The sequence below is a fragment of the Sulfuricurvum sp. genome (assembly GCF_031427015.1).
Taxonomy (GTDB): Bacteria; Campylobacterota; Campylobacteria; order Campylobacterales; family Sulfurimonadaceae; genus Sulfuricurvum.
Genome location: NZ_JASJOW010000001.1, coordinates 57035 through 114705 on the forward strand (window position 1 = coordinate 57035; position 57671 = coordinate 114705).

A 57671-nucleotide genomic window follows, 5' to 3' on the forward strand; every position below is an offset into this window, starting at 1 on the left:
TGGTAAAAAAACGATTGATTTGACATGATTAATTTTGCAAATTCATTCCCAAATGGGGATGATAGTGCCGTTATCCCAGGTGAAACTGCTGTTATTGTAGGTTCTATGGATGGTGAATGGCAGAGTAATTACACTAAGAATGAGAATTTGATTTTGAGTTATCAATTTAGCGCTATTGACCTAAAAACAGGCCTGAGGGGTGATGATATCTATTACACCAATTGGGTAGAGAAAGAGCGACTGACAATTACTCAGATTCTTGAGCAGATTGGGAATATTGTTGGTTTGTCATTAGGTGACCTTAATGGCTACACCATTGTACTTGTGGCACATAACGCTATCGCGGAGTGGAGCACGATTAAAAATCGAAGTAAGCTAAATAAATATTTACAGATGATTAGAAAAACGGTGATTACTCCAGGGGTTTCACCGATAGAATTGAAAATTTATGATGGAAATCGAAATAAAAAGATTGTGAAGTTTATGCTCAAGGACACCATGCTTTTGGTGCCTGAAGCGTACAGATCATTAAAAAAAGCCTCCGTATTGGTTGATCCTGATTTTGCTAAATTGGATTTGACCAAGGAAGAATTATCAAATATGCTCAAGCTTTTGCAGAAAGATCCTGCAAAGTTTGAAGCATACGCAATTAGAGACACGCAAGTGACTCTAAAACTTTGGATAACGCTACAGTGTATGCTAAATAAGATAAATGGTACTCAAGATAAGATATTTTCAACTCTCAGCAGTGCAGCGTTATCACGACTCAAATCGATGTATGTAGAAGAATTTGGAGGGGAAGCTTTTGAGTTCTTATTTCGACGAAAAAAGTGATGCTTGGGTGGGTGGTAAAAAACCTCGTGAATCGGATGAAAAATCCTTGGAACAGCTTGAATTTGAGCGGCATTATGATCTTGGTGCTCGAAGTTATATGGGAGGACTGAACTCCTCGTATGTCATTGGGGAAGTTAGAGGTGATATTATCGATATCGACTTCTCTAGCTGTTATCCCAGTGCCTTAAACATGATACAAAACATGACGTATGAAGTAAGTGGTGGTATCGAAGAATTCAAGATTGAGCTTGAAAAGTATGATGGGACATATTTGCCTATTGCTATGGCTGATATAGAGTTTGAATTTCCTTTTGATTGCTTGCATCCATCATTGCCTATTAAAAATGGAGATGCTGGATTATTTTATGTCTTGAAAGGTCGAACCACATGCACTTTACCAGAGATACATTTTGCATTAAAGCAAGGGTGCGTGATTGCCAAGTGGCATGATGCTGTTGTAATGAAATGTGATGAAGGATTTACCTTTAGGGAGTTTCTATCTGAACTAATTAAAGCTCGTGATGACGCGAAAAAAGAGGGCAACAATATGTTGCAGCTTATTTTGAAAGACTTTGTAAACGGTATGTATGGGAAGGTGGCGCAGGGAATTAATCGCCGATCAACTTATGTTGTTGGGAAGGGCATATCACGTCCTTTGCCTCCATCTGCTGTCACCAATCCTTATATTGCAAGTGCGGTCACGGGTGTAGTAAGAGCGGCTCTGAGTTCAATTGTACATGCTCTATCTAGGCTTGAGGGGTATATGGTTATTAGTGCCACTACAGATGGTGTGCTATACAAAGCTCCTTTGTCAGGAGGGTGTACATCTGTAATCGATTTATTATTCGATGCAGATGTGCTTGAGAAAAAATATACCGGCTCCGTGGTTCAGGCATTGGAAGGGGGCTCAAATGATTATATCAAGTCATTTGAATTTGTGGATAGTGTACTGTATCAAGAGTTGCTGAAGTATCCATCTGTACGATTGCTACAAGCCTCACGTGCGGTATTGGGATTTGATGAGTTTATTGAAATTAAACATATTGCGACCGAAGTTACGAATCTAAAAACCCGTGGACAGGTCGGATTTTATGAATATGAAGGGGTGCAATATCCCACTGTACTAGCCAAAGCTGGAAATAAAATAGATGGTTCTAAACTAGAGCAATCTACGGAACTATTGAAGATGTTTTATGACGATGAAATAGCGTATAACGAAGTAACCACTTTAGCCTCTATGCGGGACATACTTGACCCAAAGAAGGCAGTAAATGACCTTGTATCTGTGACAACACGTGTGAAAGTGAATACAGATTATGACTTTAAAAGGAGACCTGCTAATGTTAATTCAGACAGTACCATTTAGCAATATTGAAGAAGCAAACCTCTATCGAGGTTGCTCAAAAAATCTCAGAGCTAATGGGTTTAAAGCTCATTGTTTTCGAGTTGAGTATGCCGTTTATTTGGCAAAAAGTAGAGTTAAAAAACGTGGGAGCAGTACGGAGTTTACTACTCGACATTTTCTAAGAGGATTAATCCAAGGGATAAAGCCTTTTCCGGATACGATTGGCTTGAGCTACAGAGATGTGGCAAATTCGCTAGAGCACTGCGGCGTGACGGTAAGCAAGGTCAAGGAGGCTAATCGATCTCCTTTTGTTTTTAATGTGATTGATAATACGAGTGCCAATAGAAAATTGATCAAATTTTTGCTGGAAGCCTTTGGCTTAGGCGTTCTTTACGGTGAAGTAGTACAAATATTAGTATTTAAGGGGTTAAGTAATGGTCATGAAATCATTCAAGCCCCTTGATGAGGTTTACATATACATACATGCAAGAGTACTTGTGATAGGAGAAAAATTGTGGAGTTCAACGATCCCATAAAAATAGTACGTGTTGTCAGAGGGAATGGCACTCTTTCATTAGATTATCGCACCCATTCCAGTGCAAAGCTCCCTAAGGGCAGAACGAGCAATCGGATTCGATTTTCTACGAACAAAGAAGATAGTAAGGCCGCTCTCAAGTACGTTGAGAAGCATAAATTCGAACTTGCTAAACAGCATTACGAGTCGCTATTTGATAATTTGGAAAACAAAGAGGAGGTTTTATTTGAAGATATTGCATATGCGGCGCATGAATTAGCAGCCAAGAAAAAAAATAGAAAAAAGGATGCGACTGTTGATTATCTGAGTATTCTAGAAAAGTTTGTCTTTCCATACTTTGGTAGAATGAATTTGAACAGTATTAAGCCGAAAGATATCGAACTATGGATGATTGAAATGGCCGATCTAGGGATCTCACAGAGTCGGTTTTACAAGTACTTTTTTGTAGTAAAGTGTGTTTTGGATTATGCATACAAAAATGAGTATACCGTTTCAAATGTTATGGACAAAGTAAAAAGAACTGAAGTGGATTTACCTAAGAGTAAATCGAATAATCATGAATATTTTAGTGAAGTGGATAGAGATAAGATTTTGAATGATACGTGCGTAGGATGTAGTGATGCGGAACTAATAAAGCATTGTTTTATTAATACCTTTATGCATCTTGCTTTATTTACTGGAGCTAGGACTGGTGAGATGTTAGCATTAAAATGGGCGGATGTTGATTTTGATAATAACGCGATAACTTACCGAAGTTCCATGCGAAAGGGTATTGAAGGTACCACTAAAACGAAAGAGCCTCGAACTGTCGTGATGATACAACGGTTATCGGACGTGTTATTAAAGTGGAAAGATACAAAAGCGGGTGAGTATGTCTTTCCTCAGCCGGGTTTACGGATTCCTTACAAAAACTCAAGATCAATTGCTGATACCTATTATAAACCTATGTTGGAGCGCCTTGGCATTCGATTTCGTAGGTTATATTCTAGCCGACATACTTTTGCGAGTATTTCTCATGATAAAGGCATACCTGTGGCTACGATATCTCAATGTTTAGGACACAGGGATACTGAGGTTACAAGTAAATATTATTTGTTATCTGGTAATAGAAATCAAGATGAAGTACGACGTCAAATGGAAAAACTAAATTCTTAATAGTCATCGGTGTTGTGCCGATGACCCTAGCAGAATCTATCAACTTTTTTTTTCAAAATCGATGCAAAATTACAAAAAAGTCATTAAAAAAGGCTCGAATCAGACAGAGTACTTTTATATATTCCCCTGCATATCCCTTGTTTTAGGCATTTTCTACAATATCCTCGCCGGTTTAGAGAACCGGGGGAGAGTTTTATTGATTGCAGAATGCAGTCTTAGTAGTCATGCATTTGTTTTGTCAGACATCCAAGCAATACAGCCATTCTCTTTAATTTCGATATGTTCGCTTCTTTTATAAACATCGACAATATTTTCAATGTTTTTCTTAATCCTTTTAATAATCTCATCACCTCTTCTGTAATTTGATAAGCTTAATATTCTTTCATCGGCTAAGGAAATTTTGACAATATCTTTTATTTTTGGGGTACTAGAGGTCACGATCGCTTCTTTAACTACCGTCCTTAGTATCCTATGAATATTTAATCTATCAACACTATCTTCAAAGTACCCATGATCTTTGTCCATCTCCATACAAATGAAATTTCTATCACCGACATTCTCACACGCTACCGCTAATGTTCCCGAACCTGAACAATGATCAAGAACTATTGAATGCTTATTTGAGTATGTTCTGATTAAATATTCATAAAGTTCTACTGGTTTTTGAGTTGGTACTAATTGTAAAAACTGTTTATCGTGAGCAATTTTGATGACACTTCTTGGATATCTTTCTGTGGAGTCATAAGAAGTTACAGAAAACTGTTTTCCATAATTAGTACTTGGTAGTTTGGCTCTATCGGCAGTTGATGTTTTCCTTTCATGCCCAGACGTTTTCTGTGGATTATAAGTTGGTAATGATTTGTAAAAAACTAGAATATTTTCATGAGCTTTCATCGGCATTTTTTTTGCATTCATGTGTCCGCTTGGATGAGTTTTTTCCCAAATCCATTCATATCTAAAATCTTGTTTGTTTGAATTTTGCAACATAGCGTCGAATGGTTTTTGGGCAAATAATAAGATTACACCATCATCTTTTAAGATTCTATTATAAGAATGCCATAGTCCTTTTTTGTGTAATTTCTTCCAATCATTTTCAGCAATATTAAGCTTGATATGGTTTTTATAACAATGTAGAAGGTATTCATCATACTGCATCTGTATAAGCTTATTATTTATTTCTATTTCTATATAGTCGTTAAGTGGAATAATAATATCCCATTTGTTTTTCGTTGTTCCAAACGGTAAATCGGTTAATATTAGATCTATTGACTTAGTTTTAATTTTTTCCATACCATCGTGTGACATACTGTCAACGTTGTAGAAAGTATTCATTTTTAGCCCAATATCATCTTGTGCACATATTGAGGTATTATTAGTTGCTTTAGTCATAGTCATTCCCCTACTTTCAGATCTTTAACTTCTAAAGCTTGCATACATTTTAGAAAAAACACGGCGCTAAAGCCCCCTCTGCTCATTTTGTTATTGAAGGATAATTCAGTTAAGTCCTCCCCAAAAGGTTTTAATAAATCTACCAAATTTTTAACCTTAAGTCCTCTTCTTTTTAATTCAGATTTAATTAGATTTTTTGGTAATTCATCGAAGTTAACTTGCATCTTTTCCTCTTCGAAATTAATATCGTAATTATATCACATAATACATATATATAATCACAATAGGCGATATATATATTCAATAGTGATTATAAAAATATTATGTGTCTTAAGGGTTTAATTTCATTATCGTCTGGGATGAAGATGTTGTTAAATATATGTACTATATTAAAGAATCGACGACAATTATGCTAATCAAATTGCATTAGGTATTCAACAGTAGTGCCAATAGTTCGCTTATAGAGTCTGATTTTTGAACCTAACAAATCTCTTTGTGCAATTAGAGGTTTTGCACTCCCCCATTGAAGTCCTGTAACAAAATTATTTTGTTGGTATGTACGGGTATTTGTTCTTGGATCATGTGTGAGATTAAAACTTTGTTGAGGATAGTCAATACCTTTAATCGTTAGGTACATATTTGCAACAGCTACTTCCTTATCAGGATTTGTGGGGCTAGGGTTTACTATCCAATTAAGTTCATGAAATACAACATCACGGAAATAGTGGCGCTGATCGATACCCACGGTTTCCCCTTTTGTCATACCCATTGAGCCTGTTGCGTGGGTATTTGTTCCTGTTGGTATACTGAGATATCTTTCGGTTAAAGGTGAGCTAGTCCAAACCAATACCCATTCAGCGGGCATTATAGATGTAGTGGTAATTATAGGTGTAGTTGTGATTGCAGGTCTTCTTCTATTTCTTGTATGTAATCTTGTACGTGGAAGATTTTCCATATTTGTATCCATCCGAGGAGTCCTTTCTCTCTCTCCTGTGGTCCTAGTATTAACCCCAAGGGATGGTTTTCTCAGAGATATCCTTTCATCGATCAGTATGCCATTATTTTTTAGGGCAATTATCTGTCGAACGCCGGTAATTTGAGTCACATTATCAGGAAACATGGAAGGAAGGTTATGCAGTATGGATGTGATTTTATTTAAAAACTCTACATCACCTATATGCGTTTTATTTAGCTCAACGAGGACACTGGCTTCAATATTCCTTACTAGTCCATTCTGCGTTAAATTAGAGCTTCCTATTATTACTTTAGCACTCCCATCATTTTGTGATAAATAAACTTTTGGATGATATATAAAATCGGAAGCTCCAGTATCGACGACGTAAATTGAATAGCCCGCTTGTAAAATACTAAGCACACCTTGCATAGATGTAATGTCATTTCTAACACCCACATAAAATTTAACTTTTTCTGGAGAAATAAGAGATAATTTGTCTTTAATAAGTTGAAAGCCGTTATCCCGAAGGAAGGCTACACTAATTAACACTTCGTTTGGAGAACTCAGTTCTAGTAGTTCGTGTATTACTTGTCTATGATTCCGAGGCTGCATACCTTGTAGTAAAAAGTCTAATGTTGGCATCTTGCTATATCCTATAGTTAAATCTAAATCATTCTATAGGTTTTGGGATATAAAGTAACTGAATTAGGCATTGAAAGAGGATATGGAGCAGAGGTAGAAGAGGGTTTTTTAATGATTTATAGAAACAAAAAAATCTGCGTCAAATTCGTGTCTTTTTTCTCAAAAATATCCACCAAAAGTGTACATTGTTCAAAAAAGCGACCGGAGAGTAATCTTGTCAATGGGATAAGTTTTATTGATTTGTAAATCTCTGAAAGTATCGTAAATAAGGGAGTTGTGAAGTAATGATGGCGGGCCACCAAGGATTTGAACCTTGGGAGGTTTAACCCTCGCCGGTTTTCAAGACCGGTGCAATCGACCACTCTGCCAGTGACCCGTAGTAAAATTGAAACTATTTTTTTCTATGCTGGAGGCGGCACCCGGATTCGAACCGGGGATCAGAGCTTTGCAGGCTCATGCCTTACCGCTTGGCTATGCCGCCACCATGATGGTGCCCGGAGCCGGACTTGAACCGGCACAGTGTTACCACCGAGGGATTTTAAGTCCCTTGCGTCTACCGATTTCGCCATCCGGGCTTCACGTAGAAAAAAATATCTCAGTTCAAACATCAAAAAGCAATGTTTCAACTGAGATTCTGGAGCGGGAAACGAGGTTCGAACTCGCGACCCCAACCTTGGCAAGGTTGTGCTCTACCACTGAGCTATTCCCGCATTGTTTTTGTGGACTGGAAGTATAGCAAAAAAATAATAGTGTGTAAAGAGGTCTGCGGGATTTTTTGCCGTTTTTAGGGCGCCATACGTTTTTTAGAGTTCGTCTTAGGTATAATCGCGCTACTTAAAATAATTACTATAAAAAGGAATCCTATGCGTAGTGATACCATTAAACGGGGATTTGACAAAACCCCTCATCGCAGTTTACTCCGTGCAACCGGACTTAAAGACGAAGATTTTAACAAACCTTTTATCGGGGTAGCCAACTCCCATATCGATATTATTCCGGGCCATTTTTTCCTTCAAGAATACGGTCGCATCGTCAAGGAAGCGATTCGTGAAGCGGGTGGGGTTCCGTTTGAATTTAATACCATCGGTGTCGATGACGGTATTGCGATGGGACACGACGGAATGCTTTATTCTCTTCCGAGTCGTGAGTTGATCGCCGATTGCATAGAGACGGTTATGAACGCGCACAAGCTCGATGGACTAATCTGTATCCCTAACTGTGACAAGATTGTTCCGGGAATGTTGATGGGGGCATTACGTGTGAATGTTCCGACGATTTTCGTCTCAGGCGGTCCGATGAAGGCAGGGCATAAAAAAGACGGTACGCCGATCGATTTGGCGACCGCGTTTGAAGCGGTAGGAAAACATGCCGACGGTAAAATGAGCGATGAAGAATTGTATGAGATTGAGTGCGAAGCCTGTCCGTCAGGGGGAAGTTGTTCGGGAATGTTTACCGCTAACTCGATGAATACTCTTTGTGAAGCGATGGGGGTTGCCCTCCCTGGCAACGGTACGGTTTTGGCAATGACCCCTGAGCGTATTGAGATGGTTAAGGCGGCAGCACGCCGTATCGTTGAGATGGTCAAAGACGAAAATTCCGAAAAATGGAATATGCGTAATATTCTGAATGATAAAGCGATCCACAATGCCTTTGTTATCGATATGGCAATGGGGGGAAGTTCGAATACCGTTCTTCATCTTTTGAGCATCGCAAAAGAGGCGGAGGTTGATTTCGATATTACGAAAATTAATGAAATCTCTGAAAAAGTAGCCCATATCGCGAAAATCTCTCCCTCATTATCGACGGTACATATGGATGATATCAACCGTGCCGGCGGGGTTAATGCGGTAATGAAAGAGGTAAGCCGACGCGGTGGTGTATTAGAACTGGATGCGATGATGGTTACGGGTGAGACACTGGGTGAGCGGATTAAAGATGCGGTGATCAAAGATACGAGTATTATCCATACTAACGAAAATGCTTACTCTCCGGTTGGCGGTTTGTCGATTCTTTTCGGAAATCTCGCAGAAGAGGGTGCAGTTGTTAAAACAGCGGGTATCACTCCGAATATGCGCAAGTTTAAAGGCTCTGCGGTTTGTTTTAACTCTCAAAACGAAGCCATTGCCGGAATAATGTCTCATAAAGTTAAAGCGGGTGATGTCGTGGTTATCCGCTATGAAGGTCCTAAGGGCGGTCCGGGGATGCAAGAGATGCTCGCCCCTACGGCGCTTATCATGGGGATGGGATTGGGTGAGAGTGTTGCTCTCATCACTGATGGACGGTTCAGCGGTGCAACACGCGGAGCTTCTATCGGGCATGTTAGTCCTGAAGCAGCGGAAGGAGGCTTGATCGCACTTATCGAAGACGGTGATGAGATCGAACTCGATGTGGATAGCCATCTTTTACAGCTCAATGTGAGTTACGAAGTGCTGGAACAACGTCGACTGCATTGGAAACCGATCAAAAAAGAGATTCCGTCTAAGTGGCTTAAGCGCTACAGCCTTCTTGTCTCTAATGCTTCTAACGGAGCTGCTTTAAAAACAGAGCTTTAAAACTCTCTTCTGTCACCAAACCGTAATCCTTCGGGATTACACTTTCCCTCATGAATGAGTCACTATTTTTTCGCAGTGTTTTTATTTCTGATCTCCATCTCGGAACACGCGATGCCCAATCCGAGCGTCTTTTGGAATTCATCCGAAATGTTGAATGTGAAAATCTCTATCTGGTCGGTGATATTATAGACGGATGGGAACTCCGACGTAATTGGCGATGGAGTCAAGCCCAATCCGATGTCCTCCAAAAAATACTTCGAAAAGCCCGAAAAGGGACGAAAGTCCACTATATAATCGGAAATCATGACGAATTTTTACGCCCATTTTTACCGATGGTTATGGGGGATAACATCACGATTGCGCATGAAAAAGTACATTACGGGTTGAACGGCAATCGCTATCTTGTTGTTCATGGTGATATGTTTGATGCGGTAACGATGACGAAAAAATGGGTTGCCCATCTTGGGGATCGTTGCTATCTTTTTTTGCTTCGATTGAACCGTCCGATCAATACGGTGCGTCGCTGGTTTGGTAAATATCACTATTGGTCGCTCTCTAAAATGGCAAAACAGAGTGTAAAACAGGCAGTGAGTTTTATTACGGATTATGAAGAGGTACTCTCTTCCCATGCGGATGATGGAGGGTATGACGGGGTTATATGCGGACATATCCATCACGCCGAGATAAGAGTCATTAACGGTATCGAGTATCTTAATTGCGGAGATTGGGTTGAATCGTGCAGTGCCATTGTTGAACATTATGACGGAAGGTTTGAGATTTATGAACACGACTAAAAGTGTGAGCATTGTTTTTTACAAAGGACGTGGGACCTTAGCGGAGAAACTTATACGATTGTGGACGAAGAGCCCTTACTCTCATTGTGAATTTCGTCGAAGTGATGGACTCTATCACTCGAATGACCGATTTAATTTTATTTCTCGGACGGAGAGATTAGAGATTAATCCTAATGATTGGGAAGTTTGTGAAATTTCTCTGCCAAGTGAGATTATTGAGCGGGTAGAGAGGCGACAGCTTCGAAAAAACGGTACGGCATACGATTGGATGGGAATTGTATTCTCGCAAGTATTTCGTTTGGGATTGCACGATAAGAAGAGATGGTTTTGTTCCAAAAGTAATGCGGATGATTTGGCGTATGCTTACCGATTAATGCAGCGAAGCAAAGATAAACGTTATGAAGGGTATTTGGAAGAATTGCATATTTTTGGAAAGATTACCCCTCAAAACTTCTCTCCGCATCAGCTTTACACCCTTATGCAAAGTATTACGCACTCCCATGCGAGCTAAGGAGATTAAGATTCTACGGGTTCAGAATACTCAGGGACAATACGGCGTAGCGCTGATCGTGGATCGGATGAGTCGATTAACAGAGCGATATCTTCATTTAAACGATTAATATCGTAGAGGGTTGAACGGGCGATCATAATCGATTCAAAGGCTGTTTTTTGCTCGCTCTCGTCGATAAGTAGTTCTTCATAGAGTTTCTCACCCGGACGTAAGCCCGTATAGACGATTTCGATGGGTTCTGTTGCGTAAAGACGAATCATAGTCTCGGCCAAATCGGCGATTTTGACACTCTCTCCCATATCGAGGATAAAAAGTTCACCGCCGCGTGCTATAGCTGCCGCTTGTAAGACCAACTGACACGCTTCATTGATCAGCATAAAATAACGGGTGATATCGGGATGGGTCAGGGTTACCGGTCCCCCTGATTCAATCTGGGCTTTAAACTTAGGGATGACACTTCCGCTTGAACCGAGAACATTTCCAAATCGAACCGCTACGATTTCACTGTTACGGGGATTGACATTTTGGGCATAGAGTTCCACTATCCGTTTGGTTGCGCCCATAACGTTGGTCGGACGGACGGCTTTATCGGTGGAGATAATCACAACTTTTTGTACATCATGGGCGATGGCACTGTCAATAACATTGCGGCTTCCTATAACATTGTTCTTAATGGCGGTTTGCATGTTCGCTTCACAAAGAGGAACATGTTTATAGGCTGCGGCATGAATGACGATATCCGGGGAGCTGTTTTCCATGATTTGATTCAATGATCCGTACTCGATAATATTGCACAGATGGAGCTCCGCGTCGGGGATCTTTTCACCGATTTGATAGAGATTGAATTCGCTATGATCAATCAGTATAAGGTTTTTTGCTCCGAAGCGATGACATTGCAGTGAAATCTCACTTCCGATACTTCCCCCCGCACCGGTAATAAGGACATTTTTATCACGAATAAAGGCCTCGATAGTTTTGGAATCAAGATCTTTCGGATGTCTGGCAAGAAGGTCTTCGATAGAAAATTCCCGTAGGGAAGAGGTATTGTTTTCTAAAATAACGAAGTGGTGAATATCATGGATATTATGTGCCGTAAGTTGATCTATTAAGCTTCGAAGTTCCGTTTGCGGAAGATCGATTGTGATAGCGACACTGCTGATATCAAACAATTTAAAGACTTTTTCCAATTGACTTTTACGATAAACCTGTATGGAATCAATGGTTGAACCGTGCAAATGAAAATCAGAGGGTTCCCATGCAATGATGGCTTGTATGGTATAAGGAACATCGCCGTTTTTAGAACTTTTGATGAGTGCGGCTGATTTGTGGTTGCTTCCGATAATTAGCATAGGTTTGGTGATACTTTTGTTTTGCTGTTCTAGAATAATGCGTTTGGAGAGACGAAATCCGCCGAGAAGAAGCAAAGAGAGTATAAAGTCGATGGCAATAACACTTCTCGGTACAGGGGCAAATAAGCTTGGTTCCATTGAAAAAATAAGATAAAAAAGAGAGACAGCGAGTATATGGCCAATAAGGATTTGTATTGCATTATGGAGACTGAAATAGCGCCAGGTAATACGGTAAACATTTAAAAGATATAAACTGCTCCATTTTAGGAAGGTTAAGGTGAAGAAAACAACATAAAAATGGCTTACATATTCCGGAGGGATACTGAAATCGAATCGTAATGCGTACGCAAAATGGAGTGATACGAAAAATAATAAAAAATCAGCAACTAAAAAGAAGAAGAGCCTTTTTGTATAACTGGGGGTTAATAGACTCATTCTATTCTCTTTAGGCATTTTCTATTAAATCTTTAGTTTATAAATTTTTGTGTATGGGCTAAGGACAACGGGTTCAAATAGATTCTTATCATACTGTTCAAATATAAACATTTGTATGTAAGTAGAGTTAAAATAATAATCATCAAGGACGAGGAATTGTCCGTAACTTGCTAGAAAAATTACATTCAAACCTTCAGATGCAAATGTTTGTGCCTTAATTTGCAGTTGATGGTTCGGATCATACCCTACTTGGTATAGTGCTTTAATTGGAACATTTTGTTTTCCCATCTTGAGAGTACTAGTAGCTTTTTGTATGGAGAGACCTTGCCCTAATTCAATTGTTGCTCCGGTATCTTGACCCATGCGAGTTGAATAGAAAAAAGGAGTTGAACGTTTGTCAGGTTTCGTGAGGTCAATATTACTGAAAAGAGATACCGTTGGGAAAATTTCAATCATTCGTAGTGGCAAATAAAGATATACATTTCGTGTTTTTGAAGGTATTTTGTATTCAGGAAGTGCTATTGCATTTATGAAATCATTGGGATCTTTAAAACCTTCTTTGCTTAGCATGTATTCAAAATCATTTACTTTTTTATCGCTATCTTTAAATCCACGCTCTGTATATTCGGTATATAATCGCATCATATGAGCGGCTGATAGAGAATTTTGAGCTGTTAAGACAAAGGCGGTTGGATAATTGACATCACCACTATGTTTACCTCCATCAACCCATGTTTTAACGTCTGCATAGTAACGGATCGGATAACCATAATCCCACCATGAAACGACATAATCTTCTCGTGAAGCAATTTTACGGAGTTCATCTAATGCCGCAACTTCTTGATCAAGAAAAACAGTTGGAGTCATATATTCACGAATATGGGTATAGTTTGGATAAATGGCAGTAGCTGTGAAAACAACCAATGCAAGGTATCGTAGCCACATTTTTTGGATGTACTGAGTAGTCCAAACTAGCAAATATCCAAATCCGATCGCCATCATCGGAACGGCGTAAATTGTAAAACGTAATCCAGCAAACATGGCAATAAATCCTAATCCGACAAGTGGAAGCGTTATTAGTAGCGGACGGTAAGCAATAATCGCCATAATATATCCGACACAAGCTAGGATAAAAGTGATACTATGACCACTGATACGTTCAGCAAAGAGGGTGAAGGGGATACTACCGGCTTCCCGTACTGTTGACATAACATTATAGTAATTAAGAGCAGTGGTGACAGTATTTTCAGATGTTCCGCTGTATAGGTACATCTTTAACAGCCCTAATATGGGTGTTATTCCCCCAGTAAAAATATAAATCCCGACAACCATACCAAAGATAGACCAAAAAAGTTTTAATGAGAGCTCTTGACGAAAATGAAAAATAGCGAATAAAATGATTGCCAAGCTGATTTTACTGATTAAGGGAATTGAGAGAATTCCGATCAGTATAAAAAGGGCAATTTTATATAAATAAGTATTTTTACGATCAAAAATAACAGCGAATCCAAGAATCATTAAAAATAGTGCAGTATCGAGTGCATAAGCTTGTGGATACCACCATTGATATAATGCTATCGATACGGTGATCGGGATCAGATAGCGATTACGCTGATGTGTTAAGGCAAGAATGAGTGTGTACATCTCTAAAACCGGAAAAACGATATTGAGCATATCTGTATCGTAATATCCTGTCATCGTACGGTTGTAGTAGCTGTGAGCAATTGAACCTATGAGTGCCGCAATAAATCCCATTGTAGTCTGATTTAACGCACGACCGATTAAGATGAGCGGTATAACGATTAGTGAACTTATAAAGGAAGGCATATAGAGAATAAGGGTTTCAAAACTGATTGGTAAAATTGTTGCGAGGATTGCAGTTAATTTTGCTAGAGGTTGGTCTATTCCTGAATAGTCATTGCCTTGATGAGTGCCACTAATGATATCTCGTGCACCTTCAGCAAATAAATAGCCGTCATTCGTATTAATCATAAGCTCATTATTCCAGTGAAACTGAGGTGCGGCACTAGATTCATTGACCCATATGAATCGTAATGAAACCGAGAAAAGATACGCAATAATCATTAAAATGAGCAGTGTGGTTGTAGTAGTTCGTTCTTCATGTAGTTTTAGCATAGGATTATGTTGCTCCATATTTTAGTAGGTGTATTTTAGCTAAACGGTGTCCTTTTATCAATGAGTCTGATAACAAGATAAAGTCCCAAGATATAAATAACGCTATAGGGCAATTCATAGGGAGAAGATAACAGCCAAAACAGCGGAATAGTTCCGATTATATTGATTCCCATTCCTATTAATACGGTTTTTTGATGACTCCATCCCGCTTGGGTAATACGCTGATAAGCATGTTTGCGATGGGCTTGAGAGAGTTTTTCATGCTTTTTAGCTCTTCGGATAAGAGTAAGGGTTGCATCGACCCAAAAAAGTCCCAGTAATATTAACCAACTGTAGAGAGGAATGTGATGATTCAAAGAATCAAGCAATAAAACGGCAAAAATAAATCCTAAAAAGGTACTCCCAATATCTCCCATAAATATTTTGGCTTTTTGCCAATTGAAGAGTAAAAAACCGAGTACAGAAAGGACAATCAGATAGCCAATGTCATATCCGAATAAAATGGCGACGGCAAATCCTAGAAAAATGGCTTCACTTCCTGCATATCCATCGATTCCATCCAAAAAATTATAGAGATTAATAAGCCAAATCATCGCTAGCACAATCGGGAAGGCAAGCCACCATCCGCTCAGCTCTATAAAAGAAAGTGAAATTGTTGAAATTCCTCCAAGAGCATAAAGAGCCAGTATCGAAGAGAGTAGTTGTGCTATGAGACGAATTTTACTTCCTAATGTATAAAGATCATCCAACAAACTGACAACAAGAAGAGGAAATGCGGAGCAAAAAGCATAAAACAATTTTGGGTCAAGGAGTCCTTTCGAGTATAAAAGTCCGGCACCTATATAGAAAGTAATAACAATTGCCAATCCCCCGCCACGTGGGGTTGGTAGGGTATGAGAACTTCGCTCATTGGGGTGATCGAGAATGGCTTGACGTATAGCATAATATTTAATAGCCCATGTTAGAAGTGCGGAGAGTAAAAAGACTCCACAACAAAGGAGAAAAATATTAATCATGTTGGTACCACCGAACTGTATTTTCGATTCCCTCTTTTGTTGAGAATAAAGGGGTAAAATTGAGTTTTTTAAAACTGATAGAAGGGTCAAACTCGAGTGAGCCGAAGAGTCGTTGATGAATGGAGGGTTTAATTTGACGGATTAAATTAATTAGCCAAGTTGGAAGCGGTAGGAGTCTCCCCTTTTTTCCTAAAGCGATTTGAATATTTTGAATCAGTTGTGTTGTAGAGACAGGGAAAAGATCGGTCACGAGAAAAATTTCCGATTGAGGATCATTTAAAAGAGTATGAATGAATGCTGTAAGATTTTTAACATATACAATACTTCTTCGGTTATTGATTCCTCCAAAAGGGAGGATTGGCAAGGTATCGCATAGTTTAATGAGATTAAACATATTGGCGCGTACTCCTTCTCCATACACCAGAGGAGTTCGGATAATTGAAACGGTAAAGTTCTCAGAAGACATGCTCAATAGGCCCTCTTCCGCTTGACGTTTACTTTTTCCGTAAGGTTTACTCGGATGTACGGGTGAATTTTCATTAAGGGGAATTAGAGTAGTTTCTTCCCCGTAGACTTTTACGGTACTCATAAAAATAAAATGGGACACCCCGGACTCTTTTGCTTTTTGCGCAAGAGAGAGGGTTAAATCTCGATTGATACGAAGATAATCATGTTCCGGAACTATTGACATTTGATGAACTAATGCCGCGAGGTGGATAACTGCGTCATATTCGTGTAGATCTAAGTTTTCTGGTAAAGTATCGCGGAGTGAGATGGGGATGATTTGATGTTCTGAGATATCTTGAATGAGATGCATACCGATAAATCCACTCGCACCGGTGAGTAATATTTTCATTTTTTTAACAATCCCAAGATTTTTTTAGGGTACTTTGAGAGGATCATGATCCAATTGGTATAAATATTATTTTCTTTACATGCTCTCAAAATTTCTTTATTAAGTATGTAGTTACTTTTGAAATTATTAGTACTAATACCGCCTGTTCTCATTTTAACAATCGGTGATTTGTAATAAAAATAGCTAATTTTTAATTTGCCCAAGAATCTTGCTAAAAGCTCATAATCAGCTGCAATTTTATAATCCGTTTTAAAATAGCCATATTTTTTATATATTTCCCTTTTGATAAAGAAAGTCGGATGCGCAGGCATCCATCCGTAGGCAAATTTTTTTGGTGAGAAATGGCTACTATCATAATAGCGAACTATTTTTTCCAAATTATTAGGATGAACATACACTAAGTCGGCAAACATACTGTCGACCGGATTGTCTTGAAATATTTGAATGACTTTGGAGATGACATGATTGTCAATATAGAAATCATCACTATTTAAAATTCCGACGATATCTCCGGTAGCTAATTTTAGCCCTTTATTCATAGCATCATAAATACCTTTGTCTTTTTCGCTGATAAAGGTCGTGATCTTATCCCCATAGTTTTGTATAATCTCTACCGTTCCATCCGTACTGGCGCCATCAACGATGATGTATTCAATATTCTGATAGGTTTGGGACAAGACGGATTCTATTGCATCTTTGATCGTAGATTTATTGTTATAAACGACAGTAATAATTGAAATCTTCATTGCTTCATCCATAAAAAAATATTCATTATTCTGAGCAATTTGATAAATTTCCTTTTTTTAAAGAAAAAGGTGAATTGACGAAAAGCTTCGGCGGAAGGGGCAACGGTTATTTTTTGAAATGAATAGGATTCTTTATTTAAGGTGCCATTCGCAGGATCAAATTTACCGTGCCATTGAAAGTGAGTACCCCCTTGATACCCTATATGGCGTACAAAAGATTTTCCGGGATAGAGCGTGAGCATATCATGCAAAAAGGCTGAAGCATACCAGCGAATTGCCCAAGAATTATTTTTTCCGGCAATTTGATCTTGAAGCATTTTCGTATAAGGGTAAGAATGGTTGAAATCAAATTGATACGTTAAATTCCTGGATTCGAGCGCATTCAAAAGTTTTTTGCCATCCAATTCAAAGTTTTCCCATCCCCTTTTCCACGTAGCCCATCCCCAACAATCGGCACCTTTGAGAAAAAAAGTTTTCGGCAGACCTTTCATCGGATAAACATGCCCGTGAATACTGGCTACGGATGGGTCATTTTCATAGGCGTTTAATCCGTCGTTCATAAAGGTTAGAAAATGAGGATGGGTTAATAAATCATCTTCCAGTACAATGACTTTTCCGTACCTATTGACGATCTCTGTGACACCGTCAATGATAGACGCGGATAGGCCGAAATTTTTTTCTCGCTCAATTAAGGTTATGGTTTTAAATCCATCAAGCGTTCGAATATAATCCCTTATTATTTTAATGTTTTCATTATCGGTTTGATTTTTTGCACCGTCAGAATAGACAAAAAGATCACTTTCTGAAGCAAGAGTATTCTTTTTCAGGGCATCAACTGTTTTTACCAAAACGTCAAGTCGATCATAAATGAAAATAACAATAGGAGCCAGCATAAGATCCCTTTTATGAGCAGGTAATAGAATTAAAAATTATTTAGTACTTGGCATATGTACTCTACATCATTGTGTGTATGAAAATATGAGATAGGAAGACTCAGTGTGGTTTCATGAATTTTTTCCGATATCGGATAGGTCCCCTCTAAAATACCGTTCATCGCTTTTTGTTTATTAGGTGGAACGGGATAGTGAATCTCGGTTTTGATCCCTTTTTCCAAAAGGTAGTCTTTCAAAGTGTCTCTTTGCTCATGTCGAATATTGAAGATATGAAAAACATCAGAGTAGTCATTTTGACGTAATGGCTTAATAAATCGATCATCTATATTTTCAAAATAGAGGTCAGCTAATTTTTTTTTATGGAGAGTAATAGCGTCGAGTTTTTTGAGTTTAATACTTAAAAAAGCAGCTTGCATTTCATCCAGTCGAGAGTTATAACCTACAAGTTCATTGTAATATTTTATACGGGAACCGTAATTTCTAAGGGCTTTTATTTTTTGAAATGTTGCTTCATCCTTACAGATGATTGCCCCTCCATCCCCTAATGCCCCTAAGTTTTTAGTAGGGTAAAAGCTAAAACAGCCATAATCACCGAATGTACCGGTTTTTTGATTTTTATAGGTTGACCCGTGAGATTGTGCACAATCTTCAATCAATTTTAAATCATAGGCTTGGCATAGTGCAGTGATCGGATCCATGTCACATGACTTGCCGTAAAGATGAACGACCATAATAGCTTTTGTTTTTGATGTAATGGCATTTTTTATTAAATTCGGATCGATATTATAGGTTTGGATATCCGGTTCTACCAATACAGGCTTTAACCCGGCATGAACAATCGCTAATATTGTTGCAATATAGGTATTGGAGGGGACAATAATTTCAGATCCGGCTTCAAATTCACATGCTTTTAATGCTATTGTTAATGCATCGAGACCATTAGCCACACCTACGGCATAGTGTGCGCCGAGGTATTCAGCGAACTCTTGTTCAAAAGTTTCAACACTTCGACCAAGGATATACCAACCGCTTTCAAGAATTTCTTTAAAACTTTTTTCGTATTCCTTGAAAAAAGGGGCATTGAGTTTACCAAGATTTTCGTATTCTATCATTTAGGCTCTTCATGAATATAGTCTGTACTGTCGTAATACTCTGATGATAAAACAAGGAGTACCGTATTTTTCTCAAATTCCATTGTATGCCAATCTTCGGGATTTAATAATAGGCATTTACTCGGATCGGTAAGATCAAAAAATTGTCTATCTTTTCCGTTATTGACATAAATAATGCACTTTCCGTTTAAAGAGATAAGTGCTTGTTGCGTTTTTTTATGAGCATGTCCGCCTCGTTTGGACTCAACACCGTAGATATAAAAAACCCTTTTAATCTCAAATGGCAAGAGTTTCTCGATGACACCAAGGGAACCTCGCTCATCAGCAATGATAGGAATAGGAATGATGTTCGCCATGAGTTAAGTGAACTCCTTCATCGGATAAAAATTTTTCGAATAGAATAAAATTCTTTTTAATATCTTTAATGGATATGTCCAGTTCTTTTCAGGCGAAATATTTTCTATTTTCATAGTAATTCCATAAGGAATAATTTTATCAAAAACTTCTTTCATTTTTTTGACATAGGTGTGATAAAACAATTTTTTGACCTGAGTGTTAATAGCGTATGCTCCAAGAAAACAGGTCGTTTCACCGGAAAACTTTAGTGCATGGAAGTGATAGAAAACAACTTCGAATCTTTGTTGAGTTGAGTGTTCTGTTCCATACATTTTCTCTGAGATATTTTCGAAATCATATTGTTGAACATTCCATGGAGCGAGTCCTCCGCCAAGGTGTTGAAGAACATGAATCCCCTCGAACTGTGTAGGCCAATGATCTAAATATTTCTGATCTCCGAATTTACCGTTTTCATAACGGGCATAGCACCATTCATTGCATGCATTTCTCCACCAATTGAGGACACGCATTCCATTAGCATCGTTTTTAAAGGTCATGAATTGGACACAATAAATCCCGCTTGTGCTGCATCGATCATATTTAGGTGTATAGCGATGTTCTGTAATGAGAACTGATTTACTCCCCATCTCTTCAATCAAAACGGAAGGATCGGAGAAAAAATAGAGATCGGCATCGAGATAGGTGCAAGATTCGGCATTGTATTTTTCAATGATATACTTGATAATGGAAGGAGTACATGTCCAGCAATACTCTCCAGCACTTCTCGTATTCTTAATTTTTAGAAGTTCTTCATCTTCAAATTCTTTGAGAGATATAGTTGTGACAAATTCTAAAGATAATTGGTTAAGTACATCATAGCATTTGTCATCAAAAGCAAAAACATAAAGGTGAAAATTACGATTATGCCTTTTTAGGGATTCGTACATTGCCAATGCTCTTGGGAGATAGTTAGAGTCAAACAGCGTACAAAAATTAAGCATTAGACACCTTTTGTGCCATTATACCGCCAAAACGGACATTATTTGTGTCCCCGTCTATGTCAGAATCAAATTTTTCTAATACGTTATAGCCTATTTTTTCCAGATACGAAAGCAGTTTCGATTGAGAAATGAATCGAATCGGATAGCTAGCTTTATAGATTGAGGTGGGGACATTTTGAATTTTGATAGTTTCTTTTTCATCAAGACTGAATGGTGTTCTATCTATTAGTATAAATTTAGGAGATATATTTGCAATTTCATCCAATATTGCATAGGGATTTTCCAGATATTGCAATACGCTTGATAGGAGGACAAGGTCAGTAGCCATTGCTGCTGAAGCTTCATGGAGAGTCGGGTAAAATTTTAACTGGTCATTTTGAAGCACCTGTTGCCCAAATGCCACAAATTTTGGCTGTTCTACAATACTCCAGTGCAGGTTTAAGCTTTTTAAAAATTTTTTATTTTGAAAATAGCTACTCCCCAAACTTCCGCCAAAATCAACAACATGGAGATTCCCTTTGCAATAAGCTGCAGCATACATTAACGATGCAAGCATAGGCCATGAATAAACGATTTTGTCAAATAAAACTGAATCTCTTTCGCAAGCCGCATCTCCATTTTTTACCGCTAAGACGGCTGTTTTGACCTTTTCAAAAATTATCTCTGAATCATAGCCTTCGCAAGCTGTAGCGGCATCATCCCATTTCAAATAATTTCCGCTATAGCCATATCCGAAAAGTGCTCTAGCATAATACAATACAAAGGGAGGCAATAATTTTTTGAGTATTTTTTTCATGAAGCGTTCAAACTACCATGTTTTGTTTTTGGACGAAGCATTGATTAAATACCGTTACGCAATGAAAAGATAGGTGTATCGAGTTTTTGAATAAAACTACGAAGTGAGCGTTCTTTTCTTCTTGGCCCCTCTCCTAAATCGAGAGTTTGAGTATTTGTTTTGTTTAAGTTATCTTTAACGACTCCGATTCCTTTAAAGAAACGATATTTGATATAATTGACTTCTCTTAGAACCCCGTAAACTAACCCTCTTGGAAGGGTGCTAGTGATTTTTTTCTTGAGCAGGTAATTAAAAAGAATATCTTTGGTATAAAAACTTAGTAAAGCTCTTTGGAAAACAGTTCCGGATTTTGCATAAAAAATTATTTTTTTCAGTTTACGGATAAATTTGTTTTCATCCGAAGAATCGGTAATAATTGAATATCCACCTGGAGTATTGAGGACTCCAAAAATAACAGGATCCATCTCTTTTGGGCCGTATTTTAGAACGTTTTCGTAATAGACGCGTTCTGACTCCAGTGCCATTAAATAGTCCCAGAATAAGAGGTCTTTGAGTTTTTGACCGGATAAATTGACATGGTTGTATTTTGAGCCGAAAGGGAGCATAATGTTTGACAAATAGGCACACTCGTCTTCTAGTGAGGTACCGATTACACCGACTTGCTGTCCATAAGTATAAATCGGGCTTCCCGGAAAAGCCATGGCATAGTTAAGATCACATCCAAATACTGAGGGCTTGACGCCGAGTTTGTAGTAGTACTCACCAATCAATCGGGCACTTTCCATAACCGTTTCATTGGTTTCGCCAGGCATTCCGATAAGGAGTGCGAGAGGAGAGTATACTTTGTGTTCTCTGCAAGCGTTAATCCCTTGCTGAACATCTTCCAAATCAAATTTTTTCTCCATAACATCGAGCATTACTTGGCTTCCGGATTCTACTCCGAATTTTAGTCCTAAACAATTATTCTCTGCATAAAAAGCAATATCCTCTGGAGTTACATTCGTACATCGGACACCGCTGGCTACCCATAACATATCATACTTTTTGAATGTTTCGGCAAGTTTATGGGTATATTTTACATCAGAACCGAAGTTTTCATCGACAATATGCAAACACCCAACATCATATTTTTCTTTGAGTTCAATAAGATGACTTTCAATTCTTTCAATATCGATTGTTTTATAGCCACGTAAAGAACGTTGGCAAAAAGTACATTTTGCCGTACATCCTTTTGACGTCATAAAATTGGCCATATTCGGTCTACGAGTTTTTTCATGTACACGCTTATCGTGTGCAAACCACGGGGAGTGTATCGTTTTTCGAAAATAATTTTGTATAAGTTCAGATTTTCCGTCAAAACCTTTTTCAAGCATTTCATAATCAGACATGAAGAGATCTTCAGTAATTGAACCTTCTCCGTATCCTGTAAATACAAATGTATCATTTTCAAAATATGCGAGGCCTCTAATTTGATCAAGACCGGTATAGTCACCTCTTTTTATATTTTTTTTCAAAAATGCGATCCATGATCGTTCACCTTCTCCGACGAAGCAGAGATCAATATCGGTTGTTTTCATAACGATATCCGAGATGGCTCCTAAATTGCCCCCCATAGCAATAATAGAATCAGGTAAAACTTCACGGATTAATGCAGATATTCTTTTGATTTGTGGATAAGAACTGGAAACAACTGCACTCAGTCCGATTATATCGGGTTTGTCTCTACGAAAAAAATCCCGTATTTCATCATCACTCGGCAAAATCATGTCAATATCATAAAAAGAACAAGTATTTAAATCGTTTGCTTCCATTGCTTTGATTAAAGAAACAATTGCCATTTTTGGCAAAATAGGAAAACTCCCTTGAGCTCTCATTTTAGGATTGGTATAAGAATTCGGATCCTCGGTCGGGACACTGCATAAGCAAACTTTCATATTAAACCTCCAATTAGTTAGTTTTTATCTTGAGTATTTCAAGAGTATTTGAGAGTAGAACCGTATTTGTAATGGTTAATATCAATTTACGGTGTGTGTACATTTCGGTATTGATGGCAATGTCAATACGGCTTTCACCTTTTGGTAAAATGAATGAGGTCGTATCAGCCGAAATAGCTACTTCTAAATCACTGTGATTATTAAATACAATTTCTACGGTTTCAGATCCGTCAAAATTTAGTGCAAAAGAGAATATAGACTCACGGACAAAAATTTTGCGCTGATTATTTTCGTAAGCATATCTAAAACCGGAGTAAAAATAAGGTAAAGAACTCTCATTTTCTGGTAAAAGTTCTTTTAGTGGAGAAAATTCTAACCGTTTTCGGATTACTTTGGTCGGCGCCCCTACAGAAACACTGTAGGGGGGAATATTTTTTGTAACAATACTTCCGGCACCTATGACACTCCCTTTACCGATGACGACACCGGGCATTATGATACTGTTAATCCCAATCCAGCAATCATCTTCGATAATAACAGGTTTGTGAGGGACTGATTTAACCCCGATTACATCTTGTTCTCGTATCGGAAGATAAGGGTTTATCTCAAAATGATGCCCGCCCGAAGAGATAAAAATATTGGGAGCTAAAATACAGCCGGCTCCTATTTTAATTGTGCCGAGTAAAATACATCGATCTTGTAGAGATGTATCAAAACCGATAGTTATATCATCAGAGCCGATTTCAACGTTCCTTCCGATATAGACGTTGTCGTTGAGAGATAAAAAACCTTTGTCATGTATTACAATATTGGTGTGTTTAGAGATCATACAACGGATTCCATAGTGAAAACAGCCACTGTTTTCAATCTCAACAGAAGGATTTATCTTGAGATGAGGAAATGTAAACTTGTATACAATTGTTCTGATCCACCATGGCATTGCTTTGAATAACAGGGAAACCTGTCTCGATAATCTCAAATCAATCTCTGTTGTAATATTCGTAAACTTTTGGATATTTGTTTATCGCATCGGTTAACTCTTTTGTTTTATTGGTAGGAAAGGATGCATCGGAATCCATGCCGAACATGCAGTCGCTAAATTGCATTTGCAGGATTAATCGGTCACCGCTTTTGACAGGAGTCCCTTTATGAAGACCTTTGGTATCTTCAATAATCATGGTTCCTCTCGGAGCCGTATAAAGAATCTCTTCATTTTTGTCAAAATAGTTGTAAATCTCTTCATCACTACTCATTACATACCCTTTTTTCAAAAGATCATAAGGAAGTGCTCCTACTTTATGGGTTCCTTTGATAAAAGCGTGGGGGCCGTTTTCTTCTGATACATCTGTTAAATAGACGAATACTTTAAACCATTTCAATCGTTCCATATCAAAATGATACATTGTTGCCGCTTCCGGATTCGGATCTTTTGAAAAGGTTGTATTCCACCACATTCTTACTCCGTCTACGATGGGTGCACACCCTAAGTATTCTTGTGAAATGGCTAAAAGAACTTCATCAGAAATAAGCTTTTGGACATCCTCATTCTGTAAAAGTTGTGTTGCATGCCAATCGTATCGGATCGTTTCGGGATGTTCGCTATCAAAGCGCATTTTTGTCCGTTCAACTACGGCTGAACCATCAGAACGATAGGGTCTGGCAAAAGCATCGGTTTCTTGAGCAAACTTGACAAGTCTGTCCACGGTCTCACTCTGTAATCTATTTTCGAAAATATAGTATCCGTCCGTATTAAGTTGTTCTGTTATCTTACGAATATCTTGTTGGTTAAATGTCCCCATTGCACCGCTAAGGTCGTGTTTTAAAAGATAAGGTCGTCTAAAAAGGGTGACCATGCTATGGATAATTTCACTCGAGTAACCTTTTGTGATACAAAAAAGTCTTACCATTGAGTTGTAGGTACGTTTGGTCGTAGAACCGGTTACCATGTAAATCACCCAACCCCAAAAGAGGAGAAGTAAATCTATCGGAGACAAGATTATTCTTTTTAGCATGAAAACACCTCTCTAAATCAAAATTTTTATATTGTAAACTTACACACCTTAATATTGCTCTACTTATCTATTTCTTGAGTAATGAGATATTTCCAAAATGCTGGAGAAAGTTCTATTTTTCCATTGAGCGTCTGTTTAAATAAAAAACGTTCTGTTAGTGTCGTAAAATCGGTATATTCCGGATTAAAACCATCGATCATCCGTTTTATTGAGTTATGCACATCGGATGTATTTGTTATTTTAAAAATATCTTCGCAATAGCCAATCGGAGTGGATAAATGACCGAAAAGCATAACAGGTTTTTTGTATTTAATGCCCTCAATCGCTACGGTTCCATTAATGGAAGCGATGCATTCAGCATTTTCTATAAGAGCTTTGCTCGGGGTGCTTAAAGGGATGAGCTCAACATTCTTTATTTTTTTTAGCTCCTGATAAAATTCTTTATTTCTGAAAAAAAAGATATTTTTTAGTTGATACCACCGTGTCTCATTTGCCAGCCCGAATTGATGAGGATGCTCTTTAACATAAAGTTTCCACCCTTTCGGAAGTGCATCCGAAATCATTTTAATAATTGAAATCTGATTTCCAAGCGGGGTCCGAACCATGATTGATGCTTCCGGTTCGAAGTGCATTGCATAAAAAACAAATTTTTCTTTTTGTGTGGGTGCAATTGAGAGGAGATTATAATATTTCGACATTTTATTAAGAAAGAGCGTATTGCTTAGAAGTTCTATCCATTTGACCTTAAATCCGTTAAGGGAAACGGTAAACTTGTCGGTGAGCAAAGAGAGAACCGTGAGGAGTAACATCCCCCAAGGGGTAAATGCAAATGCTTTGAGTTTATCTTTGAGAATGTATTTTGGATCGATTTTGTGTGCGATTGAACGAAATAAAAAGTCATCAATAGTGATTATTGGGGCGGAACCGTCGGCTACGGACAAATCTATGTACTCATTTTTATTATAGAAATTTACCCCTTTTGCTAATAGATCAATACCGTTATTGAGAATAGGATCAAATAAAAACGCAGGAATCTTTCTCTTTTTTGCAATATCAATCGGAATGCTGATATAGGGAGTCCCCAGTTCAATTTCACTGACGAGTACTGCCTCTATCGTTGTGTTTCCGAAGAGATCAAGCCAAAAACTGAGGGCATTGTAATAGATATACTGAATATGACTATAGCTGTTTGTAAAACGCCAAAGGCAATGTTCTACTTTGAGTTGAGTAGCTCGGTATATCTCCATATTCTCATAATTAAGCGGGGCAGGATTTGGAGCTTGTGCTTCATCCATTGTATAGATAGTACCAATATGTGGGTATTTATCTCTGATAGGTTTTTTTTGCTTTTCACTTTCAACGATTAAAATAGCAATATGGATGTGTTCACATGCAGCGACAGACTCTAGCATGTCTTCGCTTCTGTCTATGAGAAGAATGTTTTTTTTATTTATCATCATATGACCGATTTAATTTATGATTTTTTTTGATATACAACGAAAATCTCATTCGTAGGAATTGTTATGATTTCCGGCAAGTTTGCTTCCATAATAGCGGCTTTATACTCTTTAGGTGTTCTACTGAGCAATCGGTCAAGATATATGGACGAGTATTGGTACATTTCGTAATTCATATAACCAATAATATCATACCCGTAGTTATTTCCTAAAATGTCAAAACTTTTACGTGTCCAGTAGGTTAAATGCTCGGGCGGTTTGTGATAGAAAGGGATAAGCCCTTCCGCATTTACGGTTGTAATTACTAATATGCCATTTTCTTTTAATACTGTTGAAAGCTTGCTCATTATCCCTTGGATATCATTTAGATGTTCTAAAACGCCCCATAGGGTGATACAGTCAAATTTTTCTAAAGGTAACTCTTCTAGAGAACTTTTAATTCTGTCACATAATGGATTTGGTTTTAATTCGATACCGTAACAATTCGATCCGTATATTTCCACAAATTCACCGTTGCCGCATCCAAAATCCAGAACATAGGAACTTTTTCTATTAAGCCCATATTTTTCTAGCAGAGCTATGTTTTTTTCAGCATTAAGCCGAACTATGTCTTCAGAAGCTCTTACATCCAAGTAAGAACTATAGAATAGTTCTAAATCTTTGTTGGTAGGGTTTGGGGAAGTGTACTCAAGACCGCACCCATGGCATTTGTGTATGTTATAGTTATTCACGACGTTTAAAATATAGGAACCGGCATTTGTCTCACATACTGGGCAGGCAATCATAAAAATACTCCATTGTAGATTAGTAGTTTTTGCTGGCAAAATCTGCATCGATAGCGCCATTAAAGAATAATTTAGTAGCACATCGGAATTGCTGGTCTAAATATTTTTTGAAATAAGGTTCTGTGTGTATCCATTCCATTGCTGCAGTTTGAAGGTGCTGTTCAAATTGAATTTGGGCTTCATTTTTTAGATAATCGGAAGTTTCAAGATTAATAAACATATTTTTGACAGATTGCAGAATCTCTTCAGGGGTATTTTCTATAAGCTCATATTTTTGATGAAATATTTTCAAATCACTTTCTAGTAACAAATTTGAATTAACGATAAAAGGCTCATTTAGCGATTCTTTAAAAGATAAAAATCTATTATATTCTTTGGAAAAGATACGCTTATAGATGAAAGAATCACACTTTTTATAGGGAGAAATGAATAAAAAGCTTGTTATATTAACTCCCAAAACTGGGACACCGAACAAAAATGCTGTATCAATAATTCCTGAGTTCGTTCCGATATAAAATTTACAGTTTTTTATCAGATGTAAATCCATTTCTTCCGATTTTTCGGCAGTATTAGGGTAATTTATGAGTCCACGGATATTTTCCAAATTGCTCATCGGATCCCCCATCCGTACTACTGCACCGCCCAATGCTGTAATGTATCGTATGGCATCGTAGTAATTTTCAATAGAGGAATTCCTAAATCCATCGTGAGTACTATTGTAAAAAAACGGTGTTCTTACATGTAAACATACGTACCAGGGATATTGTCTTAATCCGAGTGCGGAAAATGATTTCTCGACCACAGGTTGTACACTATCGCTTAGTTCAATTTTAAAGGTTGTTGAGAGAGCCTCGCGCCAATACGACTCATCTTCTTTAGAGAATGAAAAGGTGTTGAAAGAGTGTATATTGAATAAGTCTTTGGACCCGGAAGAGGGGACCGCGGGATGAAAGTTGGATGAAAAAAGATTTTTTCCAGCTATACGGTTGAGGAGTTTTATCGACTTGTACTTGATTGATTCATAGAGGTAAGATAAGAAAACATATGTACCACCGTATAAAGCCAGTATATTTCCAATAAATGAGTTATTTCGGCTGTATTCGGTTTGGATTCCGTACAGCGCACGCGGTTGTCTGAATCCAAGCTTTTTGCTAAGGATAGAGCGAAAAAAAATGTATTTGCGAACAAGCACAAAATCGCTCTTTGTTCTTTTTGCTTTTAGAAGGGCGTAAAAAATAATTTCAGAAAAATTTCCGATAGCAGAATCTACATCCGACATTAAATAAAAGTGTTTTTTTTTCATAAAATTCCTAATTCTTTCTTTCTGAGGCGAGGGCATATTTATAGATTTGAGCTAGGGCATAACTTTCAACCGTCCCGATATCCCTATGATAAACACTATTTTGAAAAGTGTATATTTTGTCGAGATAATGGGGGAGTACTTCAGTGCTGATATCGACAGCTTTTTTATGAAAAGAGGCCATATACTCTATCACGTTAGGTTCAAAAATATAAACAGCTCCGTTAGCGAGAGTAGAAGGGGGATTTTGGACTTTCTCGTAGAACCCGATGACAACTCCCTCTTCATTTAAATCAACAATTCCACAATTTTTTGGAGTATCGGTTTCAAATGTCATCATTGTAATTTCGCACCTTTTCGGTCTTCGCTCATGTGCTTCGAAAAATGCATTGAAATCACACAAGCAGAGATTGTCGGCATGTGCAACCAAAAAAGGATCGTTTTTAAAAAACTCTTTATTAGCTAAAATTGTGCCACCGGTTAATAATAATTCCTCTTCATAGACGAGTGTAATGGCATTTTTGAATTTTGAATTTTCAACATATTCTTTCATCTGATCGGCAAAATAATGGGTATTGATTAAAAACTCTTCGACACCGGCTTTAGAGAGTGCATCCAACCAATATTCTATCAGTGGTTTTCCATCTATGGGGACAAGACATTTTTGGATACTATCTGTGATCGGTCGTAGTCTTGTTCCTAGCCCTGCTGCCAGTAAAAGAGCTTTTTTCATATTTCAAGCTCTTTTAAAATGTCCACTTTTTGAAGAGGGAGATTGCCTACTCGACTAACCTGACAAGCTGCAGCTATTGAGCCTAAATATGCCGCTTGCCAAATGTCAGCCCCTGCAGCTAATGCGAGGGATGCTGTTGAGAGCATCGAGTCTCCTGCACCGGCAACATCTTTTGGGTTAGTATTCATAGCCGGCAGTCTATCGGTAAATAATTTGTTTTCACCGTTGTATTTATTGACAATTACCCCTTCAGATGCCAATGTGATAAATATATTTTTAGGGTTAGACTTATCTTTTAGTTTATCAGAGATGACGATAAGCCCGGATTCGAAATCATCAACAGCAAGTCTGATCTCCCTCTCGGTTGGAGTTACAAGTGTCATTTCATTAAAGCGTGAAATATCTCCGGTTTGAGATGAAGACTGGCTATCAGCACTCATAATTAGATTGTATTTTTTACCATAGGTGATAATTTCATCAATCATTTTTTGAGGTAAACATCCGTAGCTGAAATCGGAGAAAATAAGAACTTGTGCACTCTTTATCTCTTTTTTTATATCTTTTAAGATGGCTTTTTGAAGTTCTAAAGAGATGTGATGCTGTTTGAGATGATTCACTCTTAGCATCGTTTTATTACCCGCACGAAAACGCTGTTTTAAATTTGAAGGGCGTGTATCATCAGAGTAGCAAAAAGAATCTATACCGTATTCAGAGAGTTTTTTCTTTGCGTATATAGCCGTTTCATCACACCCTAAAACGGTAAAAAAACTAACTTTTGCACCAAGCCCTTTCGTGTGAGCGGCAACGATCCCCGCCCCCCCTAAAAATTTTTCACTCAATAACGGTGTTACAACGATCGTAGGGTCTTCCTGGCTCATACCGAGCGCTTCACAGGCAATATACTCATCCACGATTGTGTCACCGATGACAATAGTTTTTATCCCTTCAAAACGATCTAGCGTTGATTTTAGTGCTTGATAATCAAATTTATGTCTTTCACAAAATTCTTGTGGTTTTTTTATAGAGGAGAGATCTATAGTGTTGAGTTCCGCCCTTAGTAATTCAATAGATGAGAATCTGCTGTCTCCGGAACTAAAAATGAGTTTTCCGCCATATTCTTTGAGAACTTCTGCTTCAGGATTGTACATATTCTCATGTTCGCTACCTTTGATAACAATATCCGGCTGGTTGTTTCTAATGTACTCTTCGGGCAGAATATCAAGTATGAAGGCTCTGTCTACAAAAATTGATGATCCTAGAGCTTCTAGTCTTAGATCTTCAGGAACAAAATACTTACCCATGCTGTCTGCGTAAACACCAACTTCTAAAAAAGCACCGCTCTCTTTTGCAAATTTGAGAAGTCGTAGATGACCTGGGTGTAGAACCTCAAATTTACCGTGAACAAATATCGTTTTTTTCTTTTTATTCGTCACTTTTACTTTTGCCTTATATGAAGTTAATGTGTTGTGGCATAGGGCCACTAGGTTTTTCTAAGCTGATAAGCCCTTTTTGTAAAGCATCCAAATATTCATTAGGCTTATGCTGTAAACATAAAGAACCGCACATCTTCTGAGCATCAAAACTTGGTGATGCTAAATAATTCATTACTTCCCAGTATCTGTCACTGTTCACAATGTCTTTAAATCGTGTTTGTGTAATGTTACCGATATGAAATTTTTTATATTTTTCGTTGAATAGCATTCCACAAGGTGCCACCAAGCCTGATCCTGACATCTGGATTTGAAAAGGAGGTCCATAACATCGTTGATAGGTTCGTTTTCCCTCAGCATTTATTTTTGACCATTTCACTACGACTTGATATTCATCATCCGAATACGTTTCCGCTTCTTTTAAGACATCTTGTAACGCGGCATAACCGGAGTAATCAACCCCCAATGCCCCTTCTTCACTATCGCTGGTATGTTTGATGACAACATAATCCGGTCTTAATTTTTTCCCTAGTTTTGCTAATGGGATTACTTGATCTCCATCTTCAGGCATCAAGACCATTTGCATACCGATAGTGACATCCAAATTAAGGCGTTTTTTTATTTCCATCATAGTTTCTATATTGTCACATACCTGATAGAACCACTCTTCCTTAACACCCATGATCTCAGAGTAACGTTTAGGCTCACCGGCAGAAAAGTTAACGCGTAGATACGTTAAATGAGGCAATATCTTTTCAAGATCTTCTTTTCTTGTGTTATAGCCGTGAGTTGCCACAGCCATAGAAATTCCAAGTTGAGAGCCTTTAACAATAGTATGTACATAATCGGGATGGATGGAACTTTCTCCATCTGAGACTAAACTGATGGCTTTAACTCCCATTTGGGCACAGTCTTCAAGAAAATTATCAATCGTTTCTCTTGTAATTTCAAATCTATCATTTTCTTGCAATCTTGCATAGCAAAAACCGCATCCGTAGTTGCACGCTCTTGTTAAAGACATATCGATGGTAATAGGAGCAATTCTTTCTCCATTTAACCATTGCTGTACCCTCTCTGCATGCCAAGCTAATTTTGTACCATCTAAAATTAATTCTTTATTTTTCATTATTGGCACTCACTTTCTAATTTTGTCTTTTTTTGTTTGCGTCTAGTTTCTCTGTAAACATAATTTCTAATGAAAACCCTAATTCTTTATCGATATTTTTTTCCATGTCAAAAAGTAGTTTGGACAATGAACTGTAGATCTCTTTATCCGCAACAAACTCAACCCGCATATCTCCGATTAATTTTGCGTCATATTCTTCGATATCATGTGTTGAACAAAAGTTTTTGATTTTTTCAAAAACAATCTTTTCACGCTCTTTGATATCTAATTTTTTCCATTCATTTACCTCTTTAGGTGTGTAAGTATTAACCAGTGGGTGATAGTTTTGTTCTTTAGCGTATTGATCGTAGAGTGCGCGAATTAAATGTAATGGGATTGTAAAAAGTTCACAGCTGTTTTCCGGCATGATAATCCCTTTGACAGGATGGACAACATTGTCTCTTAGTAGATTCTCTAATCGTAAAACACTGTGATCATGAGCTTCTAAAATCGGTAATCCAATAATGAGACCGCAAAATGCTTTCATCATACCTTGTTTATAGGGGTCATTTTCGCACTCATTGACCGTAGCATTGTCAATTATATGGGTATTGGGATTGACACTTATTTTTAGTTCGCATCCGTTGAATACCTTAAAATATTCTAAACAATTTGTACACTTGACATACTGCGCGGCTGTATTTATATCTTTGTGTAATAAAAGATTTTTTTCATATATTTCAATATTTTTCAAAGTATCCACCTTATTTTATCTGCATCTCAAATAGACGGGTCCATTTGTTTCGAACATCCGTCGAATATCTTCTTTTAACGTTTGGGCTGTCGGAGAAAGAATTAAAAAATTTTTAAAAATTTTCATCATCGCTATATCATCGTCATCAATACAATGACTTCTGCCCAGCATTGAAAAATAATTATCGGCTCCAACACCGATCAATTTTACATTCATTTTGTGTTCGTTTATATCATAGCGAATTTGCTCATAAGCTCTCATAACCAAAAAAGGGACCTGAGAATAGTATAAAGGTTTCATCCCTGCCAAATACATACCAGCTGCCATACTCATGGTTGCTTGTTCATTTATTCCAGTATTGAACACTCTGTCGGAATGATTATTAAAAAAATCATCCAATACGGCAAACCCCATGTCTCCTACCAGTAAACACATACTTTCATCTTCTTTGAAGTAGGAATAGATCTCTTTCATTACTTCTTGTTTAGAGACAATATTAGACATCACTCACCTCAATGACATAACCGTCTTGGGTAGGACATCTAAAGTGATGTGCTACAGAATTTTCAAGAATATCAATTCCTTTTCCTTTGACGGTATTACAAACAACAACTGAAAAAGAGGGATTTGTTTGTTTAAAGAAGAGGTCAAATGCCTCTTTTAGCGCATTTTCATCATGTCCGTCTATTTTTGAAAAGTTGTCGGTGTATGCAGCCAAGACTTTTGATAATCGCTCATTATCCAATCCAACATCACATACTCTATCCATGGCTTGAAGCTCATTGGCATCAATAATTAAGAGTAGATTATCCAACTTAAACCGATAGGCTAAGGCTAACGCCTCAAAGTTACTTCCTTCTTGCATCTCACCGTCACCGACAATACACACAACTTTATTACCTTTATTTTGCATTTTAAAAGCTTGAGCCATCCCGACAGAGAGAGGAAGCCCGTGCCCTAACGAACCGGTAGATGCCTCAATCATATACTCTTTATTTTCACTCAAACACCCTTTGAGAGTGGATTTATCAGTATAAAAATTCTCAAGTTCAAAATCGGGGATAAAGCCTAATTCATTCAAAATAACGTAATAAGCATAGGCTCCGTGACCTTTGCTAAAAACCAAACGATCACGACTTTCATTTTTTGGGTTTTTGACATCGTATTTTAAATAGTCTCTAAATAAAACGGTTAGCATTTCCACTGTAGATAGTGCCGGTGCTAAATGTCCTGCACCGCTGGTACACGATAATTTAATCGTTTTTTTCCGTATAGCAGATGAATCTAACATATTAATTTCCCAAACACTCAAACCAATCTTTCGTTGCTTCTTCAATTGAGCTTTCATCCCAAACAGGAGCATCTCGCCATTGCTCAATATTATCAAGCATAATTTTGACACCTTCTTCAATAGTGACTTTCGGTGTCCACCCCAACATTTTTTTAATTTTTGTAATGTCTGCAAAAGTGCTGTCCGGTTCACCCGGCCGCTTCGGTATATGAACTTTTTTTCCACCTAATAATGAAACAAGATAGTTAATACTGTAGGTATTTCCACTTCCGACATTTAAGATTTCTTGAACAATATTTGAAATAGCTGCACTGTAGCAAGCGTCAACGATATCGGTAACGTAGGTGAAATCTCTGGTTTGCTCACCGTCACCAACGACGGTCAAGGGTTTATTGTTTAATAATTGAGCTAGGAAAACTCCAAAAACTGCTCCGTATGTTCCACTGGTTCTGTGTCTTATTCCGTACACATTAAAAAAGCGCATAGATACGACCGGCATATTATAGACATGTCCCCAGTGAAGGACATATTGCTCACTCACTGTTTTTGTATGTGCATAAGGGTATTCAGGCTGTATAGGAGATGTTTCCGGTGTAGGGTAGGTATCAGGAATGCCATAGCATGATGAGGATGCTGCATATACAAATTTTTTTAAGTTTTGAGATTTTCGTGCTGCCTCTAAAACATTAATGGTTCCATCCACATTTGCTTTGTGGTATTTTAAGGGATTATTGATAGAAGGGACAATATCGGCTAGTGCGGCATAATGAAAAACATATTCAACATTGGTGAAATAGTGGTCAATATTTTGAGTGTAATCTCCGATATCAACATTGACAAATTTAACTTTCCCTTTGTGATGTGCAATATTTTCCAATCGACCGTTGGCTAAATTATCTAAAACAGTTACTTCATAACCGTTATTCACTAAAAGATCTACCATATGTGAGCCTATAAATCCAGCACCACCGGTTACAATAGCTTTCAAAAAAATCCTTTAAATGAAATTAACGTGTGCGTTTGGATGTTTCAAATCCCATAAATAACGGTTAATTGAATCCATCCGACAATTGGTTCGGCATTGTGAAATATCTAGCTCATTCTTAATAAAGTTTAAGTTGGCTTTTCGTTTATCGCTTTCCCAAATATCTTTGAATGTAGAGTCATTGATATTACCATAGCAAAATTTATCTTGAGCTAAATAACAGCTGCATCCATAAAAATTACCGTCTGTTGAAACATAGCCCCAGAAAAATGGCGTTGAGTAACATTTACTATAGCTTGGGGCGGCTTCTTCTACTTTTTTCATGGTCTCAGATCGGAAGACAACGTTAAAATTTTCATCATTAAGAGTTTGAAGCTCTTTTTCAAGCTCTAACATTCCAGAATAGGTTAATCCCTCGTATTGTTTGGTGACACTAAAGAGATGTTGAGAATAAGGTTTGATAACAATATAGTCCATACCGATCTCTTTCATTGTTTTTGCCAATAAAAACATTTCATGGTGGTTTTCAGGAAGAAGGAGTGCTTGTGCGCCGAGTGTGCAGGTTAATTGTTTTAATTTTCGGACTTCAACCGCAAGTGCGAGGTTTTTTAGAAGCAAATCAAAGTCGGCTTCTTTTGTTTGATGGATTGCCGCATACGTTGAAGCTGTTCCTGCGTTAACGCTCACTTTAATCCAACTTGAATAGGTCAAATAGGTCTCGATCCCTTTCGGATTGACAGGAATGAAATTGGTTGTAATCGAAACATCGATACCTGATTTTTTGGTATGCTCAACAATTTCGGGGAGATCTTTATGTAATAGAGGTTCACCTTCTCCAGCATACATGATACTTTTTACCCCTAATTGACCCATCTCGGTAAGACGTTCTTTAAAAATAGCGGTATCTAATTTAATATTTTGATATCCCATGTAGTCAACACCGCAGAAAGTACATCGGTGATTACACCCGCCATAAGGGGACACTTCAACATAGATCGGATAAACTTTTTTCTCTTTTTCCCAATCATCTTTTGCCTCGAGCCATTGAGAGACTCGTTCAGGGTGGAAGATTAGTTTATGACTATCAATTTTATATTTATCAGACATTTTTACTACTTTCATGAATATAATAAGAATAGATAATATGGTCTAGAATCATATGCATATCTTCAACTAAACCGTATTCACCGCTTGGGGCTTCTATGTGGAAATTGATGTCGCTTAATTTTTTTAAATCTCCACCGTCAAAACCGGTAATACCGATGATTGTTGAACCGATCTCTTGGGCGTATTCAACTGCTTTAACGATATTGGGAGAATTACCGCTGCATGAGATCGCTATGATAAGATCTTCAGGTTTCAAAAGTCCTTCCAATTGCATATAAAAAATATTCTCATATCCAATATCATTTGCGATAGCAGTCGTAACTGCAACATTGTCAGCTAAGCTGATGACATCGAAGTTTTTGATACTTCTTCGTCGTAAACCTGCCCCTAAATCATTTACCATATGAGAAGCGGTAGCAGCACTTCCTCCATTCCCCATAATGTAAATTCTTGATTTGTTTACGATGGTTTTTTCTAAACATTCGACAATAGAATTAACTGTGTTGTGGTCAACTTGATCCAACAAAAGCTTGAGCCTAGTAACATAAGATTTTAAAAAATTATTCATTTAAATCCTCTTCTCATTATTGCTATTCGATATAATATCGTATTTAGCTTACACAAACGAATAGAGAAGAAATTATCATCAATTCCCCAACAAAAACTACATTACTGTCGAATGGAATGGTCGAACTGCAATTGAGGGTTTTGAGGTATTTTTTGATACAATCGGCGATTTAGTTAAACAGCGTAAATGTTGTATTTTAGTATTTGAATTAGTAATGATTTAGAGATTGGGGTTTGGTATTATGAAAAGCTTATGGAATGATACGGAAGCGAAAGCTTTTGCGAGTGATCTTGAACTGCGGGTTTACTCATCACGTTTGTTAGGAAAAAGCAGTGAACTGGTGTTGCATGGCGGTGGAAATACATCGGTAAAATCAACACAAACTAATTTGTTCGGCGAGACGGAAGATATTCTTTATGTCAAAGGGAGCGGCTGGGATTTGGCGACAATTGAAGCGGCAGGTTTCGCCCCTGTAAAAATGGATATGCTTTTGAAACTTGCAGCCTTGAAAACGCTAAGCGATACCGATATGGTTATGTATCAGCGCAGTGCTATGATTGACCCCGGAGCACCGACTCCTTCGATCGAAGCGATTTTACATGCGATTTTACCTTTCAAATATGTTGATCATACCCATGCAGATGCTGTGGTTGCTTTAACAAATACTCCTGAGAGTGAAAAAATAATTCATGAATTGTATGGCGATAGTATCATCATTGTTCCTTACGTAATGCCAGGTTTTATCCTTTCTCAAGAGATCGCCAAAGCAATAGAAGGAAAAGATCTCTCTAAAATCGACGGACTTATTTTGATGCATCATGGTGTATTTAGTTTTGATGACGACGCAAAAGTAAGCTACGAAAAAATGATTAAATTGGTTACGATTGCCGAAGAGTTTAATGCTACTAAAAAACAGTCCTATATGCCTTTTCAAAGTAAGGCGATAATACCGATTGAAATGGCAAAAATACGGGCAAAAGTTTCTGAAGTAGCCGGATGTCCGATGATCGCACGATTGGATAAAGGGGAACTTAGTCGAGCTTTTATTGCACACAAAGATGTCGAACGTATAGCTACGACGGGTCCATTAACTCCCGATCATGTTATCCGTACGAAAAAAAATGGTGTGATCATCACTGAACCCAAAGATATTGAAACGTATGCCGCAGAGTATCGTAGCTATTTTGATCGACACAATGATGGGAAATTGACTATGCTAAATCCATCTCCGATGTGGGGAGTTTGGAAGGAGGTTGGCACCCTTTCATTCGGAGCGAATGCAAAAGAAGTAGGTATTATCTCTGATATTAAAGAGCATACCTTGGAATCAATTCTGACAGCTGAATCAATTCGACAATATATTGCGCTACCGGAAGCGGAAATATTTAAAATGGAATATTGGGAACTTGAACAGGCTAAATTAAAAAAATCAAGTTCTAAACCTAAATTTCAGGGGAAAATCGCGCTGGTAACCGGAGCCGCTAGCGGTATAGGTAAAGCGTGTGCTTTGGCTTTTGCCGAAGCAGGTGCTGCGGTCATTGCATTGGATATTAATCCGGAAATTACGAAAATGTTTAAAAGTGATTCCATCTTAGGGATTGAATGTGATTTGACTGATGCAGATCAGATAGATCGAGCGATTGCAGAAGCAGTATTTTATTTCGGTGGAATCGATGTATTGGTGAACAATGCAGGGTTCTTTCCTGAGAATGCTAATATAGAAGATATTGATTCTAAAGTATGGCAAAGAAGTATGGATATTAATCTTACCGCACAGCAGGTGATGACAACAAAAGTCATTCCATTTCTAAAAGAGGGAATCGATCCCGCAATTGTTTTTATTGTCTCCAAAAATGTTCCAGCACCCGGCAAAGGAGCTGGTGCTTATTCGGTAGCAAAAAGTGGAGTGACTCAGTTGGCACGTATCGCTGCATTGGAGCTCGCACCTAAAATTCGTGTCAATATGCTCCATCCTGATGCTGTATTTGATACTGGACTTTGGACGGAAGAACTGCTGGAAAAACGTGCACATCATTACGGAATGAGTGTTCAAGAGTACAAAACACGTAATTTGCTCAAAGCTGAAATTACATCACGTGATGTTGCTGATCTTGCCGTAGCCATGGCAAGTAATTTATTTGGGGCGGTAACCGGTGCTCAAATTGCTATAGACGGCGGCAGTGACCGTATTATTTAGGGGAAAATATGGAGTATTATGTTTTAGACAATGAAAAAGTAAGAGACTATATAGAAAATACTCCTGAGCTTAAAGCTATTTTAGGAGATGAAACGTTATGTGTAGAAGAGGTAGGTGATGGAAACCTCAATTATGTATATATCATTAAATCTTCTAAAAATAAGCTCATTCTTAAACAAGCGGTTCCTTTTTTACGAATTGCGGGAGAGGGGTGGCCTCTTTCTCGTGAACGGATGAATTATGAGATACGTGCAATGCATTATTATGGGGAGACGGTTCCTTCTGCGATACCACAGGTCTATCACGCAAACGAAGCAATGAGTTTGATGGTGATGTATTTTTTAGATGAGCATTTAATTATGCGTAAAGGGTTAATCAACGGGGTAATATATCCTAAATTTGCCGAACATATTACCGATTTTATGGCAACTACTTTATTTAAGAGTTCTTCTCTTTATCTGAGTGGTGAAGCAAAACGCCGTTTGATGGACCGATTTAATACTAATGTCGAATTATGCAAAATAACTGAAGATTTTGTCTTTACTTTTCCGTTTATGCCGCATCATTCTAATGCTATAAATCCGATGATGGAAGCTGAACACCAACAATTGCAAGAGGATACCGAGTTTAAAACTCAAATGTTAAAACTCAAATATCTCTTTATGACACAAAGTGATGCTTTGCTTCACGGAGATCTTCATACCGGGTCTATTATGCTTAATGCGAAAGAGACTTATATTATTGATCCTGAATTCGCATTTTTTGGACCATTCGGTTTTGATATTGGGGCATTAATTGCAAATTTATTGCAATCGTATGTTTCCCATTTTGAACGTAGCAAAAATAAAGAGTACCAAAAATGGTTGCTTGATACTATCGAAGAAATTTTTGAGAAGTTTGAAATAAAATTTATTAGTCATTGGGACCATACAGATGAGAGCGGATTGCTCGTGGACGGATATGGGAATAAAAAAGTTATTACAGCATTTCAAAAGCAGTTTATGCAGATGATATTTCGTCAATCAGTAGGATTCGCCGGTGCGAAAATGGCTCGTCGTCTTTTTGGTATTGCCGGAGTGGAAGATATTGAAGGGATAGAAGATATGGAAGCCCGTACAAGGGTTAAAAAGCACTCTTTAGCAATTGCAAAACGTTTTGTCAAAGAGTATGAACGGATTGAAAACGTTAAAGAACTTATTAGCATAATTAAAGAGGAAAACAGATGAATGGGAAATATAAATCTTTATGGTTAAATGATTCGGGTGACCTTGAAGTAATTGATCAGACGAAACTTCCTCATGTCGAGACAACGAAGGTACTGAAAACATGTGAGGATGCAACCTTGGCTATTGCTGATATGACTGTTAGGGGAGCAGGGGTGATCGGTTCTGTTGCGGCATTCGGCGTTTATTTGGCGATGCGACAAACTAAAGTGTTTAACGGTGAATTTGAAGCTAAAGTAAAAGCGTTAAAAGATGCAAGACCTACGGCTGTTAATCTTCAATGGGCAGTCGATTTGATGCTAGAACGACTACGAATCAGCTCCGGTGATTTGGTGCTAAAAGCTAAAGAAGAGGCAATAAATATTAATAATGATGAAGCGGAAAAGAGTTATGAAATAGGGCGATTCGGAGCTGATATCATTGAAGAAATTGCCAAACGGGAAAAGCGAAAAGTGAACATATTGACCCATTGTAATGCCGGATGGTTAGCCGTTATTGATATGGGGACTGCACTTGCACCGATTTATGAAGCAAAGAGACGAGGCATAGATATTCATGTATGGGTAGATGAGACGCGTCCTCGAAATCAGGGGGCAAATCTTACGGCGTGGGAACTGGGGCAAGATGGTGTAGAGCATACGATTATTGCGGATAACACCGGAGGGCATTTAATGCAGCACGGTATGGTTGACATGATAATTGTCGGAGCCGACAGGGTGAGCCGACAAGGAGATGTTGCTAATAAAATAGGAACCTATTTGAAAGCATTAGCGGCACATGCCAACAATGTTCCATTTTATGTTGCGTTTCCTACATCAACATTTGACTTTGAAGTGGTAGATGGGGTAAAAGATATCCCTATTGAAACTCGAAGTGAAGATGAGGTCCGTTACATGTATGGGTTACATGAAAATGGACATGTTGAAAAAGTATTGATAACACCAAAAGATTCACATGCACTAAATTACGGCTTTGATGTCACACCAAACCGTTATATTACAGGGTTAATTACCGAAAGAGGAATTATTGACCCCAAGTTGTCAAAAATCGAAGAAGTCTTCAAAGATTTATTGTAATTTACAGTTTGGTTAAGATTATAAAGTGAATCCGTCATCGACAATGATGTTTTGTCCGTTTACATATCGGCTCATATCCGAGAGTAAATAGGTCAATGTTCCTTTTAAATCACTTTTATCCAGCATCCCTTTATTAAGGGAGTATTTTTTGTAGGCATCCAAAAATGGTTCGGGTTGATAATCGAAAATTCCACCCGGGCTGATAGTATTGACCCGAATATTCATCCCTTTAAAATATTTTGCCATATACTGTGTTAGATGGATAAGGGCTGATTTTATAGCGGCGTACTCTATTGGCATGGTCATAGGTGTATTGTCATAAACTTCGAATTTCGGAGCGATAACTCCATAAATTGACGAGATATTAATGATATTTCCATCCCCTTGTTTTTTGAAATAGTGTGCAAATTGCTGAGCAGTGAGAAAGTAGCCTCCCAAATTAAGGTTTAGATTTTCACAAAAGTCGGAATATTCCACATCAAAAAAATGTTTTCCATAGTTTTTATTACGCGGGTAAGCATTATTGACTAATGCATCGATATGGCCGTATTTTTTGTCCAAGTACTCTATCAAATTTTGTAAAGAGACTTTCGATGTAATATCCAAAAGGACGAAATCAATCTTGTCTGTATTTAATGCTGCGGATAATTCGCTTTTAACTTTATGACCGATTTCCTCGTTAATATCGGCGATGATAGCTATACCGTTTTGTTCGATTACCGAGGTGACAAACTCTTTTCCAATGAGACCTGCCCCACCAGTAATAACGACTATTTTATTTTTCAGCATGCTTTTTCCTCATTAAAAATTCTACAAAGCTAAAGTCGATTTCCGTATCAATGTCGATCGATCGCTCTTCGGGCATAACGTATAAGCCTGTTTTTTCTAAAAAGAGAGTGTTGCAATTTAGAATAGTCTCTCTATTCCAAATATAGATTGAAGCATTCATATCGTAACTGCATGGAGCATCTTGTCTACGCATAACATGGCTGTCTAATTTTTTAGACAAAGTAACTTTTCCGGTTGGATCAATCTCGACCAAGTTAAAGTAAGGGCTTCGTCGTGAAGGCATGGCGGTAATAAGATTATCATTTTTATCACGTAGTAGTTGGGCATAAGCGTGTTTAATATCATCTACACTTCTTAGTGGAGCAGTAGCATCCAAATCAATTAAATAGTCATATCGTTTTTGGTAATGTGTTTCACTTCGGATAAAAGCATCTCGTATTACATCAAGCTTTCCTGCAGTATCACTTGCCATCCCAGGGCTTCTTTTAAAAAAAACTTCCGCTCCGTATTTTATGGCTATCGAAGCGATATCGTCGGAATCCGTACTAATTACAATGTGATCAAATAACCCTGAATCTTTCGCTTGTTCAATCGTATAAGCTATTAAAGGTTTTCCATTTAAGTGTTTGATATTTTTATTTTTAACTCCCTTAGAGCCGCCTCTGGCACAGATTGTACATAAAACATTGCTCATCGGTTTTGTTCCTGAATAATTGAGATTGTTCTCATAGTTCTTTGTCCTTCGTGAAAGGTGCAGGCATCGTGTTGATCAGATAGGATTGAAGTATGCATTTTTTCAAACATGGAATTTCTTTCTAAATTTTCAGATTGGTAGGTAAATACTACTCCATTTTTATCTTTTTGAAACAAGGTATTATTGATAAAGTCAAGCTCATAGGTATTGTTGATTGTGTTTACAACCATTTTTCGATAGGTAATTTTACTGATGTAATCGATACAGAGTGTTATAATAACCTCTTTTTTTGTTTTCGAAATTAGTGTCACGAGATCGTCGGAGTCTATCTCTAAATCAGAAATTTTTGTCTGATAACTTTGGATATGTTCCATCTCCCCAAACAACCATTGCGTGTAATCGATTTCATGGCTTAAATCCAAAAGAACACCACCACCTTGAGCTTTAACCGCACTGTAAGATGTTCGGTAGTCAACTTCTTTTCGCCATGTCGGTAGATATTGTCCGCAATGAATTATAGCGTTCAGAATATGTTCCTTTTGTAGCAAATCTCTAAGTTTTTGCAACAAAGGATGAAATCTTAATACATACCCTACAAAAAGAGTGTTTTTGCAAATAATTAATTCTTTATTTGATTCAAACAGGGGTTTTTCACAAAAAAATAATTTACCTGAAACATGTGTTTCCAAATAGTGTAATTGCTCAAAATGTTTATAGGTTTCACTGGCGATTACAATGTAGTCATACTGATCCAAATTGTTAACGTCTTGGAGTGTTTGATAAGTCACTTTGTTTGGCACGATTTGTTTGGTTACGATATGGATTTCTTGGATGGAATCAAAAGAGGATAAAACATCTTCATGCCTTTTACCGATTGAACCGTATCCTACCACTAAAACTTTCAATCAAAATACCTCATGATATTCACTGTTGGCTCTTTCATAGTCATTCATTCGTCCGATATCAAGCCAATACTCATGGATTGGAAATGAGGAAGCTTTATCATTTTTAGCAATAATTTTTTCAAAAAGGGAAGGCATATCAAAAAATTCCCCTGAGGGGATAAGGGATAATGCTTCAGGTGAGAGCATATATATTCCTGCACTGACAAAAAATTTGTGTACCGGTTTCTCTATGATACTTTTGACTCTCCCTTCTTCGATATTTACAACGCCATAGGGAACTTGAAAGTCATATTCGCGTACGCCCATGGTTCCGGTAGCTTGTTGAGAAAGGTGAAAATCGTGGAGATGCTCGAAATTGACATTGGTAAGTAAATCGCCGTTCATTACGAAAAACGGTTCTTTTAAAAGATCTTGCATAAGACTAAGTGCACCCGCAGTCCCCATCCGCTCTTTTTCATGAATATATTCGATAGAAACACCAAAGGTACTGCCGTCTCCAAAGTGGTTTTCGATCACATGTGAGAGGTAATTTACACTTATAACAATATTGGTATAGCCGTATTTTGCAAAATTTTCGATAATTGTTTGAAGAATTGGTTTATTACCGACATGAAGCATTGGTTTGGGTGTAGTTTTGGTTAGCTCTCCCAATCGTGTCCCTAGACCTCCCGCCATCAATACGACTTTATTGTTTTTTGCTTTTGGTTTTATAAGTTCATCAATCTCTACAATGCCCAACACACGATTGGCTTCATCAAGAATCGGTATTTGATGCAGTTTCTTCGTAAGTGCTTTCTGGAGAATCTCTTCTTTTGTGTCGGATACTTTTGCTACAGTAGGTTTTTTAAAAAAAATATCTTCAATACTGCTTTCAATGGAGAGACCGTTTAGTAATCCCCTGCGAATATCTCCATCGGTAAGTGTCCCTAAAAGCTGATTTTTGTTATCCACAACTACTGCAATTTGCATAGCGCCGCTGTCAATAACTTTTAATGCTTCACGAATAGTTGAAGTAGGCGTTAATTTGATATGTTCTATCGTTTTCATTTAATCTCCATATCATAAAACGATTTTTTTAGGATATTCGATAAGGGGACAGTTTTGAGAACATCGACAATCTTTTTGCTTGCTCCTCCTTCTCCGTAGGGGTTCATAATCGTTTTAAGCATTTTTTGGAAAGGATCGGAATAAAGTATTTCAAACCCTTTTAAAATATTTTCTTTTGTCGGATTACAATCGATAACACTCGATGCTTTTAGCCTTCCTCGTTGCCGATCACCAATGTTGATTGTTCCTATTTTAAAGCTGGGAGCTTCAATAAGACCGCTTGAGCTGTTTCCGACTACTGCGTCAATATACTGCAAAGCACTTAGATAGCGCAGTTGCCCAAGTGACGTAAATCCAATTGCTTTATGGGTGTTCTTTCTTACGTACTCATCGATCATACGGTTAATGATTCTTCCATCGGTATCACTATTGGCTTTAGTTAGAATAATATGGGTATTTTCTAAGGTATCAATAGCGTCTAAGAGGGCTTGAAATTGTTCTTCTGCTGTGCTGTTTTCAAGGGTAGCAGGATGGAATGTGACCAAGATATTTTTTGTATTTAATTTAAAATCGATACTTGTTTCAAACGCTTCTTGAGTAAGAAGAGGGAGCTTTTTAATATTGTCTATTCCCATGCCTCCCACATTAAAGACGCGATTAGGGTATTCACCGAGTTGGATCACACGGTTAGCATATATTTCAGCGGCTGTAAAATGAAGATGACTCATTTTGGTGATACTATGGCGTATCGCTTCATCAAATGCCCCTTCAGTAGTTTCTCCACCGTGTAAATGGGCAATTGGAATACGAGCGATCATTGCCGCACTTACGGCACTGAATATTTCATAGCGATCCCCAAGAACAACAACAATATCAGGTTTGAGGTCATCATACGCTTCCGCAAAAGAGATCTGAGCCAATCCCATTGATTTTGAAATTCCAATTGATGTGTCACTGGATAAAAGCATTTCAATTTTTTTATTAATGAAAAATTCTTTTTCAATCTCTTTATAGGTCATCCCAAACTCGGGTGAAAGGTGCATGCCGGTCACAATAATTTGAAGTTTTAATTCGGGATCATTTTGAGTCTCTTTCATCAACCAGTAGAGTAATCCATATTCTGCACGTGTTCCGGTGACAATGCAAATTTTTCTCATATTAACTCATCTTCGTCATAATCTTTGAGTGCAGTTGTGCCGATCATTTCATCGAAACGCATAGGATTGATACCATTACCGGGTCGCTTGATAGTTATGTTTTCACTACTTAAAAGTTCACCTTTAGTAATAGTGCGTGATGCTACGATACTTTTACGAGCTATCAGCATATTTTTGAGTTCACTTTTAGTGGCTTTTTTAATGCCATCCCCGAGTGCATTTTCGATGTTTCGGATAGCTTGAATCATCATTTTTAATTCATAAGGTTCCAAACTTGCTTTATGATCCGGTCCTTCCATCTCTCTATCGAGGGTAAAATGTTTTTCGATAACTGATGCGCCCATTGCTGCGGCTGCAATGGGGATTTCAATACCGTTGGTATGATCAGAATAACCACTTTTGACTCCGAAAGCGGTAGCTATAGTATTCATGGCTCGTAGGTTTACCTCTTCGATAGGGCAGGGATATTCTGTTGTAGCGTGTAAAACCGTGATAAGCTCTTTCGGCGTTCCTGCCTTTGTCAACACCTCAAGGGCAGCTTCAATTTCACCTAAATTAGCCATTCCTGAAGAGAGAATTATCTTTTTCCCGAGAGATCCAATATGGCGAAGATAGGGGAGATTCGTAATTTCACCGCTGGGAATTTTAAAAATATTCACCCCTAAATTATTTAAGAGAGTGATACTCTCATGGTCAAAAGCAGTGGAGAGAAAAAGAATATCTTTAGTGTTACAATAGGCGATTAATTCATGATGCGCAGTCGTATTCAGTTCTAATTTTTTGAGCATTTCATATTGAGATTCTGAAGTATCGGTTGTTTGTTTTTGGTAGTCGGCTTTTTGTGCAGTTTTGGATACCAGATTGTCTGCTTTAAAGGTTTGAAATTTGACTGCATCTGCACCGGCATCAGAGGCAACATCGATGAGCTGCTTGGCTAAAGTGATACTACCATTATGGTTAACTCCGGCTTCGGCAATGACAAAAATACTCATTTTATGACACTCCCCGCTTTGATAAATCCATTTAATTCCACATATTCTTTACAGACACTGTTGCTTCCGACAAAAGAGTTTTCACGTACCGTTGCCCCACCGTTAATGATAGCTCCTGTCGAGATATGGCAATGATCTTCTATAATGGCATCATGTTCTATAAGCGCTTTGGAATTAATAATACAATTTTTTCCTATTTTTGCATCGGCATTTACAAGTGCATGATGCATTATGGCGGTTCCCTCTTCGATGGAAGCATATGGAGAGACGTAAGCAGTTGGGGAGATGATAACTGGCATAGAATATCCGATTTGCTTTAGAAGATTAAAAAGTTTAATTCTAATCGTATTGGAGCGTATTTGTCCTACCGCAATCGCCGCTTTTTTGTATTGCTCATAGAAGAGCGGTAAATCATCATCACATCCGATAATTTTGTAACCGAAAATTTTTTGTCCTACTAACTCTCTTTTATCAATAATTCCGGCAATTATATATTTATTTTCTTGTTCAATGACATCAATGAGTGCTTTGCAATGACCGCCCCCACCGATGATTAAAATAGGCTTTTTCATATTCTTACACTACTTGGTATATTGACAATTCTGTCTTCTAGCCAGATTGCATTAGATAGATTAGTTGTTTGGCATTGTTTAAACATTTCCAGCCGAGTCATCAGTGTCCAAATCGGTCTTGTCATTACACCGTTTTCATTTGAAAAGGCTAGAAATTTGTCTCTTTGATCTCTGTCGGGAAGCAAGATGCTTTGAAGCCAGTAATTTGAATGGGAGTTTTTTACTTCTTTCACAAAAGAGATAGGCTTATCAGAAAAGAAATTTTCATAAATACGGGCTAATTCTCTTTTATTCTCTAAAAAAGTTTCTAACTTTTCAAGTTGTGCAACCAATAAGGCAGCATTGAGATTTGGAAGACGATAATTGTAGCCGATTTCATCGTGAACATATTCCCATTTATGAGGTATTTTAGCCGTTGTGGTGATGTGCTTAGCCTGAGCAGCCAAGTCAGCATCATCCGTAACTATGACCCCTCCCCCTCCACTGGTAATAATTTTATTGCCGTTAAAGCTGAAAGCGCCGAGTTTGCCAAAGGTTCCAGTATGTTTTTCTCGGTAATAACTTCCGAGAGATTCAGCCGCATCTTCGACTAATACGATATGCCATTGGTCACAAATGATTTGTATTTCATCAATTCGGCAAGGGTGTCCAAAGGTATGCATTGGTACACATGCTTTTATAGTTTTACCTGTTGTTTTGTTGATGCATCTGTTTTCTTGAACTTTGCATGTGTTTTCTAAAAATGTTTGCAATGATTCTGGACTTAGTCCCATAGTATTCAAATCAACATCTACAAAAATAGGGGTGGCACCACAGTAATTTATGGCGTTGCACGTAGCAATAAAAGTTAGAGGCTGAGTGATGACTTCATCCTCTTGTTTTACACCTGCTAGAAGTAAAGAGATATGAAGTGCAGATGTTCCGTTCACTGTTGCAATGGCATATTTACTTCCAACATATGCTGCGAATTCTTTTTCAAAAATATCTACATATTTTCCGACACTTGAAACAAAAGTAGAGTCTATACACTCATTAAGGTATTGTTTTTCATTGCCTATGAATCGTGGTTCATGAAGAGGAATAAACTCTTTTGTATTAAAAGTTTCTCGGATGAAATCTACAATCTTTTGCATACTACATCTTTCCATCAAGATATTTTCCTGTTTCTTTGTGCCCAAAGGAAGGAATCATTTTATGAAAGAGCTCGACAAGCTGCTCTTTTGTCCATTTTTTTTGTTCTTTAAAGAGTTGTATCGTTTTGGTAAAGTACTTTAGTAACGCTTCATCATAAACAGGTTCATTTTTTATCACCCCAAGATTATGAAATCGTTCCATATCTAATAGTTCAGTGTCGGTAAAAAATTCTTCAAAATCTTTTTCACCCGTTGTATCGCTAGCGGTAAAAAGGCATGGCCACTTCCCTTGGTCTGGAAGACTATTTGCTAATTCTCGCGCTTCATCTTCATTGGTACAAAGATGAGGCTCAAATCCTAAATTTTTGAGATATTTAATAGCTATATCGGCAAAAGTAATTAAATGAAGTTCTTCACTCAGTTTAGGGAAAAAGATATCACGATTTTCACCGAAGATACAAGACATAAGACACAACTCACCTGATTCTTGCGGGGTGACAAAATAACGTTTGATATCGTTTGGAGCGACGATAGGTTGCCGTTTTTGTATTCGTTGATTGAACCCGTGCAACAGTGATCCGTCACTGAAAGCCACATTGGCAAATCGCGCAGTTGAGATACTGATTTGATGTGATCGGCGCATTAAGAACATCTCCATAATCCGCTTACTCGCACCCATCATATTGACTGGATTAGCCGCTTTATCGGTAGAGACACAAAAATATTTTTTGGTTCCGTTTTCAATGGATTGCTGTAATGTTTTATCGGTATTGAAAATATTTACATCACACATTCGCATAAGCGTATACGGATCTTTTTCACTTCGTACGTGTTTTAATGCGGAGAGATTAAGGACGTAGTCGTATTTTCCATCTGACTGGATAAATGCATCATATTCTATTGAACCTACATCGAGGGCAAATGTTTGAAAATCTCCATCGATATAGCCAAACAAACTTCGAATATCACGTACCAATTCAACCATATTGTTTTCACTGATATCTACAACATGGAGTTTGCGAGGATCGCGTTTGAAAATCTCTTTGGTAACAGCTTGTCCTATTGAACCGGCCCCGCCGATTACAAGGAAAGTAGAATTAGAAATAATTTTGTAGAGGTCTACTTCATGAAATGCGATATCTTGGGAAAAAAGGGCTTTATCCCGTCCGATTAATTCTAATATCTTATTCATATGAGAGTTTCCCGTTGCTCAGTCGATAAATTTTTTCACATCTTGAAATTGTACTTAATCTATGTGCGATGACAATCAGTGTTTTACCTTCGGCGATATCGTACAACTCATCCATGATTTTTGCTTCAGTCTCAGTATCCAGTGCTGATGTTGCTTCGTCCAGAACTAAAATTTCAGGGTTGGAATAGAGCGCTCTAGCAATACCAATACGCTGTTTTTGCCCTCCGCTTAATTTTATTCCTCCTTCACCTACATGGGTGTTCAATCCTTCGTGATGTTGTAAAAATGAGTATATATTGGCTTGTTTTAAAACCTCAATAATACGAGATTCATCTAAAGGATGTCCATAAGCGACATTTTCTGCAATAGTGCCATCAAAGAGGTAAATGGCCTGAGGAATATACCCGATTTTCCGTCGCCAACTTTTTACATTTTTATCGGATAATTTTACATTATCAACGAAAATCTCTCCTTTTTCAGCTTTATAAATCCCGATTATGAGATCAATTAATGTTGATTTTCCACTTCCGCTCTCTCCTATGAAAGCAACACGCTCTCCTTTGGATAAGGAGAGCGATATATCATTGATAACCGGTTTGTTTTCTGCATAGTTAAAAGAGACATTATTGAGGGTAATTGCGTGTTTAAAGCTTATTTCTTCATCCCCTTCTTGAACGGTAGAATAGGTTAGATCTTCGTGAAGAATATCAAGAGATTTAGAGTAAAAAATAATATTGGTATAGCTGGTCATTAATCGGTTAATAGCGGGCAACATACGATAAAGTGCTAGAGCATACATTGAGATGATCGGTAATACAAAAGAGGCGTCGTTATAGCGGTAGAGGACATAAATAACTACTGCAATCAGCATCGAAAACCCGAAAGTTTCTAAGATACCACGCGGTAGTTGGGAAAGGGTGCTATTGATGATATTTGTTCTTGTAAAGCCTCTACTTGCCACTTCAAAATCATTAAAAATTTTCTTTTCATTTCCTATCAATTTAATAATTTTGAAATTCCCAAAAGATTCATTAATGATTCTAAAAAAACGATTTTGAAGATCATTTCGGCGAATCCCTTGACGTTTGATTACCTTTCCAATAGCTTTGATCAAGAATAAAGATTTTATACCTAGAATCAATGTGAGTACCAGTGTCATTTTCCAGTTAATAATGACTAAAAGGAGATACAACAGAATAATCGTAAAAATTTCACTAAGCGCCATCATGGTTTGCTGTATTAATGCACTTGTGTTAGACGCTTCAGTTATAATCGTTTTGGTCAATATTGCACTGTTACGATTAGCGAACTCCTGATAAGGGAGCGTGACATAGTTTTGAAAAAGTCTATAGGCAAATTGGTGATATCGCCCAAAGGCAAAACGATTAAGTAAGTAAATATAGGTTATGGCATAAACAGCACGAAAGACATAAAATCCAATTAAAACAAAACCGAATGCCATAATGAAAAAATTGGAATTTTCAAATCCAAAAAAAGTATATATAGCTCGATACGTTTCATTTTGGGTGATTAGATCAGGATTGGAGGCCATAGAAATAAAGGGCATAATTGCCGAGATACCTATTGTTTCAATGATGGAAAAAATGATTGATAAAAAGAGCAATAATAAAAGATATTTTTTTTCTTGGCGAGACGTAATTGCACGGAGCTTTTGGATAACATTCATATAGAATTTAGACCTTATTTTAGGAGTTCATTATGTCTATACATAATATCTTTTTTCCACTTAAGTGAGACTTCGTTTTTGTGATATTTTTAATCGAGAGTATGATGGGACACAAGGAGAGCTGTTTTCACAGGGTAAAGATTTTAGGAAAATTAATCATTTCCAAACAAATCACGAGTATATACTTTATCTGAGACATCATCAAGTATATCGGCATGGCGATTAGCAATAATAACGTCTGAAAGAGATTTAAACTCATTGATATCACGAAGAACACGGGAATTAAAAAAAATTTCATCGTGTAACGCAGGCTCATATATCACTACCTCAATCCCTTTCGCTTTGATTCGCTTCATAATACCTTGAATTGCAGAAGATCTAAAATTATCAGATCCTGTTTTCATAACAAGACGATAGATGCCGACTATTTTAGGATTTTTGCGAATGATAGTATCAGCAATAAAATCTTTGCGGGTTGTATTTGCATCTACAATTGCACGAATAAGTGTATTAGGAATATCTTGGTAATTTGCAAGAAGCTGTTTGGTATCTTTAGGCAAACAGTAACCGCCATACCCGAAAGAGGGATTATTATAATGGTTTCCGATCCGAGGGTCCAGTCCGATACCCTCAATAATTTGGCGGCTATCTAGTGCATGACTTTCAGCGTAGCTGTCTAATTCATTAAAAAAGGCTACACGCATTGCCAAATAGGTATTTGCAAAGAGTTTAATCGCTTCAGCTTCGGTTGAATCGGTACATAGAATGGGTATATCGGTTTTAATCGCCCCCTGAGCCAAAAGACTTGCAAATACTTGGGCTCGATCACTCCGTTCTCCGACAATAATACGAGAGGGGTAGAGGTTGTCATAGAGTGCTTTTCCTTCTCGTAAAAATTCAGGAGAAAAGAAAATATTGTCAATATTAAACTGCGTTTTTAGTTTTTGAATATAGCCGACAGGGATAGTTGATTTGATAACCATAACGGAGGACGGATTGATGGTTAGAACATCGGTGATAATTGCTTCAATAGAGCGGGTATTAAAATAGTTTGTCTCAGGATCGTAATCTGTTGGTGTAGCAATAATGACAAAATCAGCACCGCTATACGCTTCGACTTTGTCCAATGTGGCTTTAAAATTGAGTTCTTTGGTCGTTAAATATTCTTCGATTTCACGATCTTCGATAGGAGATCGTTTGGCATTAAGCATCGCCACTTTTTCCGGAAGGATATCAAGTGCTACTACTTCGTTATATTGTGCTAACAATATACCGTTGGAGAGTCCGACATATCCGGTTCCGGCGATGGCGATTTTCATTTAACGTAAAGCTTCAAACTTAGGTAGTTCGTCAAGTTTTTCCCATGGGTAATCACTTTGCCCGACTTGCCCTCGGCTAGCAACATCAGCATAAAGAAAACTCTCTTCGCTCGGGTGATCAAGATCAAATTTCCGAGTGATCCAATTTGGAGTTAGTGAAAAGTTGTCATGAACAAAAGTAGAGAGGATATCATCGTTTAAACCTTCTATACATGTACCACAGGTATCAACGGCAACAGAGGTTGGTTTTGCAACGCCGATAGCATAGCTTATCTGTACAACTGCTTTTTTAGCCAATCCCGCAGCAACGATGTGTTTGGCGATCCAGCGTCCGGCATAAAGACCGGAGCGATCCACTTTAGTATAGTCTTTTGAACTCTGAGCACCGCCACCGATAGGAGCGTACCCGCCGAAACTGTCTACGATGAGTTTTCGCCCTGTTAAACCACTGTCATGGAGACTTGAATGAGAAACATATTTTCCAGTAGGATTGATATGGATAATACATGTTTTCGGATCAAATAATTCCGGTGGAAGACCTGTATCAAGAATAAGTTCCATGATAAGCTCACGTACTTGCTCGATATCCATTGTACTAACACACGGTGCAGAGACAACAATAGTGTGAATGTGTTGAGGGGTACAATTTTCAAAATTCTCTTTTTTCCCATAATCCATAGTGACTTGAGTTTTAATATCAACGCCCAGTTTATGAGGGTGGGCAAGAGCATAATGATAGACTTTTTCCATCAGCATTCGAGCATAAGTGATTGCACTTGGCATGTAATTAGCGGTTTCGCAGTCGGCATAACCGAACATAATCCCCTGATCTCCGGCACCGGTCTCGCCGTCCTCTTGGTCAACACCTTGATTAATATCAGGACTTTGACGATTGAGAAGAACTTGTACTTCTACATCGTCAGGATGAAGACACTCTTCTCGAGTAAAGTGAGGATGCCCGTTATAGCCGATCTTTTTAAGTGCATCAAGAGCGATATGTTTGTATTCTTTAGTACTAAGCTGTACATTAGAGGTAACTTCACCTCCAATGACAACATGTTTTCCCGCAACGAATACTTCACTGGCGACACGGCTTTTAGGGTCACCAATAATAAGACGATCAACGATACTATCTGCGATAATATCGGCACATTTGTCCGGATGTCCCGGACTGACAACTTCACTGGTAAATAAGTACATTTAAAGAATTCCTTTTTGAGATTTATACCATTGATACATTCGAGCAATACCCTCGTCCAATTCAACAGTATGTTTCCATCCAAGAGTATGGAGTTTATTCACATCCGTTAGTTTACGGAGTGTTCCATCTGGTCGATTCGTATTATAATATAATTCTCCGCTATATCCTACGATCTTACAAACAGCGGAGGCTAATTCACCGATGCTGATTTCAACGCCGCTTCCAATATTAATATGTGTATTACGAATTTCTTGGGTTGTGCTAAAAGTATCTTTAAAGTCACATTTTTCCATCAAAAAAACGCATGCATCAGCCATATCTTCAGACCATAAAAACTCTCGTAACGGTTTTCCACTTCCCCAAATTTCTACGTGAGGTGCATTAGCAACTTTGGCTTCATGTATTTTACGAATTAACGCAGGGAGAACATGAGATGTCTCAAGATCGAAATTATCATTCGGTCCATAAAGATTTGTAGGCATTACAGAGATAAAGTTGGTACCGTATTGGAGATTATAACTCTCACACATTTTAATTCCGGCTATTTTAGCAATAGCGTAAGGTTCATTTGTATATTCGAGAGAACCTTCGAGAAGACAATTTTCTGGCATAGGCTGAGGTGCATTTTTAGGGTAGATACAGGTACTTCCTAGAAACATCAATTTGGTTACACCGTTTAAATAGCTTTGATGTATAACATTATTTTGGATCATCAGATTATCATAAATGAATTCTCCGCGATAAGTGTTATTGGCAACGATGCCGCCTACTTTGGCTGCAGCTAAAAAAACGTATTCTGGTTTTTCAGTTGCAAAAAAAGCGGATACTGCCTGTTGATCAATTAGATCGAGTTCACTGTGGGTACGCGTAATGATATTGGCGTAGCCTTTGGATTCCAAATTTTTAACGATAGCACTGCCAACCAGACCTTGGTGCCCCGCAATATATATTTTGCTATTTTTTTCCATTATTTACTCAAAATAGCTCATAACTTTATAACCGCCTTCTTGAAGATAGACATCTTTAGTCATAAGTTTAAGATCGGATTTCATCATATCATCTACAAGCATTTGCAGATCATATTCAGGAATCCACCCCAGCTTTGTATTGGCTTTTGTTGGATCGCCTAAAAGTAAATCAACTTCGGTAGGACGAAAATAGCGAGGGTCGACGGCAACAACTTCGCGTCCGATTTCTATTTGGTATTCAGGGTTTGCACACGCCGTGACAATTCCTTTTTCATTAATCCCAATGCCACGAAATTCAAGGGTGATTCCGGCATAAGCAAAAGCCATGCGGACAAAATCGCGTACCGTTGTTGTGGTTCCGGTAGCGATAACCCAGTCTTCAGGTTCATTTGTTTGTAGGATCATCCACATCATTCGCACGTAATCTTTTGCATGTCCCCAGTCGCGTGCAGCATCGAGGTTACCAAGGTAGAGTTTTTCCTGAAGTCCTAGTGCGATTTTTGACGCTGCGCGGGTAATTTTGCGCGTGACGAATGTTTCTCCGCGTACGGGACTTTCATGATTAAAAAGAATACCATTACATGCAAACATACCATACGCTTCACGGTAGTTGACGGTGATCCAATACGCATACATTTTAGCTACGGCATAGGGTGAACGGGGATAAAATGGAGTTGTCTCTGATTGTGGAGTTTCTTGTACTTTTCCGTAAAGCTCTGAGGTAGAGGCCTGATAGATTTTTGTTTTTTTGGTAAGTCCTAAAAGCTTAACCGCTTCTAAGATACGAAGAGTTCCCGTACCATCAGCATTGGCGACGTATTCGGGTGTTTCAAAAGATACGTGGACGTGGCTCATTGCAGCAAGGTTGTAAATTTCATCCGGCTGGACTTCTTGGATAATACGAGTTAGATTCATACTGTCGGTCATATCTCCGTAATGTAAAAAGAGATTTTGGTTATCGACATGAGGATCTTGATAAAGATGATCAATACGATCAGTATTAAAAAGAGACGTCCGGCGTTTTATGCCATGAACAATGTACCCTTTTTTGAGAAGAAACTCAGCTAAGTAGCTTCCATCTTGGCCGGTAATTCCGGTAATAAGAGCAATTTTTGGAGTCGTCATTTATTTCCTTCGCGGTTAAAATCATCTTCAATTCTAACGATGTCATCTTCACCGGTATATTCCCCAACCTGCGCTTCGATTATTGTTAGTGGTATTTTACCCAAATTTGCAAGACGATGGATTTGTCCCGCTTTGATATATGTGGACTCATTGGGCTGTACTGTATAGTTCTTATCTCCGACGGTAACGGTTGCGATTCCGCTTAAAACAATCCAGTGCTCGTTGCGATGAAAGTGTTTTTGTAGGCTAAGACGTTTTCCCGGTTTTACCATAATCCGCTTGATTTTATACCCTTCAGTATCTTCAAGTACAGTGTATGTTCCCCATGGACGATGGGCTGTTCGATGGATATGGGTGAGTTCAGGATTACTTTCTCGATAACTGCTCACAATTTCTTTGACTTTTTGGCTAGAACCTTTTTTAGAGATCAGTAATGCGTCATCGGTATCAATAATAATGAGATCCTCAACATCAATAAGACTGACAGGTTTGTTAGAAATGATTAAGTTATTGTATTCATCGTTGGGGAGTTCTTCAGAAAGTGCATCAAAACTCCCTACATCACTCCATCCAATTGTGCTAGCGACAACTTTGACAGAGGTACTTTTTTCCAGTACAGCGTAATCGATGCTTTTTTCGGGTATTGCCATCATATCATCATGTTTTATTCTGATCATCTTGCCAATGTCAGCATGGTCATAGGCAGTTTTACATGCAGCGTATATTTCAGGCGAGTATGTATGCAGCTCTTCTAAAAAAGAACCTGCCTGAAAGCAAAACATCCCTGAATTCCAATAATAGTTTCCCGCTTCCAGGTAGGCCGTGGCTGTCTTTAAATCAGGTTTTTCTTGAAAGCTAAGCACATTTTCATCTGTGGCTTCAATATATCCGAATCCTGTCTCTGCAAAGGTGGGGGTAATACCAAAGGTAACCAACGAGCCATTTTTCGCAAGTTCTTCAGCCCGTTTTACAACCTTATAATAAGCATTTTGATCTTTAATCAGATGATCACTAGGAGTAACCAATACGATTTCATCATGGTTGAGTGCTAAACATGCAAGGGCTATTGCAGGGGCAGTATTGCGACCGATAGGCTCTAGAAGATAGTTACTATTCGTTTTACACAGTTCGTCTAATTGATCTAAAGCTAAAAAGTATTGTTCGGCATTGGAAACAATAAGTTGTTTGTCGCAAATAGTATTGTTTCGTTCTACCGTGAGCTGAAAAAGGGATTTGTCGTCAAAAAGTTTGACAAATTGTTTTGGCATCAAAGTACGACTGATCGGCCATAGACGAGTACCGCTCCCGCCGCATAAAATGATGTTTGTCATCTTAATCCTAATCTTGTTAAAAATCTAAGTATTATAGCTTAACTTAGTTGTTTTAGATTTTAGGAGAATGAGTAGGGATAAAAATAGGGTACTTTTTTGTTAGGGTGTCATAACGTATAATTACGCTTAAAAAGGGTTCTTGTGTGCGGAGTATTTGGAATTATCGGTGATTATAATCCACAAAAAGCGCGTGAAGCACTCCAGCAACTTTCCC

The 57671-nt window shown here is 37.9% G+C and carries 55 protein-coding genes and 4 tRNA genes (2 of these 59 running past the window's edge); 12 read left to right on the forward strand and 47 right to left on the reverse strand.

What is annotated here, in order from left to right; translation table 11 throughout:
• The 5 genes in view from RMO68_RS00305 to RMO68_RS00325 are tightly spaced (at most 51 nt apart) and all read left to right on the forward strand, a layout consistent with a single transcriptional unit that may run on beyond the window.
• Nucleotides 1–28, forward strand: the 3' portion of a protein-coding gene (locus RMO68_RS00305; protein ID WP_310438730.1) for a hypothetical protein. 467 nt of this gene lie to the left of the window's left edge; only the last 28 of its 495 coding nucleotides appear in the window; the start codon falls outside the window, past its left edge; it ends in the stop codon at nucleotides 26–28.
• Nucleotides 25–834 carry a hypothetical protein gene (locus tag RMO68_RS00310; RefSeq protein ID WP_310438731.1) on the forward strand — a complete coding sequence of 270 codons (810 nt, stop codon included), beginning with the start codon at nucleotides 25–27 and terminating at the stop codon, nucleotides 832–834. Before RMO68_RS00305 ends, RMO68_RS00310 begins: the two co-directional genes overlap by 4 nt.
• On the forward strand, nucleotides 806–2200 hold the full coding sequence (locus RMO68_RS00315) for a DNA polymerase (protein WP_310438732.1): 1395 nt from the start codon (nucleotides 806–808) through the stop codon (nucleotides 2198–2200). Before RMO68_RS00310 ends, RMO68_RS00315 begins: the two co-directional genes overlap by 29 nt.
• Nucleotides 2175–2642 carry a hypothetical protein gene (locus RMO68_RS00320; RefSeq protein ID WP_310438733.1) on the forward strand — a complete coding sequence of 156 codons (468 nt, stop codon included), beginning with the start codon at nucleotides 2175–2177 and terminating at the stop codon, nucleotides 2640–2642. The genes RMO68_RS00315 and RMO68_RS00320 overlap by 26 nt, the downstream gene beginning before the upstream one ends.
• Nucleotides 2643–2693: 51 nt before the next feature.
• A complete protein-coding gene (locus tag RMO68_RS00325) occupies nucleotides 2694–3869 on the forward strand; it encodes a site-specific integrase (RefSeq protein ID WP_310438734.1) in 1176 nt (391 codons plus the stop codon).
• A 222-nt stretch (nucleotides 3870–4091) separates the two neighbouring features.
• Here RMO68_RS00325 and RMO68_RS00330 read toward each other — a convergent pair whose 3' ends face one another.
• The 7 genes from RMO68_RS00330 to RMO68_RS00360 form a co-directional block, all read right to left on the reverse strand.
• Nucleotides 4092–5258 carry a site-specific DNA-methyltransferase gene (locus RMO68_RS00330; RefSeq protein WP_310438735.1) on the reverse strand — a complete coding sequence of 389 codons (1167 nt, stop codon included), beginning with the start codon at nucleotides 5256–5258 and terminating at the stop codon, nucleotides 4092–4094.
• 2 nt (nucleotides 5259–5260) lie between these two features.
• Nucleotides 5261–5482: a DUF6471 domain-containing protein gene (locus RMO68_RS00335; protein ID WP_310438736.1), complete on the reverse strand. Its 222-nt coding sequence runs from the start codon at nucleotides 5480–5482 to the stop codon at nucleotides 5261–5263.
• 188 nt (nucleotides 5483–5670) lie between these two features.
• Nucleotides 5671–6855: a phospholipase D family protein gene (locus RMO68_RS00340; protein WP_310438737.1), complete on the reverse strand. Its 1185-nt coding sequence runs from the start codon at nucleotides 6853–6855 to the stop codon at nucleotides 5671–5673.
• 288 nt (nucleotides 6856–7143) lie between these two features.
• Nucleotides 7144–7231, reverse strand: a tRNA-Ser gene (locus tag RMO68_RS00345).
• Between the two features lie 31 nt (nucleotides 7232–7262).
• A tRNA-Cys gene (locus RMO68_RS00350) sits at nucleotides 7263–7336 on the reverse strand.
• A gap of 7 nt (nucleotides 7337–7343) precedes the next feature.
• Nucleotides 7344–7430, reverse strand: a tRNA-Leu gene (locus RMO68_RS00355).
• A 60-nt stretch (nucleotides 7431–7490) separates the two neighbouring features.
• A tRNA-Gly gene (locus RMO68_RS00360) sits at nucleotides 7491–7565 on the reverse strand.
• Between the two features lie 153 nt (nucleotides 7566–7718).
• Here RMO68_RS00360 and ilvD point away from each other — a divergent pair.
• The 3 genes from ilvD to RMO68_RS00375 are packed head-to-tail and all read left to right on the forward strand — an operon-like array spanning nucleotide 7719 to nucleotide 10712.
• The gene (gene ilvD / locus RMO68_RS00365) at nucleotides 7719–9407 is read left to right on the forward strand and encodes a dihydroxy-acid dehydratase (protein WP_310438738.1); all 1689 of its coding nucleotides are present in this window, start codon (nucleotides 7719–7721) and stop codon (nucleotides 9405–9407) included.
• 50 nt (nucleotides 9408–9457) lie between these two features.
• Nucleotides 9458–10201 (forward strand): UDP-2,3-diacylglucosamine diphosphatase, encoded by a 744-nt coding sequence (locus tag RMO68_RS00370; protein ID WP_310438739.1) that lies wholly within the window; start codon nucleotides 9458–9460, stop codon nucleotides 10199–10201.
• Entirely contained in the window at nucleotides 10188–10712 is a 525-nt protein-coding gene (locus tag RMO68_RS00375) for a hypothetical protein (RefSeq protein WP_310438740.1), read from the forward strand. Before RMO68_RS00370 ends, RMO68_RS00375 begins: the two co-directional genes overlap by 14 nt.
• Before the next feature lie 5 nt (nucleotides 10713–10717).
• On the opposite strand, the gene RMO68_RS00380 is transcribed toward RMO68_RS00375, so the two are convergent.
• The 25 genes from RMO68_RS00380 to RMO68_RS00500 form a co-directional block, all read right to left on the reverse strand.
• Nucleotides 10718–12496 carry a nucleoside-diphosphate sugar epimerase/dehydratase gene (locus RMO68_RS00380; protein WP_310438741.1) on the reverse strand — a complete coding sequence of 593 codons (1779 nt, stop codon included), beginning with the start codon at nucleotides 12494–12496 and terminating at the stop codon, nucleotides 10718–10720.
• Between the two features lie 24 nt (nucleotides 12497–12520).
• The gene (locus RMO68_RS00385; RefSeq protein ID WP_310438742.1) at nucleotides 12521–14650 is read right to left on the reverse strand and encodes an STT3 domain-containing protein; all 2130 of its coding nucleotides are present in this window, start codon (nucleotides 14648–14650) and stop codon (nucleotides 12521–12523) included.
• A 17-nt stretch (nucleotides 14651–14667) separates the two neighbouring features.
• Entirely contained in the window at nucleotides 14668–15648 is a 981-nt protein-coding gene (locus RMO68_RS00390) for a glycosyltransferase family 4 protein (RefSeq protein ID WP_310438743.1), read from the reverse strand.
• Nucleotides 15641–16504, reverse strand: coding sequence for an NAD-dependent epimerase/dehydratase family protein (locus RMO68_RS00395; RefSeq protein WP_310438744.1), 864 nt, complete (start codon nucleotides 16502–16504; stop codon nucleotides 15641–15643). The genes RMO68_RS00390 and RMO68_RS00395 overlap by 8 nt, the downstream gene beginning before the upstream one ends.
• Entirely contained in the window at nucleotides 16501–17262 is a 762-nt protein-coding gene (locus RMO68_RS00400; RefSeq protein WP_310438745.1) for a glycosyltransferase family 2 protein, read from the reverse strand. Before RMO68_RS00400 ends, RMO68_RS00395 begins: the two co-directional genes overlap by 4 nt.
• A complete protein-coding gene (locus tag RMO68_RS00405; RefSeq protein WP_310438746.1) occupies nucleotides 17247–18143 on the reverse strand; it encodes a glycosyltransferase in 897 nt (298 codons plus the stop codon). The genes RMO68_RS00400 and RMO68_RS00405 overlap by 16 nt, the downstream gene beginning before the upstream one ends.
• Nucleotides 18144–18172: 29 nt before the next feature.
• A complete protein-coding gene (locus tag RMO68_RS00410) occupies nucleotides 18173–19255 on the reverse strand; it encodes a DegT/DnrJ/EryC1/StrS family aminotransferase (RefSeq protein ID WP_310438747.1) in 1083 nt (360 codons plus the stop codon).
• Nucleotides 19252–19611, reverse strand: coding sequence for an FdtA/QdtA family cupin domain-containing protein (locus RMO68_RS00415; RefSeq protein WP_310438748.1), 360 nt, complete (start codon nucleotides 19609–19611; stop codon nucleotides 19252–19254). The genes RMO68_RS00410 and RMO68_RS00415 overlap by 4 nt, the downstream gene beginning before the upstream one ends.
• A gap of 3 nt (nucleotides 19612–19614) precedes the next feature.
• Entirely contained in the window at nucleotides 19615–20592 is a 978-nt protein-coding gene (locus RMO68_RS00420; protein ID WP_310438749.1) for a hypothetical protein, read from the reverse strand.
• A complete protein-coding gene (locus RMO68_RS00425) occupies nucleotides 20585–21388 on the reverse strand; it encodes a methyltransferase, TIGR04325 family (RefSeq protein WP_310438750.1) in 804 nt (267 codons plus the stop codon). Before RMO68_RS00425 ends, RMO68_RS00420 begins: the two co-directional genes overlap by 8 nt.
• Nucleotides 21389–21432: 44 nt before the next feature.
• Nucleotides 21433–23322: a B12-binding domain-containing radical SAM protein gene (locus RMO68_RS00430; protein WP_310438751.1), complete on the reverse strand. Its 1890-nt coding sequence runs from the start codon at nucleotides 23320–23322 to the stop codon at nucleotides 21433–21435.
• A 13-nt stretch (nucleotides 23323–23335) separates the two neighbouring features.
• Complete coding sequence (locus RMO68_RS00435; RefSeq protein ID WP_310438752.1) at nucleotides 23336–24151, reverse strand: acyltransferase; 816 nt, start codon at nucleotides 24149–24151, stop codon at nucleotides 23336–23338.
• A gap of 151 nt (nucleotides 24152–24302) precedes the next feature.
• Nucleotides 24303–25334 (reverse strand): phytanoyl-CoA dioxygenase family protein, encoded by a 1032-nt coding sequence (locus RMO68_RS00440; RefSeq protein WP_310438753.1) that lies wholly within the window; start codon nucleotides 25332–25334, stop codon nucleotides 24303–24305.
• Between the two features lie 59 nt (nucleotides 25335–25393).
• Complete coding sequence (locus tag RMO68_RS00445) at nucleotides 25394–26746, reverse strand: hypothetical protein (protein WP_310438754.1); 1353 nt, start codon at nucleotides 26744–26746, stop codon at nucleotides 25394–25396.
• A gap of 62 nt (nucleotides 26747–26808) precedes the next feature.
• On the reverse strand, nucleotides 26809–27576 hold the full coding sequence (locus tag RMO68_RS00450; RefSeq protein ID WP_310438755.1) for a class I SAM-dependent methyltransferase: 768 nt from the start codon (nucleotides 27574–27576) through the stop codon (nucleotides 26809–26811).
• Between the two features lie 19 nt (nucleotides 27577–27595).
• Complete coding sequence (locus RMO68_RS00455) at nucleotides 27596–28879, reverse strand: TIGR04372 family glycosyltransferase (RefSeq protein WP_310438756.1); 1284 nt, start codon at nucleotides 28877–28879, stop codon at nucleotides 27596–27598.
• Nucleotides 28880–28886: 7 nt separating this feature from the next.
• The gene (locus RMO68_RS00460; protein WP_310438757.1) at nucleotides 28887–29609 is read right to left on the reverse strand and encodes a nucleotidyltransferase family protein; all 723 of its coding nucleotides are present in this window, start codon (nucleotides 29607–29609) and stop codon (nucleotides 28887–28889) included.
• Nucleotides 29606–31042 carry a PfkB family carbohydrate kinase gene (locus RMO68_RS00465; protein WP_310438758.1) on the reverse strand — a complete coding sequence of 479 codons (1437 nt, stop codon included), beginning with the start codon at nucleotides 31040–31042 and terminating at the stop codon, nucleotides 29606–29608. The genes RMO68_RS00460 and RMO68_RS00465 overlap by 4 nt, the downstream gene beginning before the upstream one ends.
• 13 nt (nucleotides 31043–31055) lie before the next feature.
• Entirely contained in the window at nucleotides 31056–32165 is a 1110-nt protein-coding gene (locus RMO68_RS00470; RefSeq protein WP_310438759.1) for a radical SAM protein, read from the reverse strand.
• A gap of 16 nt (nucleotides 32166–32181) precedes the next feature.
• Complete coding sequence (locus RMO68_RS00475) at nucleotides 32182–32898, reverse strand: hypothetical protein (RefSeq protein WP_310438760.1); 717 nt, start codon at nucleotides 32896–32898, stop codon at nucleotides 32182–32184.
• A gap of 15 nt (nucleotides 32899–32913) precedes the next feature.
• A complete protein-coding gene (locus RMO68_RS00480) occupies nucleotides 32914–33402 on the reverse strand; it encodes a transketolase (RefSeq protein ID WP_310438761.1) in 489 nt (162 codons plus the stop codon).
• Nucleotides 33395–34189, reverse strand: a complete 795-nt coding sequence (locus tag RMO68_RS00485) for a transketolase (protein ID WP_310438762.1) — start codon at nucleotides 34187–34189, stop codon at nucleotides 33395–33397. The genes RMO68_RS00480 and RMO68_RS00485 overlap by 8 nt, the downstream gene beginning before the upstream one ends.
• Before the next feature lies 1 nt (nucleotide 34190).
• On the reverse strand, nucleotides 34191–35177 hold the full coding sequence (locus tag RMO68_RS00490) for an SDR family oxidoreductase (protein WP_310438763.1): 987 nt from the start codon (nucleotides 35175–35177) through the stop codon (nucleotides 34191–34193).
• Nucleotides 35178–35186: 9 nt separating this feature from the next.
• Nucleotides 35187–36281 (reverse strand): radical SAM protein, encoded by a 1095-nt coding sequence (locus tag RMO68_RS00495; protein WP_310438764.1) that lies wholly within the window; start codon nucleotides 36279–36281, stop codon nucleotides 35187–35189.
• Nucleotides 36274–36849, reverse strand: a complete 576-nt coding sequence (locus RMO68_RS00500) for an SIS domain-containing protein (RefSeq protein WP_310438765.1) — start codon at nucleotides 36847–36849, stop codon at nucleotides 36274–36276. Before RMO68_RS00500 ends, RMO68_RS00495 begins: the two co-directional genes overlap by 8 nt.
• A gap of 241 nt (nucleotides 36850–37090) precedes the next feature.
• Between RMO68_RS00500 and RMO68_RS00505 the strand changes: the two genes are divergently transcribed.
• The 3 genes from RMO68_RS00505 to mtnA are packed head-to-tail and all read left to right on the forward strand — an operon-like array spanning nucleotide 37091 to nucleotide 41345.
• Nucleotides 37091–39046, forward strand: coding sequence for a bifunctional aldolase/short-chain dehydrogenase (locus RMO68_RS00505; protein ID WP_310438766.1), 1956 nt, complete (start codon nucleotides 37091–37093; stop codon nucleotides 39044–39046).
• 8 nt (nucleotides 39047–39054) lie between these two features.
• On the forward strand, nucleotides 39055–40272 hold the full coding sequence (gene mtnK / locus RMO68_RS00510) for an S-methyl-5-thioribose kinase (RefSeq protein WP_310438767.1): 1218 nt from the start codon (nucleotides 39055–39057) through the stop codon (nucleotides 40270–40272).
• Nucleotides 40269–41345 (forward strand): S-methyl-5-thioribose-1-phosphate isomerase, encoded by a 1077-nt coding sequence (mtnA, locus tag RMO68_RS00515; RefSeq protein ID WP_310438768.1) that lies wholly within the window; start codon nucleotides 40269–40271, stop codon nucleotides 41343–41345. The genes mtnK and mtnA overlap by 4 nt, the downstream gene beginning before the upstream one ends.
• Nucleotides 41346–41363: 18 nt before the next feature.
• On the opposite strand, the gene RMO68_RS00520 is transcribed toward mtnA, so the two are convergent.
• The 15 genes from RMO68_RS00520 to RMO68_RS00590 form a co-directional block, all read right to left on the reverse strand.
• Nucleotides 41364–42134, reverse strand: coding sequence for an oxidoreductase (locus RMO68_RS00520; protein ID WP_310438769.1), 771 nt, complete (start codon nucleotides 42132–42134; stop codon nucleotides 41364–41366).
• Nucleotides 42121–42828 carry an acylneuraminate cytidylyltransferase family protein gene (locus RMO68_RS00525; protein ID WP_310438770.1) on the reverse strand — a complete coding sequence of 236 codons (708 nt, stop codon included), beginning with the start codon at nucleotides 42826–42828 and terminating at the stop codon, nucleotides 42121–42123. The genes RMO68_RS00520 and RMO68_RS00525 overlap by 14 nt, the downstream gene beginning before the upstream one ends.
• The gene (locus tag RMO68_RS00530; RefSeq protein WP_310438771.1) at nucleotides 42825–43733 is read right to left on the reverse strand and encodes a Gfo/Idh/MocA family protein; all 909 of its coding nucleotides are present in this window, start codon (nucleotides 43731–43733) and stop codon (nucleotides 42825–42827) included. The genes RMO68_RS00525 and RMO68_RS00530 overlap by 4 nt, the downstream gene beginning before the upstream one ends.
• A complete protein-coding gene (locus tag RMO68_RS00535; RefSeq protein ID WP_310438772.1) occupies nucleotides 43734–44780 on the reverse strand; it encodes a nucleotidyltransferase family protein in 1047 nt (348 codons plus the stop codon).
• Entirely contained in the window at nucleotides 44777–45937 is a 1161-nt protein-coding gene (gene neuC, locus RMO68_RS00540) for a UDP-N-acetylglucosamine 2-epimerase (protein ID WP_310438773.1), read from the reverse strand. The genes RMO68_RS00535 and neuC overlap by 4 nt, the downstream gene beginning before the upstream one ends.
• Complete coding sequence (gene neuB, locus RMO68_RS00545; RefSeq protein ID WP_310438774.1) at nucleotides 45934–46929, reverse strand: N-acetylneuraminate synthase; 996 nt, start codon at nucleotides 46927–46929, stop codon at nucleotides 45934–45936. The genes neuC and neuB overlap by 4 nt, the downstream gene beginning before the upstream one ends.
• Nucleotides 46926–47501, reverse strand: coding sequence for an acetyltransferase (locus RMO68_RS00550; protein ID WP_310438775.1), 576 nt, complete (start codon nucleotides 47499–47501; stop codon nucleotides 46926–46928). The genes neuB and RMO68_RS00550 overlap by 4 nt, the downstream gene beginning before the upstream one ends.
• On the reverse strand, nucleotides 47498–48634 hold the full coding sequence (locus RMO68_RS00555; RefSeq protein ID WP_310438776.1) for a LegC family aminotransferase: 1137 nt from the start codon (nucleotides 48632–48634) through the stop codon (nucleotides 47498–47500). Before RMO68_RS00555 ends, RMO68_RS00550 begins: the two co-directional genes overlap by 4 nt.
• Nucleotide 48635: 1 nt before the next feature.
• Complete coding sequence (locus RMO68_RS00560) at nucleotides 48636–49826, reverse strand: UDP-N-acetylglucosamine 4,6-dehydratase (protein WP_310438777.1); 1191 nt, start codon at nucleotides 49824–49826, stop codon at nucleotides 48636–48638.
• A complete protein-coding gene (locus tag RMO68_RS00565) occupies nucleotides 49819–51513 on the reverse strand; it encodes an ABC transporter ATP-binding protein (protein ID WP_310438778.1) in 1695 nt (564 codons plus the stop codon). Before RMO68_RS00565 ends, RMO68_RS00560 begins: the two co-directional genes overlap by 8 nt.
• Nucleotides 51514–51665: 152 nt before the next feature.
• Complete coding sequence (locus RMO68_RS00570) at nucleotides 51666–52832, reverse strand: nucleotide sugar dehydrogenase (RefSeq protein ID WP_310438779.1); 1167 nt, start codon at nucleotides 52830–52832, stop codon at nucleotides 51666–51668.
• Nucleotides 52833–54032: a methionine adenosyltransferase gene (metK, locus tag RMO68_RS00575; protein WP_310438780.1), complete on the reverse strand. Its 1200-nt coding sequence runs from the start codon at nucleotides 54030–54032 to the stop codon at nucleotides 52833–52835.
• On the reverse strand, nucleotides 54033–55001 hold the full coding sequence (locus RMO68_RS00580) for a GDP-L-fucose synthase (RefSeq protein WP_310438781.1): 969 nt from the start codon (nucleotides 54999–55001) through the stop codon (nucleotides 54033–54035).
• Nucleotides 55002–55004: 3 nt separating this feature from the next.
• Complete coding sequence (gmd, locus tag RMO68_RS00585; protein WP_310438782.1) at nucleotides 55005–56126, reverse strand: GDP-mannose 4,6-dehydratase; 1122 nt, start codon at nucleotides 56124–56126, stop codon at nucleotides 55005–55007.
• Nucleotides 56123–57457, reverse strand: a complete 1335-nt coding sequence (locus RMO68_RS00590; RefSeq protein ID WP_310438783.1) for a mannose-1-phosphate guanylyltransferase/mannose-6-phosphate isomerase — start codon at nucleotides 57455–57457, stop codon at nucleotides 56123–56125. Before RMO68_RS00590 ends, gmd begins: the two co-directional genes overlap by 4 nt.
• 141 nt (nucleotides 57458–57598) lie before the next feature.
• On the opposite strand from RMO68_RS00590, the gene asnB reads away from it, so the two are divergent.
• A protein-coding gene (gene asnB / locus RMO68_RS00595; protein WP_310438784.1) for an asparagine synthase (glutamine-hydrolyzing) crosses the window boundary here: on the forward strand, nucleotides 57599–57671 show its 5' portion. Its footprint extends 1733 nt past the window's final position; only the first 73 of its 1806 coding nucleotides appear in the window; the start codon lies at nucleotides 57599–57601; its stop codon lies off the right edge, out of view.

What these genes read in the sequence shown, in the direction of transcription:
- RMO68_RS00570 (WP_310438779.1), bottom strand. Translation starts at nt 52,832, where the DNA reads ATGAAAATCGCCATCGCCGGAACCGGATATGTCGGACTCTCCAACGGT.
- RMO68_RS00435 (WP_310438752.1), bottom strand. Translation starts at nt 24,151, where the DNA reads ATGATCTCTAAACACACCAATATTGTAATACATGACAAAGGTTTTTTA.
- RMO68_RS00580 (WP_310438781.1), bottom strand. Translation starts at nt 55,001, where the DNA reads ATGGAAAAAAATAGCAAAATATATATTGCGGGGCACCAAGGTCTGGTT.
- RMO68_RS00550 (WP_310438775.1), bottom strand. Translation starts at nt 47,501, where the DNA reads ATGAAAAAGCCTATTTTAATCATCGGTGGGGGCGGTCATTGCAAAGCA.
- RMO68_RS00445 (WP_310438754.1), bottom strand. Translation starts at nt 26,746, where the DNA reads ATGCTAGAGTCTGTCGCTGCATGTGAACACATCCATATTGCTATTTTA.
- RMO68_RS00590 (WP_310438783.1), bottom strand. Translation starts at nt 57,457, where the DNA reads ATGACAAACATCATTTTATGCGGCGGGAGCGGTACTCGTCTATGGCCG.
- RMO68_RS00340 (WP_310438737.1), bottom strand. Translation starts at nt 6,855, where the DNA reads ATGCCAACATTAGACTTTTTACTACAAGGTATGCAGCCTCGGAATCAT.
- RMO68_RS00455 (WP_310438756.1), bottom strand. Translation starts at nt 28,879, where the DNA reads ATGAAAAAAAAACACTTTTATTTAATGTCGGATGTAGATTCTGCTATC.
- ilvD (WP_310438738.1), top strand. Translation starts at nt 7,719, where the DNA reads ATGCGTAGTGATACCATTAAACGGGGATTTGACAAAACCCCTCATCGC.
- RMO68_RS00420 (WP_310438749.1), bottom strand. Translation starts at nt 20,592, where the DNA reads ATGCTTAATTTTTGTACGCTGTTTGACTCTAACTATCTCCCAAGAGCA.
- RMO68_RS00500 (WP_310438765.1), bottom strand. Translation starts at nt 36,849, where the DNA reads ATGAATAATTTTTTAAAATCTTATGTTACTAGGCTCAAGCTTTTGTTG.
- RMO68_RS00535 (WP_310438772.1), bottom strand. Translation starts at nt 44,780, where the DNA reads ATGAAAACGATAGAACATATCAAATTAACGCCTACTTCAACTATTCGT.
- RMO68_RS00335 (WP_310438736.1), bottom strand. Translation starts at nt 5,482, where the DNA reads ATGCAAGTTAACTTCGATGAATTACCAAAAAATCTAATTAAATCTGAA.
- mtnK (WP_310438767.1), top strand. Translation starts at nt 39,055, where the DNA reads ATGGAGTATTATGTTTTAGACAATGAAAAAGTAAGAGACTATATAGAA.
- RMO68_RS00425 (WP_310438750.1), bottom strand. Translation starts at nt 21,388, where the DNA reads ATGAAAAAAATACTCAAAAAATTATTGCCTCCCTTTGTATTGTATTAT.
- RMO68_RS00450 (WP_310438755.1), bottom strand. Translation starts at nt 27,576, where the DNA reads ATGATTGCCTGCCCAGTATGTGAGACAAATGCCGGTTCCTATATTTTA.
- RMO68_RS00440 (WP_310438753.1), bottom strand. Translation starts at nt 25,334, where the DNA reads ATGCTAAAAAGAATAATCTTGTCTCCGATAGATTTACTTCTCCTCTTT.
- RMO68_RS00525 (WP_310438770.1), bottom strand. Translation starts at nt 42,828, where the DNA reads ATGAGCAATGTTTTATGTACAATCTGTGCCAGAGGCGGCTCTAAGGGA.
- RMO68_RS00565 (WP_310438778.1), bottom strand. Translation starts at nt 51,513, where the DNA reads ATGAATGTTATCCAAAAGCTCCGTGCAATTACGTCTCGCCAAGAAAAA.
- RMO68_RS00395 (WP_310438744.1), bottom strand. Translation starts at nt 16,504, where the DNA reads ATGAAAATATTACTCACCGGTGCGAGTGGATTTATCGGTATGCATCTC.
- RMO68_RS00410 (WP_310438747.1), bottom strand. Translation starts at nt 19,255, where the DNA reads ATGATAGAATACGAAAATCTTGGTAAACTCAATGCCCCTTTTTTCAAG.
- RMO68_RS00480 (WP_310438761.1), bottom strand. Translation starts at nt 33,402, where the DNA reads ATGTCTAATATTGTCTCTAAACAAGAAGTAATGAAAGAGATCTATTCC.
- RMO68_RS00385 (WP_310438742.1), bottom strand. Translation starts at nt 14,650, where the DNA reads ATGGAGCAACATAATCCTATGCTAAAACTACATGAAGAACGAACTACT.
- RMO68_RS00405 (WP_310438746.1), bottom strand. Translation starts at nt 18,143, where the DNA reads ATGCTGGCTCCTATTGTTATTTTCATTTATGATCGACTTGACGTTTTG.
- RMO68_RS00400 (WP_310438745.1), bottom strand. Translation starts at nt 17,262, where the DNA reads ATGGATGAAGCAATGAAGATTTCAATTATTACTGTCGTTTATAACAAT.
- mtnA (WP_310438768.1), top strand. Translation starts at nt 40,269, where the DNA reads ATGAATGGGAAATATAAATCTTTATGGTTAAATGATTCGGGTGACCTT.
- RMO68_RS00555 (WP_310438776.1), bottom strand. Translation starts at nt 48,634, where the DNA reads ATGCAAAAGATTGTAGATTTCATCCGAGAAACTTTTAATACAAAAGAG.
- RMO68_RS00390 (WP_310438743.1), bottom strand. Translation starts at nt 15,648, where the DNA reads ATGATTAATATTTTTCTCCTTTGTTGTGGAGTCTTTTTACTCTCCGCA.
- neuC (WP_310438773.1), bottom strand. Translation starts at nt 45,937, where the DNA reads ATGAGAAAAATTTGCATTGTCACCGGAACACGTGCAGAATATGGATTA.
- RMO68_RS00310 (WP_310438731.1), top strand. Translation starts at nt 25, where the DNA reads ATGATTAATTTTGCAAATTCATTCCCAAATGGGGATGATAGTGCCGTT.
- RMO68_RS00430 (WP_310438751.1), bottom strand. Translation starts at nt 23,322, where the DNA reads ATGAAAGTTTGCTTATGCAGTGTCCCGACCGAGGATCCGAATTCTTAT.
- RMO68_RS00375 (WP_310438740.1), top strand. Translation starts at nt 10,188, where the DNA reads ATGAACACGACTAAAAGTGTGAGCATTGTTTTTTACAAAGGACGTGGG.
- neuB (WP_310438774.1), bottom strand. Translation starts at nt 46,929, where the DNA reads ATGAGTATTTTTGTCATTGCCGAAGCCGGAGTTAACCATAATGGTAGT.
- RMO68_RS00485 (WP_310438762.1), bottom strand. Translation starts at nt 34,189, where the DNA reads ATGTTAGATTCATCTGCTATACGGAAAAAAACGATTAAATTATCGTGT.
- gmd (WP_310438782.1), bottom strand. Translation starts at nt 56,126, where the DNA reads ATGACGACTCCAAAAATTGCTCTTATTACCGGAATTACCGGCCAAGAT.
- RMO68_RS00380 (WP_310438741.1), bottom strand. Translation starts at nt 12,496, where the DNA reads ATGAGTCTATTAACCCCCAGTTATACAAAAAGGCTCTTCTTCTTTTTA.
- RMO68_RS00560 (WP_310438777.1), bottom strand. Translation starts at nt 49,826, where the DNA reads ATGAATAAGATATTAGAATTAATCGGACGGGATAAAGCCCTTTTTTCC.
- RMO68_RS00470 (WP_310438759.1), bottom strand. Translation starts at nt 32,165, where the DNA reads ATGAAAAATAAAGAATTAATTTTAGATGGTACAAAATTAGCTTGGCAT.
- RMO68_RS00415 (WP_310438748.1), bottom strand. Translation starts at nt 19,611, where the DNA reads ATGGCGAACATCATTCCTATTCCTATCATTGCTGATGAGCGAGGTTCC.
- RMO68_RS00520 (WP_310438769.1), bottom strand. Translation starts at nt 42,134, where the DNA reads ATGCTGAAAAATAAAATAGTCGTTATTACTGGTGGGGCAGGTCTCATT.
- RMO68_RS00495 (WP_310438764.1), bottom strand. Translation starts at nt 36,281, where the DNA reads ATGTCTGATAAATATAAAATTGATAGTCATAAACTAATCTTCCACCCT.
- metK (WP_310438780.1), bottom strand. Translation starts at nt 54,032, where the DNA reads ATGTACTTATTTACCAGTGAAGTTGTCAGTCCGGGACATCCGGACAAA.
- RMO68_RS00320 (WP_310438733.1), top strand. Translation starts at nt 2,175, where the DNA reads ATGTTAATTCAGACAGTACCATTTAGCAATATTGAAGAAGCAAACCTC.
- RMO68_RS00460 (WP_310438757.1), bottom strand. Translation starts at nt 29,609, where the DNA reads ATGAAAAAAGCTCTTTTACTGGCAGCAGGGCTAGGAACAAGACTACGA.
- RMO68_RS00370 (WP_310438739.1), top strand. Translation starts at nt 9,458, where the DNA reads ATGAATGAGTCACTATTTTTTCGCAGTGTTTTTATTTCTGATCTCCAT.
- RMO68_RS00330 (WP_310438735.1), bottom strand. Translation starts at nt 5,258, where the DNA reads ATGACTAAAGCAACTAATAATACCTCAATATGTGCACAAGATGATATT.
- RMO68_RS00505 (WP_310438766.1), top strand. Translation starts at nt 37,091, where the DNA reads ATGAAAAGCTTATGGAATGATACGGAAGCGAAAGCTTTTGCGAGTGAT.